The following is a 57,671-nucleotide window of genomic DNA, read 5'->3' as shown; positions in this document are numbered from 1 at the left end:
ATCGCGGTCTCGTTGTTGAAGTAGCTGAACGTGAGCGTCTTGTACGGCAGCTTCGCGCCCCAGTAGCGGGGGGCGGCGGTGAAGACCCAGCGGGTGCCGATCGCGGTCTGCTTCGCGTCCAGGTCGTACGGGCCGGTCCCGTCGGGCCTGGTCTTCAGCGGATCGCCCGGCTTGGCGAAGCTCGCGGGGTTGGCCATGAGGCCGGCCGCGTCGCTGAGGTAGAAGAGCATCGCGGGGTTGGGCTTGGACAGCTTCATAGTCACGTGCGTCGCGTCGGCGACCTCGATGGACTTCACGTCCTGCAGCGTCCTGGCCTGGGAGCCCTTCTTCTTGGCGAAGCGCTCCATGTTGGCCTTGACCGCCTTGGCGTCGAAGGCGGAGCCGTCGTCGAACTTCACGTCGCCGCGCAGCGTGAGCCTCAGTTCGGTGCGGTCGGCGTTGTACTCCCACTTGGTGGCGAGCATCGGGCTGAACGAGCCGTCCGGTTCGCGCTTGAGGAGCGTGTCGTAGGCGGCCTGGAAGAACGGCAGGGCGCTGCCGCCGGCGTCGGCCGGGTCGAGGCTCTGCGGCAGCGTCAGCGTGGCGATCTTGAGCGTGTCCGAGCCGCCGCCCGCGCCGCCGCCGGCGTCCGCGCATCCGGTGAGGCCGGCGGCCGCGGCGGCGCAGGCGGCGGCGAGGGCGGCGCCCTTGGTGATCTTTCGCATGGAAGTGGCTCCCTATGGCACGGCGGGACGGCCGTTTCGACGGAGATTCGACGAGGGTGCGGTGAGCATACATGCGAAACTAACCACGTGGTAGGTTTTGCTCGCGGTCGAGGGAAGCCGCAGGCCGTACGGTTGGCGCAGCACCGTTCCGCACGACGCGCCCGCCCGTCCCAGAGAGGCCCCCATGACCGAGCAGAACCCGCGCCGCCCGGCACAGCGCCCGCCCCGCCGTCCCGCTCGCCCTTCGAAGGGCGAGCGGACGCGTGCGAGCATCCTGGACTCGGCGACCGAGCTGTTCTCCAAGTCGGGCTTCCACGCGGTGTCGCTGCGCGACATCGCCGCGCACGCGGGACTGACGCACGCGGGGCTGCTGCACCACTTCCCGGGCAAGGAGGCGCTGCTCATCAAGGTGCTCGGCCGCCGCGACCGGGCCGACGCGCGGTACCTGTTCGCCCCGGGCGTCGAGGAGCGCCCCGCGGAGCTGATCGACATCGTGCTCGGGATCGTCGCGCGCAACATGCGCACCCCCGGGCTGGTCGGCCTCTACGTGAAGATCTCCGGCGAGGCCGCCGACCCCGAGCACCCGGCGCACGAGTACTTCGTCCAGCGCTACCGGGTGCTGCGCGCCCGGCTCACGGACGCGTTCGCGGCGCTGTTCGCCGCGGCGGACCCGCCGCTCGACCACGACCCGGCGGTCGTCGCGCGGCAGTTCCTGGCCCTGATGGACGGCCTCCAGACCCAGTGGCTGCTCGACCCGGACGCGATCGACATGCACGCCGACGCGGTGGCCTTCGTCCGCCGGATCGGCCTGGACATCGAGATCTCGCCGACCCCACTCGTCCTCTCCGAGACAGAGACCGAGACCGACCCCGACTCCTGAGGTAACGCATGACGCCTGGACCCGCCGACAAGCCGTTCGAGAAGCTCACCCTGGAGGAGAAGGCGTCCCTGACCTCCGGCAGGGACACCTGGCACACGACCGGCCTGCCCGGCACGCTGCGCCCGCTCACCCTGGCCGACGGGCCGCACGGGATCCGCCGCCAGGTCAAGGGCTCGGGCGACGCGCTCGGCCTCACCGACAGCGTTCCCGCGACCTGCTTCCCGCCCGCCGTCACGCTCGGCTCGTCCTGGGACGCCGGCCTGGCCCGCCGGGTGGGCGCGGCGCTCGCGCGGGAGGCGTCCGCCCTCGGCGTCGACGTCGTCCTGGGCCCGGGCGTCAACATCAAGCGCTCCCCGCTGTGCGGCCGCAACTTCGAGTACTTCTCCGAGGACCCGCACCTGACCGGCGTCATGGCCGCCGCCGTCGTCGACGGCGTCCAGTCGCTCGGGATCGGCGCCTGCGTCAAGCACTTCGCGGTCAACAACCAGGAGACCGACCGCATGCGGGTCAGCGCCGAGGTGGACGAGGCGACGCTGCGCGAGATCTACCTCGCGGCGTTCGAGCGGATCGTCCGCGGGAGCGCGCCCGCCATGGTGATGTGCTCGTACAACAGGATCAACGGCGTGTACGCGAGCGAGAACCGCTGGCTGCTCACCGAGGTGCTCTGCGAGGAGTGGGGCTTCGACGGGGTCGTGGTGTCCGACTGGGGCGCCGTGAACGACCGGGTGGCCGCGCTGGAGGCGGGGCTCGACCTGGAGATGCCGCCGACCCGTACCGACCAGGAGATCGTCGACGCGGTCCGGGACGGGCGGCTCGCCGAGGAGGCCGTCGACCGCGCCGCCGGGCGCCTGCGCGCGCTCGCCGGGCGGCTGGACGGCGCGGGCCGCTTCGAGGACTGGGACGCCGCCGCCCACCACGAGCTGGCCCGCGAGGCGGCGCGCGCCTCGGCCGTCCTGCTGAAGAACGACGGCGGCGTCCTCCCGCTCGACCCGCGGGCGCGGCAGCGCGTGGCCGTCATCGGCGAGCTGGCCGCCACGCCCCGCTACCAGGGGCACGGCAGCTCGCACGTCGTCCCGACCCGGCTCGACTCCGCCTGGGACGCCCTGAACGCGGCGGCCGGCCCGGAGACGACGCTGACCTTCGCCGCCGGCTACCGGCTGGACGGCGCCGCGGACGCCGGGCTCGCGGGCAGTGCGGCCGCCGTCGCCGGGGCGGCCGATGTCGCGCTGGTCTTCCTCGGCCTGCCCGACGAGGCCGAGTCCGAGGGCTTCGACCGGACCACGCTCGACCTGCCGGCCGTCCAGACCGACCTGCTGCGCGAGGTCGCGGCCGCCTGCCCGCGGGTGGTGGTCGTGCTGGCGAACGGCGGTGTCGTGACGGTGTCCGAGTGGCAGGACTCCGCCGCGGCGATCCTGGAGGCGTGGCTGCCCGGCCAGGCCGGCGGAACGGCGATCGCCGACCTGCTTCTGGGCGCGCACAGCCCGTCCGGCCGGCTCACCGAGACGATCCCGGAACGCCTCGCCGACGTCCCCTCGTACCTGCACTTCCCGGGCGCGGACGGGCGCGTGGTGTACGGCGAGGGCCGCTACGTCGGCTACCGCCACCACGACACCCTGGAGACCGCCGTCGCCTACCCGTTCGGGCACGGCCTCACCTACACGCGCTTCGAGTACGCCGACCTGGCCGTGCGGGAGACCGGCCCCAACGCGTGGACGGTCGAGTGCACCGTCACCAACACCGGCGAACGGGCCGCCGCCGAGGTCGTCCAGCTGTACGTGGCGTTCGACGAGGAGCGCCCCACCCGGCCCCGGCACGAGCTGCGCGGCTTCGCGAAGACCGAGCTGGAGCCGGGCGCGGCCGCGCGCGTGTCGTTCGCGCTCACCGGCCGTGACATCGCCCGCTGGTCGGCGGCGCGCGGCGGCTGGCGGATCGACCCGGGCCGCTTCACCGTTGAGGTGGGCGCCTCGTCCCGCGACATCCGGCTGCGCGCGGAGCTGGAGACGCCCGGCGACGGGTACGCCGCGCCGCTCGGCCGGATGTCCACCCTCGGCGAGTGGCTCGACCACCCGGTGGGCCGCCGGGTGCTGCTGGCGCGGCTCGGGAACGCGCCGGGGCTGACGGGCGCCGCCCAGGGATCGCCCGCGCTGTTCGAGCTGGCCCGCGGCATCCCGCTGGCCAAGTTCGGCACGTTCGGCATCGGCCTGAGCGGCGACGTCGTGGACGAGCTGGTCGCCGAGGTCGCGGCCGGCGCCTAGGGCAGCCCGCCGGCCCGGGCGACCCCGCCCAGCCAGCGGGCGCTCGGCTTGACCGTGCGCGCGAACGTCCGGCGGTCCACCGCGACCAGCCCGAAGGTGGGCCGCCAGGACCCCCACTCGTAGTTGTCGAGCAGGGACCAGTGCAGGTAGCCGCGCACGTCGGCGCCATCGGCCATCGCCGCGTGCAGGCCTTCCAGCGCCCCGGTCGTGTACTCGACGCGCTCGGCGTCGTCCGCGGTGGCGATCCCGTTCTCGGTGACCAGGATCGGCACGCCCGGCACCCGCGCGGCCGTGTGCCGGACGGCGCCGCCGAGCGCCTCCGGGTAGAACTCCCAGCCCATGAGCGTGCGGCGGGCGCCGGCCGGGACCGGCAGCGCCCCGTCCCGGCCGACCAGGACCCGGGTGTACGCCTGCACGCCGACGAAGTCGTCGTCCGCCGCGACGTCCAGGAACCGGTCCTCGCGCGGCCACGCCCACGCGTCGCGCTCGGCCTCCGCCCCGCCGGCGGCCTCGAAGTTCTGGTTGGCGACCGTCCAGCCGGACTTCGGCCCGGTCCCGGCCAGCTCCTCGCGCGCGGCCCGGTGCGCGGCGATCAGCGCGTCGGCCACCTCGCGGTCGGGGGGCGGCAGGGCGCCGGCGGCGTTCTCCTCGCGCTCCCCGGCGCCCCTGGAGATGCCGGCCATCATCGCGAGCATGTTCGGCTCGTTGATGGTGCAGACCCACTCGACGCCGCCGAGGATCGGCAGGACGGCGCGCACGTAGCGGCGGAACCGGCCGGCCGCCTCCGGCGCCCGCCATCCGCCGGCCTTCTGGAACCACAGCGGGCTGGTGAAGTGGTGCAGCGTCACCACCGGGGTGAGGCCGCGGCCGAGGCAGCCCTCGATCAGCCGGCGGTAGTGCGCGAGCACGGCCGCCGAGAACTCGCCCTCCGCCGGCTCCACCCGGGCCCACTCGACGCTGAAGCGGTACGCGGTGAGCCCGAGGTCCCGCACGATGTCGAGGTCCTCGCGCCAGCGGTGGTAGCCGTCGCAGGCGTCGCCGCTGCGCTCGGGCAGCACGCCGGGCCGGTGCTCCAGCGCCCAGAAGTCGCTGGCGACGTTGTTGCCCTCGGTCTGGTGGGCGCTGCCCGCCGCCCCCCACAGGAACCCGTCCGGGAACGAGATTCGCACGCTGCTCTCCTTGGCCGCTCGGCGATGTCGGTCTGGCGGCAAAAACCTACCACTTGGTAAGATTTGGGCTCTCGTCGCCGCCGTGCGTCCACCCCCCGGCTCCTGGAGCGCCCATGCCCGCACGCCCCAAGTCCCGCGCCGCCGCCGCGCTCTCCGTACCGCTGCTGGCCACGACCCTGGCGGCGGTCCCCGCCCCCGCGTCGGCCGCCGCCTACACCGTGCGGGAGCTGAGCTTCGGCGTCCGCGTCGGCCCCGGCGGCGACCGGTCCTGCACCGTCGTCGCCGACCTCTACCGGCCCGCCACCGGCGGGAAGCGGGCACCGGCGGTCCTCACGACCAACGGGTTCGGCGGCTCCAAGGACGACCTCGCGGGAACGGCCGAGGCGTTCGCCGCGCGCGGCTACGTCGTCCTCGCGTACTCGGGCCTCGGCGCCGGCGGCAGCGGCTGCCGCATCACCCTCGACCACCCCGACCACGACGGCCGCGCCGCCCGGCAGCTCGTCGACTTCCTCGCCGGGACCCGCGCGGCCGCCGACGGGACGCGCCTGGACGCGGTCCGGCTGGACGCGCCCGGCGACCCGCGCGTCGGGATGATCGGCGGCTCGTACGGCGGCGGCGCCCAGTTCGCCGCGGCCGGCGTGGACCCGCGCATCGACGCGCTCGTCCCGATCGACACCTGGAACGACCTGCGCTACTCCCTGGCCCCCAACAACGAGCTGACCGCGGCGGGCGAGCGCACCACCGAGCCCGGCGCGACCAAGCTGCTGTGGGGGCTCGGCTTCTTCGCCCTCGGCGCCGTCCGCGGCGTGGAGGGCGCCGGGACCGACCCGTCCCGGCTGGCCGGCTGCCCCAACTTCCCGACCGCGCTGTGCGCGGCCGTCGCCGAGAGCCTCGTGCACGGCGTGCCGCGCCCCGCGAGCCTGGACTACCTGCGGGCGGCGTCGGTCGCGTCGTACATGCCGCGGATCAAGGCGCCCGTCCTCCTCGTCCAGGGGCAGAACGACACCCTGTTCACCCTCCAGGAGGCCACCGCGACGTACCGCGCCCTGGCCGCGCAGGGCACCCCGGTCAAGATGATCTGGCACTCGGGCGGGCACAGCGGGCCCAGCGCGCCCGGCGACATCGACCTGGAGCACCCGTCGGACAACTACGTCGGCAGGCGCGCGCTGGCCTGGTTCGACCGCCACCTCAAGGGACTGCCCGCCGACACCGGGCCCGGCTTCGCCTACTTCCGCCCCTGGGCGCGGTACGAGGGGAACGCCGCCCCCGCCTACAGCAGCGCCGCGCCGAAGCCCGTGCGGTTCTACCTGTCCGGGAAGGACCGCCTGGTCAGCACCAGGTCCGAGGTGACCGCGGGCCGCGCGTCGTACCGCAACCCGCTCGGCTTCTGGCCGACGTCGTTCTCCGAGCTGTCGCTGCTGCAGGGCGCCCTCGACGGCGTGCCGCCCGGCGACGCGCCCGGCACGTTCGCCGGCTGGACCAGCGCGCCCCTGGCCAAGGACACGGATGTGGTCGGGGCGCCGACCCTGTCGGTCCGGCTGTCCTCGCCCGCCGCCGAGCGCGGCCAGCGCCGCGGCGTGGACGGGCGGCTGGTGCTGTTCGCCAAGCTGTACGACGTCGCGCCCGACGGCTCCGCCACCCTCGCCCACCGGCTGGTGTCCCCGGTCCGCGTCGGTGACGTCCGGAAACCGCTGAGCATCCGGCTGCCCGGGATCGTCCACCGCTTCGCCGCCGGCCACCGGCTCCGGGTCGTGATCGCCTCCAGCGACCTGTCGTACCTCGGCAACCGCGCCGTCCTGCCGGTGACCGTCCGCACCGACCCGAGCCGTCCCGGCGTTCTGACCGTGCCCGCCGGCTGACGCGGGGCGGCCTTTACCGGCCGCTGGGACCTGTTCCGCGATGAACGGGAAGGACCCGTTCCGGAGGTGCTCTCGTGGACAGGAAAGCGAAGGTCAGGACGGCCGCGGCGGCGCTGGCGGGCGCGCTGCTGCTCGGCGGCTGCGCCGGGGACGCCGAGAACGCGGCCCCGGCGGCGCGACGGTCGACCCCGGTGCCCGCCGGCGGGGCGGCGGCGGAGCTGCAGCAGCGGTACGAGGAGATCGTCGACGCCGTGCTGCCGTCCGTCGTCAAGATCGACACGGGCGAGGGGGAGGGCTCGGGCGTCGTCTACGACGGCAACGGCCACATCGTCACCAACGCCCACGTCGTCGCCGGGGCCGAGGAGATCGAGGTGACGGCGGCCAGCGGCGGCGCGCCGCTGAAGGCGAGCCTCGTCGGCGCCTTCGCCGCCGACGACCTCGCCGTGGTCAAGGTGCCGGGCGGGAAGCTGCGCGCGGCCGCGTTCGACGACTCCGGCAAGGCGCGGGTCGGGCAGATCGTGCTGGCGATGGGCAACCCGCTCGGCCTGTCCGGCAGCGTCACCAACGGCATCGTCTCCGCGCTCAACCGGACGGTGTCGACGCAGCGGCAGGGCGCGTTCCCGGGCTCGACGATCGCCGAGGCCATCCAGACCAGCGCCCCCATCAACCCCGGCAACAGCGGCGGCGCGCTGGTCACCCTGTCCGGCAAGGTGGTCGGCATCCCCACCGCGGCCGCCTCCGACCCGGGCATGGGCGGCGCGGCCACCGGCATCGGCTTCGCCACCCCGAGCAACACGGTGAAGCGGATCGTCCCGCAGCTCATCGAGAACGGCGAGGTCACGCAGTCCGGCCGGGCCGCGCTCGGCGTCGTCGTACGGACGATCATCGATCCGCAGAGCGGCCGGGAGTCCGCGGTGGCGGTGGCCGAGGTCACGCGGGGCGGCGGCGCGGCCAAGGCCGGGATCCGGGAGGGCGACCTGATCCTGTCGGTGAACGGCACCGCGACGCCCAGCCAGACCGCGCTGTCCACGGTGCTCGCCGAACTCAAGCCCGGCGACACGGTGAAGGTCCGGACCCAGAGCCCGGACGGCTCCAAGAAGGAGGTGGACGTGACCCTCGGGGAACTTCCGGACGCCGGCTGAGCCCGCGCGGATTCATCGCGCGATCCAGGGGTAGGCGCCCGGAAACGCCGTACCCGAACCACGAGGAGGACCCGTGGGCACGCAGGAGACCGGTCAGGTGACCGGCACCAAGGACAAGGACTACAACATCATCTGGTTCGTGGAGGCATGCCTGAGCAACACGCTCCGGCTGGAGACCTACATCAAGGACGCCGAGCGCGACGGCGACACCGAGCTGGCCGAGTTCTTCCGCAAGGCGCAGGGCGAGAGCCACAAGGGCGCCGAGCAGGGCAAGCAGCTGCTGCGCAAGCGCCTCGGCTGACCCGCGCCGCCGGGAAGACCGGTCAGAACGGGTAGGTGGGGGCCTGGCCGCGCATGGTGATCCAGCGGGTCTCGGTGAACGCCTCGACGTTGGCCGCGGCACCGCCGAACCGGGAGCCCGTCCCCGACGCGCCCACACCGCCGAACGGCGAGTTCGCCTCGTCGTTGACGGTCTGGTCGTTGATGTGGACGATCCCGGTGGGGATCCGCCGCGCCAGCGCCAGGCCCTTCATCGCGTCGCGGGTCACGATGCCCAGCGACAGCCCGTACTCGCTGGCCATCGCCAGCTCCGCCGCCTCGTCGGCGTCGCCGAACCGGGCCACCGGCGCGACCGGCCCGAAGATCTCGCGGGCGAACGCCGGGGTCCGCGGCGTCACCTCCGCCAGCACGGTGGGGGAGTAGAACAGGCCCTCGAAGCCGCCGCCCGCCGCCAGCGTCGCGCCCTGCCGGGTGCTCTCCTCGACGATCGCGTGGATCCTGTCCCGCTGACCGGCGTCGATCACCGGGCCGAGCGCGACCTCGGCGGTGGCCGGGTCGCCGACCGGCAGCTTGCCCGCCTTCGCCGCCAGCCGTTCCACGAACTCGTCGTACAGCCGCCGGTGGACGAGGTGCCGCCCGGTGGTCATGCAGATCTGCCCCTGGTGGAAGAAGCTGCCCCAGGCGGCGAGGTTGACCGCGGCGTCCAGGTCGGCGTCGTCCAGCACGATCAGCGCCGAGTTGCCGCCCAGCTCCAGGTGCGCACGCTTGAGGTGGCGCCCGGCCAGCTCGCCCACCTTCCGGCCGGCCTCGGTCGACCCGGTGAACGAGATCACCCGGACCAGCGGGTGCGTCACCAGCGCCGCGCCCGCCTCCGCCCCGCCGGGCAGCACCTGCAGCACGCCCGGCGGCAGGCCCGCCTCCTCGAAGACGCGGGCGAGCACCGCGCCGCCGGTGACGGCCGTGCGCGGATCGGGCTTGAGGATCACCGCGTTGCCCAGCGCCAGCGCGGGCGCCACCGACCGGATCGCCAGGATGATCGGCACGTTGAACGGCGCGATCACCCCCACCACCCCGGCCGGGACCCGGGTGGCCATCGACAGCCGCGGCTCCTCGCTGGGCAGCAGCTCCCCGTACGGGCGGCCGGGCAGCGCCGCCGCCTCGTGGCACTCCTGCTCGGCGACGTGCAGCGCGAACCCGGCCATGCCGGGGACGGCGCCGACCTCGCGGACGTTCCACCAGGAGATCTCGTCGGCGTGCTCGCCCCACAGCCGCGCGGCCCGGCGCAGCACCGCGGCCCGCTCCGGATGCGGCCGCGCGGCCCACTCGCGCTGCGCGGCGGCGGCGCTCTCGGCCGCCCGCGCCACGTCCTCGGAGTCGGCGGCGCCGATCCGGCCGAGCGATCCGCCGGTCGCCGGCTCGACCACCTCGATGCCGCCGCCGGAACCCGGCCGCCACGTCCCGCCGATGAAGATCCGGTCCGTCCACTGCGTCGCGTCGAGGAACACCTCGGAGTCCTTTCCCTCGCCCGGGTGCGCCGAATCTAGAGCGCCCCCCGCCGGGGGATCAACGCGCCGTTCGAGCCACTCGAACACTTCTTTCCGGCAGCGCGATCAGGCCGGATCCGGATGGTGGCCGAGCCGGGCGGAGATCTCCGCGGCGGTACGGCGCAGCGGCCCCTCGATCCGGCCCGTGAGCGTCTCGGCCGGCGCCGTCCAGGTGGTCAGGTGCACCGCCACGTTGATCGCCGCGACGACCGTCCCGGACCGGTCGCGGACCGGCGCGGCGATCGACCGCAGCCCCGGCGCCAGCTCCTCGTCGTTCACCGCGATCCCGGCCGCCCGCACCCCGGCCAGCGCGCCGATCAGCCGCTCCCGGCCGGTGATGGTGTTCGGGCCGCGCCGCGCCAGCGTGGTCCGGTCCAGCAGGCAGCGCAGCACCGCCGGCTCCCGGTGGGCCAGCAGCATCTTGCCCATCGAGGTGCAGTACGCCGGCAGCCGCGACCCGACGTGCAGGTTCAGGTCCACCCCGAGCCCGCCGGGCCGGCGGCTGCGGCGCCGCTCGACGTACACGATGTCGGGCCCGTCCAGCACGGCCATGCTCGCCGCGTACCCCGTCTCGTCCGCCAGCGCCTGCAGATGGTCGGCCGCCACCCGCGTCATCTCCATCGAGCTCAGCGCCGCGAAGCCGAGATCGATCACCCGCGGTCCCAGCGAGTACTTGCGGGTCCGGGGATCCTGCCGGACGAACCCCAGCCGGGCCAGCGTCGACACGTACCGGTGGGTGGTGCTGCGGGTGAGACCGACCGCACGCGAGATGTCCGCGATGCCCAGGACCGGGCCGGTCGCGCTGAACGCAGACAGGACCGCGAGCCCGCGTTCCAGCGACTGCGAGAACGCCGGTGGCGTGGGGGGAGTGCTCATGACCCACCGTAACAAGCCCGATCCGAATACTCGAACCTCAGGCTCGCGTGCTCCGGCCGCCGGACGCGGTGAACGAGCCACCGTCCAGGCTGACGGAGTCGGCCGTCGGGGGGTCGCCTGTCACCTGGAGCGGGGTCGGGCCGCGGAAGGCCGCGCCGTCCAGATGGAACCGGTCGAGGTCGCTGATCCGCAGCGCCCGCATCGCCCAGGGAGCGTCCTCCCGGCTCCGCGGAACGGCGAGATTCACGAGGGCGGCGGCCTCGTGTCCCGGGTTCGCGGCGCTGTAGACGGCCAGCCGGAGTTCGGCCCGCGCGGGCGGGCCTCGCTTGGTGGCGGGTTTCGGAGGCGGGGGCTCTTCCAGCGTCGCCAGGAGCCTCGCCACCCATTCCCGCGTGCCGTCGGGCAGCGGTTGTTGTCCCACACATCGGACACGGTCTGAATGGTCGGCCGGTCGAAGCGGCGGCCGTCCGCGGCCGCGTCCGCGATCTGCTCGAACGAACCGTCCAGCAACGCCCCGAACAGGATCGCCGCTTCCATCGCCACGGATCCTAGCCCGCCGCGAAGACGCAGGCGATGGACGGGCCCGAGCTATGGAATCCCGAATGAAGTTCTAGTAAGAAAGGGGAAAATTGATAATGTCCGTCGTGAGCCGCGCCGCTTCGGTGCGCAGTGAACGGCGGCCAAGCCCGAGGGGGCGCCAGTGCAGATTCGAGCGGGGATCCTGTGGGAACCTCACAGCGACTGGAGCATCGAGGACATCGAGCTCGACGATCCCAAGGCGGGCGAGGTCAAGATCAAGCTCGCGGCGTCCGGCCTGTGCCACTCCGACGAGCACATGGTCACCGGGGACATGGTCCTCGATCCCGAGACCGCCGCTCTGCTGGGACTGGAGCAGTTCCCGGTCATCGGCGGGCACGAGGGGGCCGGGGAGGTGGTCGAGGTCGGCCCCGGCGTCACGACGCTGCAGGAGGGCGACCACGTCGTCCTGTCGTTCATCCCGGCCTGCGGCCGCTGCCCGTCCTGCGCCCGGGGCCGCCAGCACATCTGCGACCTGGGCGCGGTGCTGCTGGCGGGGCGCCAGATCGGTGACTTCACCGCGCGGCACCACTCCAAGAGCGGCAAGGATCTCGGGATCATGTGCTGCACTGGAACGTTCGAGCCGTACACGGTCGTCAACGAGGCGACCTGCGTGAAGATCGACGACTGGATCCCGCTCGACAAGGCCGCCCTCGTCGGCTGCGGCGTGACCACCGGATGGGGCTCGGCCGTCAACGTGGCCGACGTCCAGCCCGGCGAGACCGTCGTGGTGATCGGCGTCGGCGGCATCGGCATGAACGCCGTCCAGGGCGCGGCCATGGCCGGGGCCCGGCACGTGATCGCCGTCGACCCGGTCGAGTGGAAGCGGCAGAAGGCCGAGGAGACCTTCGGCGCCACCCACACCGCCGCGTCGATCGAGGAGGCGGCGGCCAAGGTCGGCGAGCTCACCTGGGGCGCCAACGCCGACAAGGTCATTCTCACCACCGGCGTCGCCACCGGCGACCTGATCGGCCCGATGATGGGCATGGTCGCCAAGGGCGGGCGCGGTGTCGTGACCGCGGTCGCGCCGATGCTCCAGGAGGACGTGAAGCTCAACCTGTTCGACCTGGCGATGCAGCGCAAGGAGCTGGTCGGCTGCATCTTCGGCAACGCCAACCCGCGCCGCGACATCCCGCGCCTGCTGCGCCTCTACGAGGAGGGCAGGCTCAAGCTGGACGAGCTGGTGACCAACACGTACACCCTGGAGGAGCTGAACAAGGGCTACCAGGACATGCGGGACGGCAAGAACATCCGCGGCATGATCAAGTACTGACGCGGTGCCGGGGGCCGGGGCGGGACGACCCGCCCCGGCCTCCGCATGTCCGCCCGCGGAGATCCTTTAGCAGCAGAACCTTTAACGATCAAGACATTGACCTTTCGGTCGACACGATTCACGCTGGGCTCAGCCGACCGGCCGGCGGTTCCCGTCCCTGCTTCCCCATCCCTCTCTCACCGTGTCACCCCGCACCCACTGGAGACCGGATGCTGCCGCGGCGCACCGCCCGCGTGCTGGCCGCCGTACTGACCTCCGCCGCCCTCGTCGCCGCGCCCTTGCGCTCCGACGCGATCGGCGCCGGCGGTACGGTCACGCGCACAGCCCAGGGCAAGACGATCCCCACCCCCACGAACCACTTCGGCTTCGCGATGGGAACGACCGGCCGGCTGGCCGGCTTCGACAAGATCAAGGAGTACTTCCGGCTGGTCGCCGACCGGTCCGACCGGGTCGAGTACCAGGTGGTGGACAAGACCACGCTGGGCAACGACTACCCGGCGATGTTCATCAGCGACCCGCGGAACCTGCGGAACCTCCGGCAGATCGTCCGCGACAACCAGCGGCTCGCCGAGCCGGGCGTCTCCGAGCAGGAGGCGCGGCGGCTGTCGGAGCGCAGCAAGCCCGTCTACCTGATCGAGGGCACCCTGCACTCGACCGAGGTCGGCAACACGCAGGCGCTGGTGGACATCGTGCACCGGCTCGCGACCGAGCGGTCGGCGTACACCGACACCGTGCTGAAGAACGCGGTCCTGCTGGTGATCCCGTCGGGCAACCCGGACGGCCAGCACCTGGTGGTCGACCATTTCAACAAGACGGCCGGCACCCCGTACAACCGGGTCTATCCGGACCTGTACCAGAAGTACGTCGGGCACGACAACAACCGCGACTGGTTCATGTTCACGCAGCGCGAGACGCGCACGCGCGTCCGGCTGGAGCAGACGTACCGGCCGGTCGCCGGGCACTACATGCACCAGGCCGGAACGGGCGGGCCGCGGCTGTGGACGCCCCCGTACGACGAGCCGCTCGGGAACGGCGTCGACCCGATCACCCTCCAGTCGGCCAACACCCAGGGCCAGGTCGCGGCCCGCGCGCTCACCGCCGAGGGCAAGAAGGGCGTCGGGTCCGACGACGCGTACGGCATCTTCTGGAACGCCGACGTCATGGGCTTCTCGACGTTCCTGGGGACCTCGCTGTTCCTGACCGAGATCGCCTCCGCGAGGGACCTGGCGTACCCGTACACCAGCGCCGACGGGAAGCCGCTCGGCTCGCAGAACAAGACGATCCGGATGCTCCAGCCGTACGACGGGAACACCTGGACGCTGGAGCAGATCGTCGCCTACGCCAAGACGGCCGCGTACGCGGGCATCGAGAACATCGCCAAGAACCCCGAGTCGTGGCTGTACAACAACCTCTACCAGGTGACCCGCAACGGCACCCGGCTGCCGGACGTGGAGCCGGGGACGCCGGAGGCGTACGTCATCCCGGCGGGGCAGCGCGACCCGTACGCCGTGTACGAGCTGCTCAGGAACCTCGAGTTCGGCCGCGTGGAGATCGACCAGGCGCGGGCGGCGTTCACGGCCGGCGGCAGGAGCCACCCGGCCGGATCGTACGTCCTGAGCACCCGCCAGCCGCTGGGCCGCTGGATCCACCAGCTCCTGCGGAAGGACGTCTACCCGGAGAAGGCGGCGCGCAAGTGCGCCGACTGCCCGCTGATCATGCCGTACAGCGAGACGACCGACAACGCGGCGCTGCTGCTGGGCGTGGACGCGGTGCCGGTCGAGAAGGCGTTCACGGCGTCCCTCCAGCGGGTGCGGCAGGTCGTGCCGCAGCCGGTGCGGATGCCGGCCGAGCCGCGCGGCGCGTACCTGGTCGCGCCCGGGTCGTACGGCGTGGCGCACGTGCTTGCGCAGCTGCAGAAGGCGAACGTGCCGGTCTTCCGCTCCGGCGAGGACTTCGAGGCCGCGGGCCGGACGTTCGCGCCCGGCACGGTGGTCGTGCCGCCGTCGCCCGCCGCGCGGCAGGCGCTCCAGCGGGTCTCGGCCGCGACCGGCATCCCGGTGTACGGCTCCGACGCGCTGCCCGAGGTGGACGCCTTCCGCCTCAAGCCGGGCACCCGCGTCGGCCTGATCCGAGGCGCGAACAACATGCCTGGCGGCTGGATGACCTGGATGCTCGACCAGTACGGCGTGAACTACAAGGTCGTCGGCGCCGACGACTACGCCGACCTGGCCGGCCGGTACGACACGATCGTCCTCGCCGACGGCGTCTCGCGGAACACCATCGTCAACGGCCTGGACCCGGCCAAGAACCCGCCCGAGTTCGCCTGGGCGCGCGGCGTCGGCGAGAAGGGCTGGGAGGCGCTGGGCGACTTCGTCTCCGGCGGCGGCAACCTCGTCGCGATCGGCAGCGGGTCGGAGACCGCGCGGCAGCTGCTCGACCTGCCGGTGGAGAACGCGGCGCCCACCGACGCGGCGAAGTTCAACGCCCCCGGAGCCCTCCTGCGCGCCACCTACAAGCCGGACGTCCCGGCCGCGTGGGGGATGCCCGAGGAGTGGCCGGTCTGGTTCAACCGCGACGCCGCGTACCGGATCACGGGCGAGGCCACGGTGGCCTCCGCCTACCCCGGTGGCGGCGACCTGCTGGCCAGCGGGTATGCGCACGGCACCGACGCGCTGCACGGGCTGGCCAACGTGGTGTCCTTCGAGGTCGGCAAGGGCGGCGCCACCCTCGCGGGCAGCGAGATCACGTTCCGGTCCTGGCCCCGGGCGACCTGGCCCATCGTGATCAACTCCATCTACCACGGCCCCTCCGGGAAGGCCCGGCCCGCCGCCCGCTGACCTCCGCCGGCGGCCCGTCCATCGACCCCGGTCACCACGCGCGGTGACCGGGGTCTTCCGCCGCCGCGTCCAAGGCCACCGGCAAGGAGCGGTGTACGTTCCGCCAAGGCACCTCCAAAACCGGCTTCTCCCTGTTTGCGGCCCGTATCCGTATGGGGAGCTTCCGGTCGATCGCACCACTTGCTGGAGGTTCGCCAATGACGTCAAACATGGCCCACGAGCCCGGCCCCGCCACCTCCGCGCACCGGCGGGCGCGCACATCGGGCTGGCTGACGTTCGCCGGCACGCTGGCCCTGGTGATCGGCGCCTTCAACTTCATCGACGGCCTGGTGGCGCTGTTCAACGACGACTACTACCTGGTCGGCTCGAACGAGATCCTGGTGTTCGACTTCACCGCCTGGGGCTGGATCTGGCTCATCGTCGGGCTGGTGCAGCTCGCCGTCGGCGCCGGCATCCTGGCCGGCCAGACCTGGGCCCGCGCGACGGGCGTCGTGCTCGCCGCGCTGGCCGCGATCGGGCACCTGGCGTTCCTCCAGGCGTTCCCGGTCTGGTCGGTGCTGACGATCGCCATGTGCGTGCTGCTCATCTACGCGCTCACCGCACCGCCGGCCGGCACGACCGCCCGCTGACCGGCGCCCCCGGCCGGCGCGTCCCGGTCAGCCGGCGCGGTGCCGGCCGCGCGGCCGGAGGGACGGGCCGCCACCGCGTTGGCGGCCCAGCAGCGTCAGGTGCAGCCCGCCGACCAGGCCCGCGAGGCCCGCGGCCGCCGCGGCCGGGACGGGGGAGAAGGCGCCTTCGAGCGGTTCCGGTGACGCGGCCCGCAGGCGCGTCACCGGGCCGTCCGGGGCGATGAACGGCATCACCGGCATGTCCTCCGGGATCGCCCCGTTCCGCGGATCCGGCCGCGGGCCGGGCGCCCGGAGACCGGCGGGCACCCGCGAGGCGCCGTGCGGGGACACCGCCGGGCGTTCCGCGGCACGCGGCTTCTTCTTCGGCGGCACCGCGCTCTCCGGCCGCCCGGGCCGTTCGGGAGCCGAGGCCGGCCTCCGCGGCTTCTCGGTGGTCGGGGACGGGCGCGGAGGGCTCGCGGGCGGATCCTGCCGGCCGGTGAGGCCGCGCGTCGTGCCGTCGACGTAATCGGTCACCGGGCACAGCACGTCGAGCAGCGACCGGTTCGGGCACTCGCCCGACACGGTGCGCGCGGCGCCGGCGTGCGCCGGGCCGGTACCCGCGGCGAGGACGCAGGCGGCGGCCGCGACGGGGATCGCCGCCGGGCGGAGGGAACGGGGGAGCGAAGGCATCGGCCCTCCTGGTCGCGTGGAGACGTTCCTGCATTGTGCGACTCGGCGGAGTCGTATGGCAACGGAAGGTAATGCCGTGACCTCCGTGATGGACGGGATTCCCGCGCCAAGGTGATCGCCGGTTCCATGGAAGGTAAGGCGATAGTAACGCTGAGTAGATAACGTCTCACGGTGCGTGCTCGCTAGCTTGTGTGCCTGCCCGGGCGCGCCGCCGGCCGGGCCGACCGAAGGGGCGTGGCCGTGCACCGCTTACGCGACACCCGGATCCTCCTGGGCGGCCTGTGCGTGCTCCTGGCCGGCGTCCTCGCCGCCGCCATCGCCGTCGCCGCCACCGTGCAGGCACGGCAGCGCCACCGGAGCACGGTCTACTTCGACCGGGCGACGGGGCTCTATCCCGGGTCGGACGTCCGGGTCCTCGGCATCAAGATCGGTGAGGTGACCGGCGTCCGGCCGGCGGGGCGGATGGTGCGCGTCGACCTGTTCCGCGACGCGGGCCGCCCGATCCCGGCGGACGCCCAGGCGGTGATCGTGTCGCCGACGATGGTGGCCGACCGCTACGTGCAGTTCACCCCCGTCTACCGCGGCGGCCCGGCGATGCGCGACGGCGCGGTGGTGCCGCTGTCGCGGACGGCGGTGCCGGTCGAGCTGGACGACGCGCTCGGCGCCGTCAACGAGCTCGCCCGCGCCCTCGGGCCGGGCGGCGCCAACGCGCGCGGTTCGCTGTCGCGGCTCCTGCGGACGGGCGCGCGCACTCTCGGCGGGCAGGGAGAGAACGTCCACGCCACCGTCGAACGGGTCGCGGACGCCCTCGACGTGCTGGCGGGCAACCGGGGGAACACGATGGCGACGATCCGCGATCTCGGCGCGGTCACCCGGACGCTGGCCGAGCACGACACCGAGGTGGGCGACTTCGCCGCCGATCTCGCCCTCGTCTCCGCCGAACTGCGGGGCGAGAAGGAAGAGCTGGGCGCCGCCCTGCGGCACCTGTCGGTCGCCCTGCGCGACCTCGCCGGCTTCGTCCGCGCGAACAAGGCCGAGCTCGGCGCGAACGTCGGGGAGCTCGCCGAGGTCACCGGAGTGCTCGCCCGGCAGCGGCGCTCCCTGGAGACGTTCCTGGAGCAGGCGCCCGCCGTCGCCGACAACCTCAACCGGTCCTACGACCCGGTCTCCGGCACGCTGCACGGGCGGGCCGACATCGTCCAGGCCGACGACCTCGCCCGCTGGCTCTGCTCCCTGACGTACTCGCCCCGCACGTCGCCCCAGCGGTGCGAATCGCTGGTGAAACCGGTCAACGCGCTGGGCCCCGTGCTGAACGGGGTGGCGGTGGACGCGTCGCTCGGCGGCGCCCTCGGCTCCCACTACGCCATGGTCGAGCCCCCTCCGGACGCCTACCCGCCGGAGCCGGGCTGAGGATCCGGCGCCGGGACGGCGAGCCGCGGGCCGGCGGCACACGACGCAGAGCACTTGACGGCACGGCACACGACGGCACGGGGCGACCCCTGCCCGGGAGGGAGGCGCATGGGGACCGGGATCGGGACCGTGCAGGGGCTGCTCATCGGGCCCGGCCGGTTCTTCGCGTTCGCGGGCGCGACGTTCCGGGCGATGTTCCGGCGGCCGTTCCAGTGGCGGGAGTTCGTGCAGCAGGCGTGGTTCGTCGCGAGCGTGTCGGTGCTGCCGACCGCGCTGGTGTCGATCCCGATCGGCGCGATCCTGACCCTCCAGGTCGGCAACCTGATCCGGCAGTTCGGCGCGCAGTCGTACACCGGCACCACCGCGGTGGTCGCCAACGTCCGGGAGGGCGGGCCGATGATCACCGCGCTGGTGGTGGCCGGGGCCGCCGGGTCGGCGATCTGCGCAGATCTCGGCGCCCGCACCATCCGGGAGGAGATCGACGCGCTGGAGGCGCTGGGCATCGACCCGCTGCACCGGCTGGTGGTGCCGCGCGTGCTCGGCACGGCCTTCGTCGCGGTCTTCCTGAACGGCACCGTCTCGGTCGTCGGCATCCTCGGCAGCTACGTGTTCAACGTGCTGGTCCAGGGCGGCTCGCCCGGCGCGTACCTGGCGTCGTTCGGCAGCCTTGCGCAGCTGCCCGACCTCTACCAGGCGCTGGTCAAGGCGCTGCTGTTCGGGCTGACCGCCGGGCTGGTCGCCTCCTACAAGGGGCTGACCGCGGGCGGCGGCCCCAAGGGCGTGGGCGACGCGGTCAACCAGACCGTGGTCCTGACCTTCGTCCTGCTGTTCGTCGAGAACTTCGTGATGAGCGCCCTGTACTTCCAGGTCGTTCCGCAGAAGGGGATGTAGCGATGGGAGTGTCGAGTCCGGTGGACGGGCTGTGCGACCTCGGGCGCCGGCTCGCCTTCCACACGCGGGTCCTCGGCTGGTCGTGGCGGGTCGCGCTGCGCTACCGGACCGAGGTGGCCCGGTCGCTGGCCGAGATCAGCCTGGGCACCGGCGGCCTGGCGGTCATCGGCGGCAGCGTGGTGATCGTCTCGTTCCTCACGTTCTTCAGCGGCACCGAGGTCGGCCTCCAGGGTTTCAACGCGCTCGACCAGATCGGCGCCGCCGCGCTGACCGGGTTCGTCGCCGCCTACTTCAACACCCGCGAGGTCGCGCCGATCATCTCGGCGATCGCGCTGTCGGCCACCGTCGGCTGCGGCTTCACCGCCCAGCTCGGCGCCATGCGGATCAGCGAGGAGATCGACGCGCTGGAGGTGATGGCGGTCCCGGCGCTGCCGTTCCTGGTGACCACCCGGGTGCTGGCGGGCGTGCTGGCGATCGTGCCGCTCTACCTGGCCGGGCTGCTGGCCTCGTTCGTGTCGACCCGCCTCATCGTGACCGTGCTGTTCGGGCAGTCGACCGGCACCTACGACCACTACTTCAAGCTGTTCCTGCTGCGCGGGGACGTGCTGTGGTCGTTCGGCAAGACGGTGGTGTTCGCGGTGATCATCATCATGATCCACTGCTACCACGGCTACCACGCGCGCGGCGGCCCGGCCGGGGTCGGCCTGGCGGTGGGGCGGGCGGTGCGCTCCGGCCTGGTCGCCGTCATCGTCTGCGACCTGATGCTCAGCACCGCGATCTGGGGCTCCACCACGACCGTCCGGATCGCGGGGTGACCCGGATGAACGGCGCAGGCGGCGCGGGCGGACCGAACCGGGACGAGGCGACGGCGGGGGAGCGGCTGCGGTACGGCTCGTACGGGCTGGCCGCCATCGCCGCGCTCGCCGCCTCGGTCGTGCTGGTGGTGGCGATCTACAACAAGGCGTTCACCCCCGTCACCCGGGTCACGCTGCTGGCCGACCGGGCCGGCATGCAGCTGCTGCCGCGCTCGGACGTCAAGCTGCGCGGCCTGATCGTCGGCGAGGTGCGGTCCATCCGCGCCCGGCCCGGCGGCGCCGCGCTCGACCTGGCGCTCGACCCGGCGCGGACGCCGCTCGTCCCCGGCGACGTGTCGGCGCGGCTGCTCCCCAAGACGCTGCTGGGCGAGAAGTACGTGGACCTCGTGCCGCCGGCCGGCGCCCTCGGCCGCCCGGTGCACCGCCCGCTCCGGGACGGCGACGTGATCGGCCAGGACCGCTCGGCCACCGCCGTGGAGCTCACCCGGGTCCTGGACGATCTCATGCCCGTCCTGCGCACGCTCCGTCCCGACAAGGTGAACGCCACGCTGAACGCGCTGGCCACCGCGCTGCGCGGCCGCGGCGAGCGGCTCGGGCGCACGATCGAGGGCGCGGACGCCTACCTGCGCAGGCTCCGCCCGCTCGTCCCCGACCTGCTGCACGACATCGAGGCCCTGGGCCGCACGGCGGACGTCTACGGCGACGCGGCCCCCGACCTCGCGCGGCTGCTGCGCGACCTGACCCCGGTGGCCCGCGCGGTCGTCGCCGAGCGGACCACCCTCGCCACCATGCTGCGCGAGGCCACCGGCGCCGCCGGCTCGGTGCGCGGCCTGCTCGACCGCGACGAGGACCACATCGCCGGCGTCAACATCGCCGGGCGCCGCCCGCTGGCCCTGCTGGCCCGCTACTCCCCGACGTTCCCCTGCGTCGTCCAGGGGCTGGTCGCCCTGAAGCCCCGGCTGGACGACGCGATCGGCGGCGCGCAGCCCGGCGTCCGCGCGACGGTCGAGCTCGTGCGGCCGCGGCCCGCGTACGAGAAGGGCAGGGACGAGCCGCGCTACGACGACCGCCGCGGTCCGCGCTGCTACGGCCTGCCGCGGCCCGCCGACCCGTTCCCGCACCACCGCGTCCTCGACGGCGTCCAGCCGGGCGCCCGCGGCGCGCCGGACTCGCCCTGGCCAGACGGGCGGCTGCTGCGCGGCGCCCTGGCCCCGGCGCTCGGCGTCCCCTCCGAGCAGGTCCCCGACATCGCCGAACTGCTCTTCGGCCCGCTCGCCCGCGGAACGGTGGTGACGGTCCGATGAACGACGACGCCCGCCGGACGTTCTCCGCCGCGCTCAAGCTCGCGGTCTTCGTCGCGGTGACCAGCACGGCGACCGTGCTCCTGGCGTTCACCATGTCCGGCGCGCGGTTCACCGCCACCTACCGCTACCACGCGGTGTTCACCGACGTCACAGGTCTGGTGAAGGGCGACGAGGTGCGCGTCGCGGGCGTGCGCGTCGGCCAGGTGGCCGGCCTGCGCGTCCACCGCGGCGAGCGGGCGCTGGTGACGCTGGAGGTCGACCGCACCCGCCCGCTCCCAGCGGGGGTCCGCGCGGCCGTCCGCTACCGCAACCTCCTCGGCCAGCGCTACGTGTCCCTCGCCGAGGCGCGGCCGGCCGCCCCGGGCGGGCCCGGGCAGGGGCGGCTGCCCGCCGGCGGGACCATCCCCGTCACGCGCACCGAGCCCGCCCTCGACCTCACCGCCCTGTTCAACGGGTTCCGGCCGCTGCTGCGGGCGTTGGAGCCCGCGGACGTCAACCGGCTCGCCGGCGAGATCGTCCAGGTGCTCCAGGGCGAGGGCGGCACGGTGACCTCGCTGCTCGCCCGCATCGGGTCGCTCACCGGGACGCTCGCCGACCGCGACGCCGTCATCGGCCGCGTCGTCGGCAACGTGACCACCGTGCTGGCCACGCTCGACCGGCACGGCGACCGGCTCTCGGAGCTGATCGTGCGGCTCCGCGACCTCGCCTCCGGGCTGGCCGGGGACCGGCACGCGATCGGCGAGTCGCTGGCGGCCATGGGCGAGCTCACCGGCGCCGCCGCCGGACTGCTGGAGGAGGCCAGGCCCGCGCTGCGCGACGACATCGCCGGGCTCGCCCGGGTGTCGCGGACGCTGGCCGCCGACCGCGAGCTGCTCGACGCGACGCTGCGCCGCCTGCCCGGCCGGCTGAACCTGCTGGCCCGCTCGACCGGCTACGGCTCCTGGATCAACGGCTACCTGTGCGGGCTGGACGTGCGGGCCGCCGGGCCCGCCGGTCTCGCCCTCAAGAGCCCCGAGGTCGGCAACGGCGCCGCGAGGTGCGCGCCGTGAGCCGGGCGGCCCTGCGGCCCCGGCCCGTCCGCGCCGGGATCATCGGCGCGGCGGCGATCGCGCTGGCGCTGCTGGTCGGCCTCAACGCCCAGCGGCTCCCGTTCATCGGCGGCGGCCGCACCTACTCCGCGGCGTTCGCGGAGGCCTCCGGGCTGCGCCCCAAGGAAGAGGTCCGGATCGCCGGGGTGAAGGCCGGCACCGTCACCGGCGTCCGCCTGGAAGGCGACCACGTCCGGGTCGACTTCCGCGTCGACCGCGGCGTCGCGTTCGGGACCCGCACCCGCGCGGAGATCAAGCTCAAGACGCTGCTCGGCACCCACTACGTGGCGCTGGTCCCCGGCGGCCCCGGCCGCTGGCCGCCCGGCCGGCAGATCCCGCTGTCCCGGACGTCGGTGCCGTACGAGATCGTCCCGGCGGTGGGCGGGCTCGCCACCGACCTCGGGCAGATCGACGCGCGCCGGCTGGCCGCCGCGTTCGACGCGCTGTCCGGCACGTTCGAGAACTCGCCCGAGGAGATCCGCTCGGCGCTGTCCGGGCTGCGCCGGCTGTCCGGAACGATCGCCTCCCGCGACCGCGAGCTGACCCGGATGCTGGCGCACGCCCGCGACGTCAGCCGGCTGCTCGCCGACCGGCGGGCGGACATCGCCGCGCTGGCGGCCGACGCCGGGACGTTCCTGCGCGAGCTGCACCGGCGGCGCGAGGTGATCCACCAGGTGCTGACCGGCACCGCGCGGCTCGCCCGGCAGATCGAGGGCCTCGTCGCCGACAACGAGCGGCACATCGGCCCGGCGCTGCGGCACCTGCGCACCGTCGTCGGCGTCCTGCGCCGCCACCGCGACGGCCTGGAACGGGCCGCGCGGCTGTACGGGCCGGTGGCGCGGCAGCTCACCGACGTCACCGGTTCGGGGCGGTGGATCGACGCCTACCTGCAGAACATCGTTCCGGTCCCGCCCCGGGTCGGGCCGCCGAGATGAGGAGCCGCCTGTGAGGAGCCCCGTGGGAGGAGCCGCGTGAGGAGGACCCGCTTGAAGAGCGCCGCGTCCCGAACGCCGCGCCGCCGCGCCGCCGCGGTGCTGCCGGTCCTGCTGCTGGCGGCCGGCTGCGAGTTCCAGGGCGTCGGCTCGCTGCCGCTCCCCGGCGGCCCGGACACCGGACCCGGGGCCTACACGGTGCGGGTCGAGTTCGCCAACGTCCTCGACCTGGTGCCCAACTCGGTGGTCAAGGTCCACGACGTCACCGTGGGCCGGGTGACCCGCGTCGCCCTCGACGGCTGGCGCGCCACCGTCACCTGCGTGCTCCGGCGCGAAGTCGTCCTGCCCGCCAACGCCACCGCGGCGATCTCCCAGACCAGCCTGCTCGGCGAGAAGTACGTCGCGCTCGCCCCGCCGCCGGCCGCCCGCCCCCAGGGCCGGCTCGGTGCCGGATCGGTCATCCGGCTGGCCTCCACGTCCCGCACGACCGAGGTGGAGGAGGTGCTCTCGGCGGTGTCGGCGCTGGTCAACGCGGGGGGCCTGGAGCAGCTCTCCACGATCACCCGGGAGCTGAACGGGGCGCTGCACGGCCGCGAGGCCGCCGTCCGCCGCTTCCTGCACGGCCTGAACGACCTGGTCGGGCGGGTCGACCGGCAGCGGCACACGATCGTCCGGGCGATCGACGGCCTCGACCGGCTCAGCGCCCGGCTCGCCGGGGAGCGAACCGTGATCGCCGAGGCCGTCGAGCACACCGCGCCGGCCGCCGGCGTCCTGGCCCGGCAGCGGTCCCGGCTCACCGAGCTGCTCACCGGGGTCGACCGGCTCAGCGAGGTGGCGGTCCGGGTGATCGACCGCTCCGGCCGGGACACGGTCGCCAACCTGCGCGCCCTGCGGCCGATCCTGCACGACCTCGACCGGGCCGGCCGCGACCTGCCGCAGGCGCTGTCGATGCTGGCGACGCTGGGCCTGCCGCCGACCATGGACCGGGCGTTCCGGGGCGACTACGTCAACGTGTTCGCCACCGTCGACCTGGACGCGGGCGGCGTGCTGCGCAACCTGCTGGGCCGGGCGCCCGAACCCGGCCTGCGCGGCCTGCTCGGCGGGGGGACGGGCCGATGATCCTCACTCGCGGAATCCGCGTCCGGCTCGGCGTCCTCGCGGTGCTCACGGCCGTGGCGCTCGCGTACACCCTGGTCTCGGTCCTCGGCGTCGGCCGCGGGCTGCTGGTCGAGCGCTACCGGGTGCACGTCGACCTGGCCGGCTCGGGCGGCGTCTTCACCAACGCCGAGGTGACCTACCGCGGCGTGACCGTGGGCCGGGTGGGCCCGCTGCGGCTGACGCCCGGCGGCGTCCGCGCCCGGCTCGACCTGGAACGCGGCCCCGCCATCCCCGCCGACACCCTGGCGCTGGTCGCCAACCGGTCCGCCGTGGGCGAGCAGTACATCGACCTGCGGCCGCGCCGCGACGGCGGCCCGTACCTGGCGGAGGGCAGCGTGATCCCGCGGGCGAGCACCCGGCTCCCGGTGCCGCCGGTCGCGCTGCTCCAGAACGTGGACCGGCTGCTGACCTCGCTGGACACCCGCGACCTGGGCACCGTGCTGGACGAGCTCGACCGGGCGTTCGCCGGCACCGGCGGCGACCTGGGACGCATCCTGGACGCCACCGACCGGCTCGTCCGGGCGGCCGACGCGGGGCACCGCGACACGGCCCGGCTGATCCGGTCCGGGCGCACCGTCCTCGACACCCAGGTGCGCTCCGGCGACGCGATCCGCGGCTTCGCCCGCGACCTGGCCGACCTGGCGGGCGAGGTCCGCCGCTCCGAGCCGCACCTGCGCGGCACGCTCCGCCACGCGATACCCGCGTCCACCGAGGTGACCGACACCGTGCGGAGGCTCTCGGCGCTCCCGCTGCTCTTGGGCAACCTCACCACGGCCGGCCAGGTCGTCACCGCCCGCCTGCCGGGTGTCCGCCAGCTGCTGGTCACCGCGCCGCTGCTGATCGGTGACCTGTCGACCGTCCTGCCCGGCGACGGCACCCTGCACGTCGGCCTCGCCCTGAACGTCAACGCCCCGCCCGCGTGCCGCGCGGGCTACGAGAAGTCGGTCGCGCGCTACCCGCAGGACACCGCGCCCGCGCCGGCCGGACTCGACGCGGGCTGCACCGACCCCGAGCTGGCGGTGCGCGGCTCGCGGAACGTGCCCGAACCCGGACGCGCCCCGCCGGCGCACCACCCTCCGCCGGCCCACCCCACCCCGCCGGCCCACTACGCCCCGTACGACCCCGGGACCCGGCTACTCGCGGGTCCCGACGGACGCCGCTACCGGCTGGGCCGCACCGGCGGGCAGTCCCGGATGACAGGAGACGCCGCATGGCACTGGCTGCTGCTCGGTCCGCTCGCCGGCTGACCGCGGCGGTCGCCGCCCTGGTCGTGGCCACGCCGGCGGCGGCCGCGATCCACCAGGGCGCGGCCGTCCGGAGCCTGGCCGCCGGCGAGGACGCCGGCCGCACCGCGCTGGCGGCGTCCCGCCGCGTGATCACGGACATGTTCTCGCTCGACCACCGCACCGCCGACCGCGACATCGCCCGTGCCCTGGCGGGCCTCACCGGCAAGGCCCGCCAGGAGTTCACCGCCGCCACCCCCGCTCTCAAGGACCAGCTCGTGAAGCACCGCACCACCTCGACGATCACCATCCTGGCCGCGGGCCTGACCACCCTGAAGAAGGACGCCGCCCGCACCCTCGTCACCGCCGACGGCAACGTCCGCACGCCCGCCGTGCCGAACGGCGCCCCGAAGTACTACCGCTGGTCACTGGACCTGACCAGGACCGAAGACCGCTGGCTCGTCTCCGACCTCACCCTGGTGCCATGACCTCCACGCAGAGCCACGACCGCCTCGTCCCGGACTCCGCCTCCCCCGCGGATGCCGCGTCCCGCCCGCCGGACCCGCCGGCGGCGGGGCCGCGGCGGGGGGCGGCGGTGCTCGCCGTGGTCATGGCGGTCTCGGTGGCGGCGCCGGCCGGCACGGCGTGGACGCTGGCGGGACGGGCGGAGCGCGGGCGGGAGACCGTGCGCGACGCCGAAGCCGCCCGCGCGGTGGCGCAGACGGGCGCCCGGGACATCCTGTCCTACGACCACCGGACGCTGGAGGCGGACGTCGGCCGGGCCGGGCGCCTGATGACGCCGGGGTTCCGGCGCAAGTACGAGGCGCTCATGCGCGGCGTCACGGCACCGCAGGCCCGGCGCGACGGCGCCGTCGTCCAGTCGGAGGCCGTGGCCTCGGGGGTGGAGAGCGCGGTGCCCGGCCGCGTCGTCGTCCTCCTCTACATCGACCAGTGGACGGTGAAGCGGGACGACCGGGCGCCGCGGATCGACCAGCAGCGCGCCCGGCTGACCCTGGTGGAGCGGGGGAGCCGCTGGCTGGTCGACGACATCACCACGCCGGGCCCGCCCGGCTAGGGGGCGTCGAAGAGGGTGGGCAGGACGGAGCGGCCGGTGTCCTCCGGGCGGTCCTTCATCTGGGCCCAGCACTCGGCGGCCATCTCGGCGGGGGTGCACGCCTTGGCCGGCCTGCCGTAGAGGATCCCGGGCGTGTCCCAGTCCGAGACGTCCAGAGAAAGGCAGCCGGCGACGCTCCCGTCGCCGTAGTCCTTCCTGCGCCGCACCCCCCGAGGGCCTCGGCGAGGAGGTCAGCTTCATGGACTCGCCCTGGCAGATCACCGCGGTCCTGCAGAGCAGGCTGCGGCCCGCGCCGCCCGCGTGCCGGCCGCAGCGGCTGGCGCGCGCCGCGACGCGTCCGGTCAGCGCGCCACGGCCGACCGGTAGCCCTCGTCGGTGCCGAGGAGGTTCCGGTGCGTGTCGGCCGTGGTGATGGCCCCGCCGTCCAGGACGAGGACCCGGTCGGCGGCGTCCAGGAGGGCCGGGCTGCTCGTGATCACGATGGTGGTGCGGCCGCGCCGGAGTCGGGCGATGTTGCGCGCGATGAGCTGCTCGGTGACCGCGTCGACGGCGGTCGTCGGGTCGTGCAGCACGAGGATCTCCGCGTCGGCGGCGAGGGCGCGGGCCAGCGACAGCCGCTGGCGCTGGCCGCCGGAGAGGTTCGCGCCGCGGTCCCGGACGCCGTGGTCGAGGCCCTCGGGGTGGAGGGCGGCGACGTCGGTGAGCATGGACGCCTCGACGGCCTCGCCGATCAGCCGGGCGGTGCCCGCCGGGTCGATGTTCGCGCGGAGGGTGCCCGCGAAGATCTCCCCGTCGTACGGGTTCACCAGCATGTGCTCGCGCAGCGCGTCGATCGACAGGTCCGCGATCTCCTGCCCGCCGACCCGTACCGCGCCCTCGTACGCGCCCGGCGGGACGCCGCCCGCCAGGAGCGCCGCGAGGTCGGCCGCCGCCTGCGGCCGGTAGGCGGCTATCGCCGTGAACTCGCCGGCGGGCACCTCGAAGCTCAGCCCGCGCAGGGCCCCGTACCGGACGCGGTCGAGCCGGAGGCCGCCGCCCGGGGCGGGGCGCCGCGTCCCGGGCACCAGCACCGGCGGCGCCGCCAGCACCAGCGCCATCCGCTCGGCCGACGCGCGCGCGGTCATCACGTACTTCGGCATCTCCGAGAACAGCTTGAGCGGCTCCATGATGAACTGCGCCAGCCCCACCGCCATGACGAGCTCGCCGATGGAGATCCGCCCCTGGAACGCGAGCGCACCCGCCGCCAGGGTCACGGCCGCGGCGAGGACCGCGTTGAGGGCGAGCGCGGTGCCCGCGTACGCGCCGTTCACCCGGGCGACGGTGATCGCCTGGCGCCTCGCCTCCGTGCTGACCTCCCGGTACGACCGGAACGCCGCGTGGTTGCCGCCGAAGCCGTGCAGCGGGCGCAGCCCGATGATCAGGTCGGCGACCTTGGCGCCCGCGCGGGCCACCCGGGACTGCTGCTCGCGGGTGCCGGCACCGATCCGCCGCGACATCACGCTGAGGACGGTCAGGATCGCGGCGGTCCCCGCGATCACCAGCAGGCCGAGCCGGACGTCGGCGAGGCCCAGCGCGACCGCCGCGACCAGCACCGCGACCAGCGAGCTGACCAGCAGCGGCACCACCTCGATGATGTCGGCGGTCTGGTCGGCGTCCTCGGTGGCGATGGTCAGCACCTCGCCGGACCTGAGTCCGGTGTCCCTGGCCACCGGCTGGAGCCCGCAGGCCGCGACCCGTACCCGCCAGCGGTGGGCCTCGGTCGTGTTCGCCTTCTGCAGGATGCGCATCCCGAACCGCCACGAGAACGAGACGGTCGTGATGATGACGGCGAGCGCGGCGATCGACAGGCCGAGGGAGCCGAGCCCGCGGTCCCGCATCGTGTGCTCGACGATCAGGCCGAGCGCGATGGGGAACGCGGTCTCGCCCGCCTGGTACAGGCCCATGAGGACCGTGCCCCAGGTCATGGCGCCGAGGTTGCGCCGCAGCGCGGTCCGGAGGATCTCGGACCCGGTGCGGGGCTCCTGCGCGTCGGCGGGTACGGTCATCGGCCGCCCTCGCGCCAGGCGCGCCAGAGCCGGGCGTACCGGCCGTCCAGGGCGACCAGTTCGTCGTGGGTGCCGTGCTCCACCACGCGTCCCGCGTCCAGGACGGCGATCCGGTCGGCCGCCATCGCCTGGCTGAGCCGGTGCGCCACGAGCAGCGTGGTGCGGCCGCGGCACGCCTCCAGCACGGCCCGGTCCAGCTCGGCGGCGCCCTGGCTGCCCGCCTCGGCGGTCGCCTCGTCCAGCACCACGACGGGCGTGCGGGCCAGGATGAGCCGGGCCAGCGCGATCTGCGCGGTCCTGGTGCCGTCGAGGCGCTCGCCGCCCTCGCCGACCGGGGTGTCCAGCCCATCGGGCAGCGCGGCGACCCAGCGGCCGGCGCCGGCCGTGCGCAGGGCGCTCATCAGCTCGGCCCCGGTCGCCTCCGGCGCGGCCAGCCGCAGGTCGTCGGCCAGCGAGCCGGAGAACACGTGCGTCTCCTGCGTCAGGATGCTCACCAGGGTCCGCGTCGCTGCCTCGTCCAGGCCGGCGAGGTCGACCGTCCCGATGCGCACCGAGCCGGCCTGCGGGGTGCCGATGCCCGCGACCAGCGCGGCCAGCGTCGTCTTGCCGGCGCCCGTCGCCCCCACGAGCGCGAGCGAGCCGCCGGCCGGGATCGCCAGGTCGACGTCCCGGAGGACCGGCGCGCCGGCGCCCGGGTAGGCGAACGTCAGCCCCTCGACCGTCACCGGGTAAGCGGCGGCACCGTCCGCCGCTGCGGACGGGTCGCCCACCAGCCGGTCCTCCGATTCCTCTCTCAGCACCCCGACCAGCCGGGTGAGGCTCGCGCCCGACTTCTGCGCCTCGTCGAAGGTGAACATGATGGAGCCGAGCGGGTTGAACAGCCGGTGGAACAGCAGCGGGGCCGCCGACACCTCGCCCAGGCTGGCGGCGTCCGCCTCCAGCAGGGCGTACCCCACCACGATGATCAGGACCAGCCCGATGAACTCGGCGCGGTTCTCCCGGCCGACGAATCGGCCGAAGAAGCGGAACACCTCGATGCCGAGATCGCGCACCCGCCACGACTCGGCGGTGACCTTCTCGCGGAAGGCCCCCTCCAGGCGGTACGCGCGGACCGTGCCGATGCCGTTCAGGCCGCTGATCAGCGCCTGCGCCCGGTCCGCCTGGGCCGCCCGCTGCCGCCGGTAGAGCGGGGCGGACCGGGGGAGGTACCAGCGCAGGGCCAGCGCGTACGCGGGCAGCGCGCCGGCGCCGGCCATGCCGAGCCGCCAGTCGAGGCCGAACATGCCGGCGGTGGCGATGACGACGAGCACGCCCGCCGAGAAGACGGTGGGGACCGCCGTCCGGATGCCCTTGGACAGCACGGCCACGTCGTCGCCGACCCGGGAGAGCACGTCCCCCCGGCCGACCTGCTCGACGCGGGCGCTCGGCATGCCCAGCACCGCCCGGACGGCCCCTTCCCGCAGCCGCGCGAGCAGGTCCGCGCCCAGCCGCCCGATGAGATACGTCGACGCGGCGGTGGCCGCCGCGCCGAGCAGCGCGGCGGCCGCGAGCAGCGCGCCGATCGTGACCAGGATCGACGGCGGGTCGTCCGCGACGACGCCGTCGACCACCCGGCCGAGCAGGAGGACCGGCAGCACCTGGAGCGCCGCCCCGGCCACCGTGGTGAGCACGGCGGCGGCCGCGGGCCACGGCGTCCGGCGGAGGTGCGCCGCGACCCAGCGGGCGGCCTCGCGGCCGGTCGCCGTGCGCAGCGTCGCCCGGACGGTGCTCGTGTCGGTGCCGCTCACCCTCAGCCGACCGACTTGACCATCTCGTCGATCGCGTACGGCAGGGACAGCAGGGTGCCCTGGGACATGGCGGCGCCGACCGCCGGGCCCTCGCTGTCGAGCAGGTACGACACCTTCCCGTCCTTGACCGCGGGCAGGTTGGCGAACAGCTCGAACTTCTTCAGCGCGGCCTGGTCCGCCTGGTCGTTGATGACGAAGATGCGGTCGACGTCGATGAGGTCGATGCGCTCGGGGGACAGCACGGTGAAGAACTTACCGCCCGCGATCTTGTCGATCTCGGTGGCGCCCTTGAAACCGAGGCCCGTGATCAGCCGGCCGCGCACGTCGGTGGTGGTGAACGGCGCGACCGAGTTCTTGTACCAGGACAGCGCGACGGCGGTCTGGTTCGCGAACTCCGGGTGCTCCTTGCGGGCGGTGTCGAGCTTGGACTGGATGCCCTGCACGAGCCGCTTGCCCTCGGCCTCCTTGCCGAGCGCCTTGGCGATGTGCACCGCGTTGTCCTGCCACGGCGCGCTGAACGGCTCCTTCTCGGCCTTGGTACGGCCCACCGTCGGCGCGATCTTGGAGAGCTTGTCGTAGGCGGCCTTGTCGATCTCGGAGTAGACCGCGACGATCAGGTCCGGCCGGAGCGCGGCGATCTTCTCGAAGTTGGGGCCGGTGTCGCCGTTGTTCATGACGACCTCGGGCTTGGTGTCGCCCCACTTGTCCTTCACCCAGGGCCACTGGGTGTTGATGTCGGGGGACTTGCCGGGCGGGTTCGGGTACTGGTCGACCATGCCGACCGGCTTGGTGCCGAGCGCGAGGATGGCCTGGTCGTCGGTGTAGCCGACGGAGACGACCCGCTCAGGGGCCTTGGTGATCTCGGTGGAACCGAAGGCGTGCTCCACCGTCACCGGGAAGGCGCCGCCTGCGGCCGCCGCGGCGCCGCCGTCCGGCTCGTCCGCCTTGTCGGAACCGCATCCGGTGAGGAGGCCGAAGCCGAGGGTCGCGGCGGACAGCAACGCCGCCAGTCGCCGCCTGGACTTCGCCGAGGTCGTTCTTTCGAGGGGCATTCGGATTCCCTTTTCGTCCGCCACAAACCCGTGTTAGGGAGGCAACCCTAACATCGTCAATAAGGTTAGCCTCACCTAAGTTCGATCACGATTCGGCGGCTTTTCCGCCGGTCGCGCGGTCAGGCGGACCGGACGTGGGCGCGGCCGATCGGCACGATGAGCGGCCGGTCGCCCACCGGGTCGTCGATCACCTTGGCGCGCAGCCCGAACGCCTCGTGCAGCAGCCCGGCGGTGATCACGTCGCGCGGGTGCCCCTGCGCCAGGATCGCCCCGTCCCGCATCACGATCAGGTTGTCGCTATAGCGGACGGCCAGGTTGAGATCGTGCAGCACCATGACCACGGTGCGGCCCGCCTCGTGCAGGTCGTCCACCAGGTCGAGCACGTCGATGGCGTGCGCCAGGTCCAGGTACGTGGTCGGCTCGTCCAGCAGCAGCAGGTCCGTGCCCTGCGCCAGCGTCATCGAGATCCAGACGCGCTGGCGCTGCCCGCCGGACAGCGCGTCCACCGAGCGGCCGGCCAGGTCGGACACCCCCGTCATGGCGAGCGCGCGTTCCACGACGCCGGCGTCGTCGGACGACCACTGCCGCAGCCAGCTCTGGTGCGGATGGCGGCCCCTGGCGACCAGGTCCGCCACCGTCAGCCCGTCCGGCGCGACCGGCGCCTGCGGCAGCAGCCCGAGCTTCTTCGCCACGTCCCTGGTCTTGAGCCCGGCGATGTCCTCGCCGTCCAGCACGACCGTGCCGCCGGCCGGTTTGAGCAACCGCGACAGGGTCCGCAGCAGGGTCGACTTCCCGCAGCCGTTCGGGCCGATGATCGTCGTGATCACCCCCGGCGGGATCGCCACGTCCAGCTCGTCGATGACCATCCGGCCGCCGTACCCGACGGTGACGCCTTCGGCCGCCAGCCGTACGGCGGAGGCGGCGCCGGACTCGGACCCGGTCCCGGTGTTGCGCTGAGCGGCCACAAGATCCACTGTACTTAGCCTCGCCTAACTCTCACATCTCCTGCCGGAGGTTCGCCCGTACCAGCAGATAGACCAGGAAGGGGCCGCCTATCGCAGCGGTGACGACGCCGACGGGGAGGGTGACCGGCAGCGCCGTGCGCGCCACCAGGTCCGCGCCGTTGAGCAGCAGCGCGCCCACCAGCCCGGAGACCACCAGCGGCGGCGTCGGGTACCGCGCCAGCCGCATCGCCACCTGCGGCGCGACCAGCGCGACGAACGGGATCGGCCCGGCCGCGCTCACAGCCACACCGGCCAGCAGGACCGCGCACAGGAGCATGACCGCCCGCACGGCCGGGTAGCGGACGCCCAGCCCGGCGGCGACCTCGTCGCCGAAGTGCAGCGGTCGGAACTGGAACGCGGCGGCGGCCACGACGACCATGAGGGCGAGCGCGCACCAGACCGCGATGCGCACCTCGTCCCACGAGCGGCCGTCCAGCGAGCCGACCAGCCACGCCTGCGCCCGGGCGACGTCCTTGATGTCGGCCGTGACGAGCAGCCAGGTCGTGATCGCCTGCATCACGGCGGTCACCGAGATGCCGATGAGGATCAGCCGGAAGCCGTCGACCCCGCGCCGCCACGCCAGGACGTACACCAGCAGCCCCGTGCCGAGGCCGCCCGCGAACGCCGCCGCGGACAGGCCCACGGTGCCGGCGACCGCCGCCGCGGCGCCGCCCGACACCGTCACCATGAACACCGCGACCGCACCCGAGCCCGCGGTGATGCCCAGCACGTCCGGGCTGGCGAGCGGATTGCGCGCGATGGACTGCGTGATCGCCCCGGACACGCCCAGCGCGATCCCCACGACCAGCCCGGCCAGGGCCCGCGGCATCCGCAGGTCCATGATCACGAACTGGTCGACCCGCTCGCCCCGCCCCGCGATCGTGGCGATCACCCGGGGCAGCGCGATGGGGAAGTCGCCGACGCCGATGGACAGGCAGAACACCAGGAAGGCCGCCGCCGCCAGCAGCAGCGTCACGGCGACCGGCCAGGGCCGCCACACGAACGACATCCCGCCGAACCGCACGCCCGGCGCCACCGATCGCTTCACGTCCGTCCCGTTCATGCGTTGCTGAACTTCCCGCGCCACACCAGGACCGCGAAGAACGGGGCGCCGAGGAGCGCGACGACGACGCCCGCGTCCAGCTCGCCGGGCCGCACCACCACGCGTCCCACGATGTCGCAGGCCAGCAGGACGGCGGCGCCGAGCAGGCCCGCGTACGGCACCAGCCAGCGGTAGTCGGGCCCGGTCAGGTAGCGCGCCACGTGGGCCACCATGAGCCCGAGGAACGCGATCGGCCCGCACGCCGCCGTCGCCGCGCCCGCCAGCAGGGTGATCGCGACGATGGCGGCGGTCCGGCTCCGCGCGGTGTTCACCCCCAGGCCGCGCGCCACGTCGTCCCCCAGGTTCAGCAGGTTGAGGGCGGGCAGCGTGGCCAGGGCCAGGACCAGCCCGGCCGCGATGAACACGGACACCGGCCAGATGACGCCGAAGCCGACACCCGCCACCGTGCCCGCGTTCCAGAACCGCAGCGCGTTCAGCGACGCCTGGTCCGTGAGCGCGACGGCCGTCGTCATCGCCGCCAGGAACACCGCGATGCCCTGCCCCGCCAGCGCGAGCGTCAGCGGGTTGCCCGCCCCGCGCCCGATGCTCGACAGCCCGAACACGACGGCACCGGCCGCCGCCGCCCCCAGGAAGGCGGACCAGACGTACTGGAACGGGTCGGTGAGCCCGAGCACCGAGATCGTCGACACCACGGCGAACGAGGCCCCGGCGTTCACCCCGAGCAGGCCGGTGTCGGCGATCGGGTTGCGGGTGCAGCCCTGGATCAGCGCGCCGCCGATCCCGAGGGCGACGCCCGCCACGATCGCGAGCACGGTACGGGGCAGCCGCACCGTCCGCACGATGAGCCTGATCTCGGTGAGCCGCTGGTCGGAGTCCGCCGCCGCGAACAGCCCGCGCCAGACCTCGCCGGGGCCCAGCGCCCGCGCGCCGACGGCCAGCGACGCCGCCGCCGCGACGAGCAGGACCGCCAGGAGCACGCCCACCCCCGCGGCCAGCCGCCGCCGGGGCGTCGCGGCCCCGGCCGCGGGCCGCTTCTCCGCGATCGTGCTCACCCGCGTCCGCCAAGTCCGGCCCGCACCATTTCCTCCAAGATCGGCCCGCGAATGAGGTGAGCCTAACCTAATGCGGCGCCGCCGGCCCCGCGGCCCCCGTCCCGCCCGGCGCCCGTCCTTGTCACCGGCGGCTCAAGCCGGGGCGCCGGTTGTGTGACCCAGGTGAGCAGCCGGGCGGCGCCGCCGCGTCTAGCCTCGGCGGTGACGGCCGGGACGGGTCCCGGCCCGGCGCCGCGGCTCGCGGGGGCGGGGCTCGCAGGAAGGTCGGCCATGACTCCTCCCTCCAGACGTTCGCTGGCCGCGGCCGCGACGCTCTCCGCGCTCACCGCCGCGTTCGCGGTGCCGGTGCTGTCCCCGCCGTCCGCCGCCGTCCCGGCCGCGCGGGCGGCCGCCGTACGTCCCGACAGGCTCGTGATCACCGCCGCCGGGGCGCCCGCCTACCGGCTGGAAGGCGACATGGCCTCCGGCGGGATCGCCGTGACCGACGCCGTGGGCGACTACCGGACCGACAAGGTGCGCGGGCGGGGCGTCCTGGCCGGCTCCCGCGGCGGCACCGCCACGGTGGACGTCGACCTGGCGCGCACGGTCATCGGGATGGCGGGCACCTTCCGCCTCAAGGACGAGTCCGCCGGGGTGGAGATCTCCGCGCGGGTCGTCGGCGGCGTCCGCGCGCCGTCCGACGGCACCGTCACCTGGCAGGGCACCGGCACCGTCCACCGGGACGGCCGGTCCGCGCGGCAGGCGGTCGGCTTCACCGTCCACGACCGCCGCCCCGATCCTGGGAACCACGCCGTCCACCTCACCCACGCGGGACAGGAGCGGGTGGCGATCCTGCGGCTGCCCGACGACTACGACGGCTCGCCGCGCCCCGCCCTCTTCCACTTCCCCGGCCTGATCGAGACGCCGTGGATGGCCGAGTTCTTCGGCCGGATGGCCGACCACGCCCAGACCCGCGGCCTCATCATGGTCACGCCGGAGCACTACGGCATCGGCTGGCAGGGCGTCGGCGGAGGCCCCACCTCCCCGGACGTCGACGACCCCGGCTTCGTCGCGGCGCTCCAGAACGTCCTGGTCGAGCGCTTCAACGCCGATCCGCGCCGCCTGTACGCCTCGGGCATGAGCAACGGCGGGTTCTTCACCAGCAAGATGGCCTGCGAGAACGGGCGGTTCGCCGCCTTCGCCCCGGTCGCCGGGCAACTGGGGGACCAGGCCGCCTGCCGCCCCGGCCGCCGCGTCCCCATCGTGATGATCCACGGTGACGCGGACCCGCTCGTCCCCTACGCCACGGCGACGGCCGCCGCGCCGTTCTGGGCGCGCAACAACGGCTGCGCCGCCACCGCCACCGCCACCGACCTGCCCGACACGCACCCCGAGGACGGCACCACCGTCACCAGGCACACCTACGACCGGTGCCCCGCCGAGGCCCCGGTGATCCTCTACCGGATCAAGGGCGGCGGTCACAACTGGCCCGGCGGCATCCCGTTCCTCGGTCCCGTCCTGGGCGGCACCACCCGCGACATCGACGCCAACACCGTCATCTGGGACTTCGTCTCGCGGTTCCGGCTGCCCTAGAGGGGGCGCGCCGGGCGGCGTTATGAGGCCGGTTCCCGTATGACGACGGCGACGACCGCCAAGTGGGAGGTCGTCGCCGGTCGGAGCGAGTGTGCGGTCAGGGACTTGAGCCCCGGGCCCGCGGGTCAAGAGAGGCGCACGGGGAACGACTCCAGGTCGTTCTGGGTGAGGACCGGCAGGTTGCGGATCTCTTCGACCGGAACGGCGAGCCGAAGACCCGGGAACCGGGCGAACAGCGCCGGAAGGGCAATGCGGGCCTCCAGCCGGGAGAGGGCCGCGCCGGGGCAGATGTGCGGGCCGTGGCCGAAGGACATGTGCCGGATCGGGGTGGGCCTGGTGATGTCGAAGGCGTCGGCGTCGGGGCCGTGCTGCTCCGGGTCCCTGCCGATCGCGCGGTAGGAGATGACCACGCCGTCGCCCTTGGGGATCACCGTGTCGCCGACCTCGATGTCCTCGGTGGCGAAGCGCATCAGCAGATGGGTCGCCGGGGCCTCCCAGCGCAGGGTCTCCTCTACCGCCGCTTCCCACGGCACGTCGCCGTCCAGCAGCCTGCGAAGCTGCTCCGGATGGGTGAGCAGGGCGCGTACCGCGTTGAGGATCAGGCTGATCGTGGTCTCGTGGCCGGCCGCCACCATCGCCTTGAGGTTGCCCACGACCTCCTCTTCGGTCAGCGGCTCGCCCTCGGCGTCGGCGAGGATCAGGGCGGTGGTGAGGTCGTCGGTGTGCTCGGCCGTCTTGCGCCGCACCAGAGCGGTGAAGTAGTCGTCCAGCTCCCCGATCACCCGGAGCCGCTCGTCCTGCGGAGTGAGCACGGAGAAGAACGTCTTGTACCTGGCCATCAGCATCGGGTGGTCGGCCTGGTCCACGCCCATCAACTCGCTGACGACGCGCATCGGCAGCGGGTACGCGAAGATCTCCTTGAGGTCCACGACCGCGCCGCCGCGGCCGTGCTCGGCGAGGTCGTCCAGGAGCCGGTCGGTGATCCGCTCGATCACCGGGCGCAGCGCCTCGAGCCGGCGCGGGGTCACGGCCTGGGCGGTCTTGGCCCGGAGGCGCCGGTGCTCGGCGCCGTCCACGGTGAACATGGAACGGCCCGCGTCGATCATGCCGATGAGCGGCCACCGGTCGGTGACCGCCCCTGAGGTCCACAACGTCCAGTGGTTCATGTCCTTGACCAGGCGCTCGTCGGTGAGCAGCCGCCTGGCCTCGGCGTGCCGGGTCACGGTCCAGGCGGGGACGCCCAGCAGGTCGATGCGGGTGATCGGGCCCGCGTCCCGCAGGCGCCCGGTCTCGGTGGCCAGGTCGCGGACGAGGGGGTCGATGACCATGGGCTCGGGAAGCTGGCCGCTCAAGAGGGACCTCCGGTGGGTCGTACGGGCGTGAAGCTCACGGGCAGCGCGGTCATGCCGCGCAGGAAGGCCGACGGCCGCCGGACCAGGTTCCGCGCCGGGACGGACAGGTCGATATCGGGCAGCCGGTCGAGCAGCACCTCGATCCCGGTCCGGGCGATGATCTCGGCGATCTCCTGGGCGGGGAAGGGGCAGCGGTACTCCCCGTAGCTGAACGCGAAGTGCGCGCTGTTGCCCGAGTACACGGGCTCGGCGCCGCCGGGCAGATGCTGGTGCTGCCGGACGAGGGGGTCGGCGTTGGCCGCCGCCAGCCCGAGGAGGAGCATGTCACCGCACTGGACGGCCCGCCCTCCCAGCCGCGTGTCGCGCGCCGCCCACCGGCCCGCGAGGATCTGGGTCGGGGTGTCCTCCCAGAGCACCTCGTTCATCGCCTGGCCGATGCTGTGCTGCCCGCCGCCCAGGGCCGCCGCGAACCTGGTGTCGGTCAGCATCAGCCGCACCGAGTTGCCGAGCCAGTCGGCCGTGGGCAGGTGGCCGGCGGCGGTGACCGCCATCAGGTCCAGCACGTACTCCTGGTCGCTGAACGCCTCGGGGTGGGCCAGCATCCTGGAGGCCACGTCCTCGCCCGGCCGCGCCCGCTTGGCCGCCAGCAGGCGCCGCATGTGCTCACCGAAACGCTGGTGCGCCTGCTGGGCGTCCGGGCCGCCGTCGGTGAACGCCTTCATGGTCTGCGCCAGGTGCGGGCCGGCCTCGTCGGGGAAGCCGATGATCCGCGCGAGGGCCAGCACGGGCAGCGGCTCGGCGAACTCGGTGACGAGCTCGGCCGAGCCGCGTCCGCAGAAGGCGTCGATGAGCCCGTCGGCGAGCTCCTCGCAGGTACGCCGGAGCTCGAAGGCGTCGACGGCCTCCAGCGCGGGCTCCACCATCGCGACGTGCCGGCGGTGCTCGGCGCCCGCGGTGAAGTAGATGGACGGCATCGGCGGACCGATCATCGGCAGCAGCGGCCAGTCCGCGGGGACGTTCGCCCACTGGTTCCAGAGGCTCACGTCCCGGGGGAACAGCTCGGGGTCGCTGGTGACCTGGTGGAGTTCGGCGTACCCGATGACGAGCCAGGCCGGGAACCCGCCGGGCAGCTCGACCGGGACCACCGGTCCGTGCTCCCGGTGCATCTGGCGATAGAGCCGGTGCGGGTCGGTGTGGAACCCGGGCCCGCTGAGCGGCACGAGCCCGGACGGTCCCCCCGCCAGGTCGGCGGGGGAGGAGGTTCTGGCGGGCGTGGCGGGGTCGGAAGCGGTCATGGCGCGGCCTCCGCGATGGTGGGCAGGGTCTGCAGATGCTCGACCAGGGTGATCAGGACCCGCTTGCTGGACTCGCGGGAACGCGCGTCGCAGTCGACCAGCGGCACACCCGGGTCGAGGTCCAGTGCCTCGCGTACCGCCGCGGACGCGTGGGGCGGGCCGCCGAAGTCGTTGCGGGCCACGATGAACGGCGTGCCCTGGTGTTCCAGGCGGTCGACGGCGTACCAGCAGTCCCCGATCCTGCGCTGGTCCACCAGGACGACGGCGCCGAGCGCGCCGGTGAACAGCCGGTCCCACAGGAACCAGAACCGCTCCTGGCCGGGGGCGCCGAACAGGTAGAGCACGGTGTCGGCGGCCACGCTGATGCGCCCGAAATCGAAGGCGACCGTGGTCGTGGACTTGCCCGGGACCCCGCGCGGATCATCGATGTCCTGACCGGCCCGGGTCATCGTCTCCTCGGTGTTGAGCGGCCGGATCTCGCTGACCGAGCGCACCATGGTCGTCTTGCCGACGCCGAAGCCGCCCACGATGACGATCTTCAGGCCGTGGCGCGCGGTGCCGCTGAGCGGCGCACGGCTCCGCGTCGGCGGGCGGTCAAAGCTCGCGGAGTCCAACGAGCACCTTCTCCAGCGTCGATGCGTCAGGCAGCCGTGTTCCGGCGGGACGCGCTTGCGGATGGCGGGCGGTGATCCTTCCGGTGATCAGCAGATCGGAGAGCAGGATCGTGGTGATGCCGACCGGCAGCCGCAGCTCCGCGGCGACCTCGACGACGGCCGCCGGGGTCCTGCACAGGCGCAGGATGGCCGCGTGTTCGGACTGCATGCCCGGTGCGGGATCGCACTCGCTGACCACCAGTGTGACCAGGTCGAAGGCGTCGGAGTCCGGCCGGGTGCGCCCTTGGGTCAGGGTGAAGAGCCGGTCGGGGTCGTCGTCTCGGCCGGGCCGCTTCACAGCGTCGCGCCCGTGTCGAGGCTGCTCCCAGCGGCCCGGGGTGCGGCCGTCAGATGGTGACCGAGCTGCTCGACGAGCTCGAGCATGTGGTGCCCGATCAGACCGGGGTCCGCGTTCTCGGCCGCGACGACCGCCACGTGGGCACCGGCACCGGCCTCGGCGATGAACAGGATGCCGCCGTAGAACTCGGTCATCGACTGGCGGACACCTCCCCGCCCGTCGCCGAACTCGGCCGAGGCGCCCTGAGCGAGGCTCTGGATCCCGGCGGAGATGGCCGCGAGCTGATCGGCCCGGTCGACCGAGAGCTCCGGGGTGTGGCATATCCTCAGCCCGTCCCGGGAGAGCAGCAGGGCGTGCCGGGCACCGGGGGTACCGCTCAGCAGCCGCTCCAGCAGCCAGATCAGGTCCGTGCTCATGGGCGAAGCCTCCTGCGCGGCACAGGCGGCACAGGCGGCAGGGAGGCTCGTGCCCCCTCGGGCGACACCGCGCTCATCGGTCGTCCTCACTGGGATCGGAGGGGGTGGAGGCCGGCGGCGGAGTGGCGCCGGCCTCCCTTCGGGCGAAAGCGGCATGGAAGGCGCTGAAGCCGCCGGGCGTGCGCCGCGGCGGGGCCGCGGCGGCGTCGTGAGCCTCCCGTGCGGTCGGCAGGCCGCCGGGATGAGCGGCGGCCAGCGTGCCGCCCCGCGGCCGCTTGGGCAGGGCGGACACGGAGTGCCCGTCGCCCGCCGGCCGATCGGCGCTGCTCGGCGGGTCCTGCTCGTAGGCCGCGGGCGTCTCTGGCCGGCTGCCGGCGAGCCGACGTGGCGCCACCGGCCTGGTGATCAGCTCCTTCGGGACCATCACCACCACGGCGGTGCCACCGATGGCCGACGGCCGGAAGGACACGGTCAGGCCGTGCTTGCGGGCCAGAAGCCCGACCACCGCCAGCCCCAGTCGCGTTCCGGCGAGCGTGGACAGGTCGCCGGCCGCGCCGGACACGGCGCGTTCGGCCCGGCGAAGCACGGTCTGGCTCATCTGCAGGCCGCTGTCCTCGATGGTGATGATCGCGCCGGCCGGGACCTCGGCGGAATAGACGTGGACCTCGGTCGTGGGCGGGGAGAAATTGCAGGCGTTGTCGAAGAGTTCGGCGAGAGCGTGCATCACGCCCTCCGCGGCATGCCCGGCGATCGCGGCATCGGTGACGGCGCGCAGCCGGATCCGCTGATAGCCGCCGACCCGGCCCATCGCCCCGCGCAGGATCGATTCCATCGCGATGGGCTTGGCCCACCGGCGTCCGGACCGCGCTCCGGACAGCACCGCGACACTGTCCGCCAGCCGGCCGGCCTGCGCGGCACGGTGATCCAGGCGCAGCAGATCCGCCAGCACCTTCGGGTCGCCGTGCCGATCCTCCATCTCGCGCAGGTCGGCGAGCATGCTGGCCGTCATCGCCTGCATACGGCCCGCGGCGCTGGCGCACGCGGCCATGGCGCTCGCCCGCCGGGCCTCGCTGTGCTTGGATTCCTCTGCCAGCCGCGCCGCCGCCTCGTTCCCACCGGCGATCCTGGCCGCGGCCTGTGCCGCGTCCGCTGCGGCCTGCCTGCGGCTCCGCAGGGCCTGATCGCGATAGTGGAACGCCGCCGCGACCGCCGCGCACAGCACCGCGGCTGCGGCCACCGCCCCCGCCGCGAGCGCGGGGCGGTACGAGTCCGGCGCCATCAGCACCGCCATCGCCACGGCGGTGAGGGCCGGTATCGCGCAGACCAGCAGCGCCGACCAGGCCGCGGACGGCCGCGGACGTGGCCTCGTCGAGTGATCGGATGCGGCTTCCTGCATGGGCATCAGGGGGTCCTCGGAAGGGCGGGCCCAAAGGGCCACAGAAGCACGAGTGCGCCAACGGCGTGATCGTATAGCGAAGGCCAATCACGGCACCACAGAACTCATCCGGCGTTCTACCTGACTTTCATATTCAGTGGTCAGCCCACATGGATTGCCCCTCTTCAGGCCACGGGCGCAGCCTTCTTGGTTGCGCCCGAAAACGACACTGCGGAGATCCGTAAATGGACTGAGCAGGCATGGCGAAATGTGCATGTAGCACTACGTGCCGTGATATCGAGTGGGAGTGTAAGGGCGAGCAACCCCCAGAATGTGCGGCCTCGGGCCGGCGTCAAACCAACGACCGCATGGCCCCCGGCATCCGGCCCAGCGCGGCGTACGCCCTGGCCATGTACCTGCACCGCCGTTCTCGCCAGTGACCTATCCGACGCGCGCCGGCGCTGAACGAAACGGCCCGGCTACTCGTCGCGATCGGCGCCACGCCGTCCCCCTGACTTCATCGACGGCCTGAACACCATCATGAACGCGATTCTGTACTCCGACCGCACCGGCGCTGCCTACCGCACGACCCCACGCCCTTTGCGAAGAATCGGAGACCATGTGCCAAACCGCGCTTAGAAGCACGCCGAGGTACTGACGGCCGCGCTTTATGACACGGTTGCCGCGCCTTCCACCCCTTGATCGCGAACATCCTCAGAAATGGATCATGAGTGGCCCAGAGGGAAAGTCCCTGGTCGGGGACCTGCAAACAGCCGCAGTGTCCCAGGCTGACGCAGTTTCGCTGGCCGCGCGTCGGGTCGGTCGATCACGCGAGTGCCAAGGAGTTGGGTGTCGATCACTGAGAAGCTGAGAACTCGGTACGCGAGATCTAGCGGCCCGGCACGGCGACCGAGGCGGCCAACGCCGAGCCGGCGAGACTGCGCAAGGTAGTGGTCGAGCTGAAGCCGGAGCGAGAGATCCTGCCCAGGGCGGCCGCCTGTTTCCAGGCCGCTCGCGCGGCTCGGCGCCAACTTGGGCGGCGCGGGCGCCGATGATGTGCGGCGGCCGAGCGGATCTGCGGCGTTCACGCGGCCTTCGTGAGCACCTCCGGTCTCAGCGCTATCTGGCAGGCTTTGGCGCGCCGCCTCATATGTCGTGTCCGGGTGTGGCGAAGTAGCGGTGGGGTGCGAGATAGCGCGGAACAATTGGTGTACGGCGGGCGCGCCGCTGGTTGTGGGCGGCGGATGCTGTGGGAGGTGTGATGAGTGGTGGGGAGGGTCGGCGGCGGCAGGCGGTCGCGGCCGCCGCGGGTGTGGGGGTCGGTGCGGTGGTGAACGTGGCCACCGGGATGTTGACCCAGCAGTGGGGGCTGGCGTGGCTTGCGGCGGTGGTGGCGTGCGTGGTGGTCGGCGGCGGCCTGCTGGGCTGGCTGACCTACCGGGCGGCAACCGACCCGGAACCGGTGCCCCCTAACCGGGTGGCGGCGTCGGCTGCCGGTGCGATGGCTGCTGGCGGGGCGGTGACCGGGTCCTCGACCACGGTGACGCGGCCGCCCGCGAGTCCACCGGCGCCGCAGCCGGCCGCGGGTGAGGGGGTGAGCGCGTCGGGGCCGGGGTCGATCGCCGCCGGCGGTGACGTGAAGGACTCCCACACCAAGGTCACCCGGGATGATCCGGCGGCGCCGTGAAGCGTGACCTGCGCGGCACCGGTGCCATCGCGGCGGGCCCGGAACCGCGGGTGGAGGCTTCCGGTACCGGGGCGATCGCCGCCGATGGGGACGTCATCAACTCGTCCACGCATGTGGGCGATGTGTATCAGGGGGTGCCGCTGCCACGGGCCGATGAGGTGGACCCGCCGCCGTGGGCGCCGCCGACGCTGCCGGCGCGCACCAGGAGCTTTGTCGGGCGGGGCGGGAAGCTGGCCGAGCTGGATGCCGCGCTGGCGGCTCCGGGCGGGGCGGTGGTGCAGGCGGTGCACGGGCTGGGAGGGGTGGGCAAGAGCACGCTGGTCGCGCACTGGGCGCACCGGCACGCCGCCGCGCACACGCTGACCTGGTGGATCATCGCCGACTCGGTGGAGAGCATCACTGCGGGGCTGGCCGAGCTGGCCGCGATGCTGCTGCCCGAGATCACTCGCAGCGTTCCGGCGGAGGTGGCGCTGGAGGAGCGGGCGGCCTGGGCGCGACGGTGGCTGGCCACCCACACCGGCTGGCTGGTGGTGCTCGACAACGTCACCCACCCCGCCGATGTGGCGGAGCTGGTAACCGGCGCGCCGGGCGGCCGGTTCCTGATCACCAGCCGGCTGCGGGAGGGCTGGCACGACCTGGCACCGGCGGTGATCGAGCTGGACGTGCTGAGCCCGGATGAGGCCCAAGAGATGCTGGCCGGTGCCGTCACCGCCGGCCGGGCGGGCGCCGACCTGACCGGCGCCGCCGAGCTGTGCCAAGAGCTGGGATATCTGCCGCTGGCGGTCACGCAGGCCGGCGCCTTCATCCGCCAGACGCACCTGTCCCCGGACGGCTACCTGGAGCTGCTGCGCGCCGACCCGGCGGCGATGTACGACCAGACCGGGCGTGGTGCCGACGGGGAACGCACCATCGCCCGGATCTGGCGCATCACCCTCAACCACCTCGTCCAGACCACGCCGCTGACCGGCGATGCGCTGCGGGTGCTGGCGTGGTGGGCACCCCAGGACATCCCCCGCAACCTGCTAGCCCCGCTCGCCGGTCCGGCCCAGCTGGCCACCGCGCTGGGCGACCTGGCCGCCTACAGCATGATCACCCTGAGCCCCGACACCATCACCGTGCACCGCCTGGTCCAAGCCGTCGCCCGCACCCCCGACTACCGCCCCGCAGACCAGGACGGTGACCCGCACCGCCGCCCCGCCGACATCCACACCGCCCGCGAGACGGCCACCGACCTGCTCAACCAGACCCGCCCCGCGACCTCCGACAACCCGGCCACATGGCCCGCTTGGCGCACGCTGCTGCCACACATCCACGCCCTCGCCGAACACGCCAGCCCCGACACCGACATCGCTGTCACCAGCCTTCTGCTGGACCGCACCGCGGCCTTCCTGCGGGATCAAGGTGCGGTGGACCGCGCCATCGGGTACTTCGAACGCGCACTGATCTGCGACGAGCGCCTGCTGGGGGACGAGCACCCCACCACCCTGGCCGCCCGCAACAACCTCGCTGGCGCCTACCAGGCGGCGGGGAATCTGGGTCGGGCGATCCCGCTGTACGAAGCCGCCCAGGCCGACTATGAGCGCGTGCTGGGCGGCGACCACCCCGACACTCTGCAATCCCGCAACAACCTTGCCGGTGCCTACGAGGCGCTGGGGGATCTGGGGCGGGCGGTTCCGCTGTTTGAGGCCACGCTGACCGACTATGAGCGGGTGTTGGGCGGCGACCACCCTGCCACGCTGACCTCCCGAAACGACCTGGCCGGTGCCTACGAGTCGGCTGGGGACCTGGGCCGGGCGATCCCGCTGTACGAGGCCACGCTGACCGACTACGAGCGGGTGCTAGGCAGCGACCACCCTCACACACTGACCTCTCGCAACAACCTCGCCTACGCCTACCGAGCAGCCGGGGACCTGGACCGGGCGATCCCGCTGTACGAGGCCACGCTGACCGACTACGAGCGGGTGCTGGGCGGCGACCACCCTGCCACGCTGACCTCCCGCAACAACCTCGCCGGCGCTTACCGGGTGGCCGGGGATCTGGGACGTGCGGTCCCTCTGTACGAGGCCACCCTGACCGACCGGGAGCGGGTGCTGGGCAGCGACCATCCCCACACCCTGCAATCCCGCAACAACCTCGCCAGCGCTTACGAGTCGGCCGGGGACCTGGGCTGGGCGGTCCCGCTCTACGAGCAAACGTTGGCCGACCGGGAGCGGGTGCTGGGCAGCGACCACCCCCACACCCTGACCTCCCGCAACAACCTTGCGCACGCCTACCGGTCGGCAGGAGATCTGGGACGCGCGGTCCCGCTGTACGAGGCGACCCTGAGCGACTGCGAGCGGGTGCTCAGTCCCGGCCACCCGCTCACCGAATCGGTGAGGGCGAATTTGGAGGCGGCCCGCGGTTAGAGCGCGCGTTAGATGGATTGGTCGCTGGTGGTGAAGTAGCGGAGTAGTTAGGTGCGAGTTGCTGGTCTTGGCCGCGATGGTGCCGAGTGCGTCGCCTTGGGACTCGACACGCCGGGTGTACTGGATCTTGTTTTCGAGGTGGGCGCGGGGGCGGCCGATCTGGCGGCCGGCGGTGCGGGCGTGGGCGGCGCGTTCGGCGGTGAAGGCGCGTTCCATCTCGGCGAACGGGGCCAGCAGGAGGAAGGCGATGCGGGCCATGCCCTCGTCGGCGGTGGTGATGGGCAGCGGGTCGGCCAACGACCGGATCCCGATCTGGCGTTCGGTGAGCTGGTGGACGAGGTTGAGGACTCCACGCAGGTTGCGGCCGATCCGGTTGAGGTGTGCACGACGATGCTGTCGCCGGGACGGGCCCGTAGAACCGCTCGGCCGGGATACCGGCGGCCAGGGCGTCGAGTTGGCGGTGCGGGCGAAGCCCACCGGGTTCCCTTCACAGTAGGAAATCAGCGGCTCGTCGACTGGCGTGCCTGCCTGAACGCGCAGAGTGCAGGTGTCGGTGGTGAGGAGATCGACGAGATCGGTGGGCGCCTCGGCGACGTTCTGAGCCGACCCCCGGTGGGGCGGCGTGCTGCCCGAGGGACGGCGGCGCGAGCAGGAGAGCGGTCCGCGCTCTTCCCCTGGCGTCTGGTGGCCGGTTGATCGTCCGCTTCAGGCCGTCTGTGGATATGCGCGTTGATCCCTGATCGGGCGCGGCCCAGGATACAGCTGTGATGAAGTGGCGGAGGGCGGCGGGCGTCGCCGTGACGGTGTCGGGCGCGCTGTGCTTGGGCGCGTGCGCGGGTGACTCGGGCGGCGGGACGACGCCGGGCTCGCGAGCGGCGGCGGGATCGCCGTCCGCGACGCCGGTATCGATGGAGCAGTACGGCGCCACGCTGAAGAGCGCCATCGATCCGCTGGAGACCGAGCTGGCGGACCTGGCGAAGGCCAAGGCGTACAAGGGTCTGCGGGGTCGCATCGACGGCGTCAAGGCCGCCGTGCCTCAGGCCGCCGCCAAGCTCCGTTCGGTCACCCCGCCTGCCGAGGCCGCCGGGGAGCACGCGAGTCTCGTCAGTGCCCTCGGGCGGTTCGAGAGCGTGGTCGGCGGGCTGGGCGGCCAGGTCGGCTCGCGGAACCTGTGCACCGGGGCGGCGGTCCGGGCCGAGATCGGCGACGCGGACGGCACGGGCGCGCTCCGCTCCGCCATGGCGGCGGCGCAGGCCAAGGTGCCGGGCGAGCAGCGGAAACTCACGCTGCCGTCCGCCGGCCAGAAGCCGGGGTCGCGGCCCTCCAACGGGGCGCTCATCCGGTCGGGTGGCGGCGGTGGCAACGGGCGGCTCACCATCGACAACAGCGGCGGCTCGGACGACGCGCTGGTGACACTGGGCAAGGGCGGCAAGCCGATGATGTCGGTCTTCGTCCGGCACGGTAAGAAGCACACGCTCAACGGCGTGCCGGACGGCGCGTACACGGTGTTCTTCACCGGTGGCACCCACTGGGACGGTGCGGCCAAGGCGTTCGGCCGCGAGTGCGCCTTCCAGAAGTTCGAGGATCCGCTCGAATACACCACCACCCGGACAGCCACCCAGATTCGGCACAGCACATGGAGGATCACGCTTCAGGAGGTCGTCGGCGGGAACGCGCGCACCTCGGACGTGAATCCCGACGACTTCCCCGAGTGACGTTCACGAGGCGACGGGGCGGCGGGCCGTCCGCGGCCCCACCGTCGACCTCGGCGCCGACCTGATCACCCTCTCCGGAACCGGCTACGACCTGAACGCCCCTGCCCGGGGAGGGCACGTTCCCCGAGAAGACGCAACCTCGGCCGTGTCAGAAGTGGATGACCGGCTTGACCCGCCGTGGCCGTCGACTGTTTCGCCGCGGACCGGGCATGCCATCCAGTCCGTAACGATCAACGACCGGAAGGGCAGCATGAGCCGATCGCCGCGTCTGTCTCTGTCCGCCACCGTGCTCGACGCCCCGGACGCGCACGCTCTGGCGGACTTCTACCGCGACCTCCTCGGATGGACCGTGGTTCAGGACGAACCCGACTGGGTCACGCTCCGGCCTCCGGGCGGTGGAACGGGCCTGTCGTTCCAGACCGAGCCCCTGTTCACTCCTCCCGCATGGCCGGCCGAGGCCGGCGCGCAGCAGATGATGGCCCACCTGGACTTCGAGGTGGACGACCTGGAGGCCGCCTCTGCCCACGCGGAGGCGCACGGCGCCGTGTCGGCCGCCTTCCAGCCGCTCGACCACGTCCGCATCTACCGCGATCCGGTCGGCCACCCGTTCTGCCTCTTCCTCCCCGGCGCCTGACTCCGCATCGCGGAAGGCATGCGGGCAGTCGTCCGCTGTTTGGCCGCACGGGCGCCCGGATTCTCCGTGCGAGGGGCGACGAACCGTCGGAGACCGGCACGTCATCGCCAACCCGACGGCGGATGGCGACCTGGCGATATCGAGAACTGCGTCACCCAACGTGACCTGCGACGGATCTACTCGTCCGGGTGCTCGGCAACGGGCTCCAAGAGGGGGTGCGTGGGTTGTTATCGCGCTACGTCCGGTGGATCTCGCGCCGGTGAGCGTTTCGCCCTCCCCGAGAACGCCCTCGGCGATGCGCCAGAGGCAGGCGTCGGCGGCTCATTCGCTCTGCGAATGGCTGGGATTGCCAGCATGTATTTCCGCCGACGCTGCCGCTGCTGGTGGGATGGCCGTATTCCGAGCTGGAGGTACGAGGGGGCTGGATGCGTTACGCCAGTTTCAGGTACCGCGGCCGGCGCAGCGCGGGTGTCATCCATGGACAGGTGATTCATCCTCTGGGCATCGAACTGACCGATCGGTGGTATGCCGTCCCAGCCTCCACGAAGCCCTGCCTTGCGAGCCGCGGCCTCACACATTGCGAAGGGGCGACTTGCTTCAGATGAAACCGACCGTACTGGTCACCGATTACGCATGGCCGGACCTGGAGGTCGAGCGGAGATTCCTGGATGCCGAGTTCCTGGTGGCGCGGACCGGGGAGCGGGAAGAACTGCTCGAACTCGCTCCCGCGGCGGATGCGATCCTGACATGCTGGAAGACCGTCGACGCCTCCGTGCTGGACGCGGCGACGCGGTGCGTCACGGTCGGCCGGTACGGCGTCGGCCTGGACAACATCGACGTCGCCCATGCCACGGCGCTCGGCATCGTCGTGTCCAACGTCCCGGACTTCTGTGGCGACGAGGTCGCCGACACCACGTTGCTGCTCGTGCTGGCGCTGGCCCGCCGCCTGGGCCCGCTGTCCGCCGACGTGAGGGCGGGCGGATGGGACAACCGGGCGGGCGGGACGCCTGTCCGCCTGCGCGGCAAGAAGATCCTGCTGGTCGGCCTGGGCGGTATCGCCCGGCGGGTGGTCCCGCGGGTGCGGGCGCTCGGCATGCAGGTCCTGGCCTTTCGCAGCGGCGGAGGCTCCGGCGGCCCGCCGGACGGTGTCCGGGTGGTCGGTGATCTCGCGGAGGGGCTCGCCGAGGCCGATGTCGTGTCCCTGCACTGCCCGCTGACTCCGCGGACCCGCGGCATGATCGGCGCACGGGAGTTGTCGATGATGAAGAGCGGCGCCTACCTCGTCAACACCTCGCGCGGCGCGCTCGTGGACACCGAGGCGCTGGTCCGGGCGCTGGACGGCGGAGACATCGCGGGCGCCGGCCTCGATGTCACCGATCCCGAGCCGCTTCCGGCGGGGCACCGGCTCCGTGACCATCCGCTGGTGGTGCTCACGCCCCACGTGGGTTTCTATTCCGATGGATCGACGGCCGAACTCGCCGAGAAGGCAGCGCGGAACGTCGCGGAGGTGCTGCGGGGCGGGCGCCCGGCGAACGTGGTCAATCCCGAGGTCTTCCAGATTCCGGCCCTGCGCATGGAGGAGGCACGGTGAGTTCCCAGCCATCGGACGACGTCACGGCGCTCCTCGGCCACCTCACGGCGCGAGGCATGGTCCCCGATCCGGCTCGGACGGAGGCGGTCCCCCTCACCGGCGGGGTCTCCAACGACGTGTTCGCCGTCTCCGGGCCCGGGATCGACGTCGTGGTGAAACGCGCGCTGCCCGTCCTGCGGGTGGCCAGGGAATGGCAGGCCGACGTCGCGCGGATCGGCATCGAGGCGCGGGCGCTGCGTCTCGCACACGCCGAGACGCCCGAGGCGGTCCCCGCCGTCGTGGACTTCGCCGGCGGATACCTGGTGATCGAGCGCGCTCCCAGGAGCTGGACGAACTGGCGGGACGACCTGCTGTCCGGCGTGGTGGACACCGGAGTCGCCCGGGCGCTGGGGCACGCTCTCGGCGTCTGGCAGGCCCGGACGGCCGGACAGACGACGCGGCTCGCCGGCTTCGAGGACCGGACGGTCTTCGCGCAGCTGCGCACCGACCCGTTCCACCGCGAGGTCGCCGCGACCCACCGGGACCTCGCGCCGATCGTCGAGGAGACCGTCGGCGCGATGTACGCGGCGCGCGACTGCCTGGTCCACGGCGACCTGAGTCCCAAGAACGTGCTGGCCTCCGGCGGCCGGATGTGGGTGCTCGACTGGGAGGTCGCCCACCTCGGCGACGCGGCCTTCGATCCGGCGTTCCTGCTCAGCCACCTCCTGCTCAAGAGCGTCCACGCCCCTCGATGGGCGGACCTGTACCAGGGGGCGGCCGCGGCCTTCTGCCAGTCCTACACCCGGCAGATGCGGGACTCGCTCACGCTCGACGGCGGGCACCTGGCGCGCCAGATCGGATGCCTGCTGATCGCGCGGGTCGACGGCAAGAGCCCCGCCCCGTACCTCACCGAGGCCGGAAGGCTGCGCGCACGAGAGCTGGGCAGGGCGCTCCTCACCGGCGGCCACCCCCACGACCAGTCGAACGGCGTCCTGAACGCCTGGGAGTTGATCAGATGACATCCGATACCGCCATCTCGTCCCTGCGCGCCTGGCAGGCACTGGACTCGCGCGGCAAGCCCACCGTCGGCTGCGAGGTCGTCCTGGCCGGCGGCGGCCGCGGTACGGCCCTCGTCCCGTCCGGCGCGTCGACCGGCACGCACGAGGCGCGGGAACTGCGCGACGGCGAGCCCGGCCACTATGCCGGCAACGGCGTGCTGAAGGCGGTCGCCAACGTCGAGGGCGAGATCGCCCGCGCGGTCCGCGGGCTGGACGCCGCCGACCAGGCGGCCCTCGACCGGCGGCTGCGCGAGCTCGACGGCACGGACGACCTCGGCCGGCTGGGCGCGAACGCGGTCCTGTCGGTCTCCGTCGCGGCCGCCGTGGCGGCCGCCCGTAGCGGCGGCCGGGAGCTGTGGGAGCACGCCGCCGCCATGGCCGGACGGGAGGGCGAGGCGCCGCTGCTGCCCGTACCGATGGTCAACATCATCTCCGGCGGGGCCCACGCGGGCCGTTCGATCGACGTGCAGGACTTCCTGGTCGTCCCGCTGGGGGCGCGCTCCTTCGCCGAGGCCGTCGAGTGGGCGTCGCGCGTTCGCGAAGGGACCGCGGAGGTGCTGCACGAGCGGGGGCTGCCGGTGGCGCTGGTCGCCGACGAGGGAGGGCTGGGGCCCGTCCTTCCCACCAACCGGACCGCTCTGGAGGTGCTCTGCGAGGGCATCGAGCGCTCGGGGCTGGCCCTGGACGGCGGGGACGGCACCGGCGTGGGCATCGCCATCGACATCGCCGCGACGCAGTTCTTCGACCGCGACGGCCACTACACGCTGGCCGCGGAGCGGCGGCGGCTGACATCGGCGGAGCTGATCGCCGAGCTCGCGCGGTGGTGCGCCGACTTCCCGATCGTCTCCCTGGAGGATCCGCTCGCCGAGGACGACTGGGAGGGCTGGCCCGAGGCCACGCGCGTGCTCGGCTCGGCGCCGGCCAGGCCCGGGCGGCACGGGCGGCACGTGCAGATCCTGGGCGACGACTTCTTCGTGACGAGCCCGGACCGCCTGGAGAAGGGCGTCGCCGCTCGCGCCGCCAACGCTGTGCTCGTCAAGCCCAACCAGGCCGGCACGCTGTCCGGCGCGCTCGACGTCGTCCGCCGCGCGCACTCGGCGCGGTACACCACGGTGCTGTCGGCCCGGTCCGGCGAGACCGAGGACACCTGGCTGGCCGATCTGGCCATGGGGTGGCACACCGGCCAGATCAAGGTCGGATCCACCATGCGCTCGGAGCGCACCGCCAAGTGGAACCGGCTCATCCAGCTGGAATCCGCGCTGGGGGAAGGCGCCGTCTACGCCGGTGGCCAGGAGCTCTCCCGCTTCGCCTGACACTCGGCCGTACTAGTGCCCGCGGCGGCCGGCGCCCCTTCCGGTGGCCGCCGCGGGCCGCACGCCCGCACCCGTGTGCCGCCGGACCGTTCAGGCGCCGTGGTCGAGGTCGTCGAACTCCAGGCGCGAGGTGGCCAGCAGCTCCTGCCTCAGCCAGACATGGCCGCCGTCCCGGTCGCGGCGCCGGTGCCAGAAGGCGGACTGCGTCAGCGGCCTCAGCGGGAAGTCCTGCCGGACGGCCACGACCTGCGCGGCCGGAGCCACCCTGGTGGCGAGCCGTTCCGGGACGAAAGCGATCATCATGGTGTCCGGGAGCAGGAACGCCAGCGAGGCGAAGTTCGACCCGGTGGCCTCGACGGACCGCGCGATGCCCAGTTCGTCCAGCCCGTCCTCGACGAGGCTCGTCCCCTGGGGAGGGGCGTAGGCCAGGTAGGGCCAGCGGCCGAGATCGGAGGCGGTCAGGCGGCCCCGCGCGGCCACCGGATGGTCCTTCCAGACGACGGCGACGAAGCGGTCCTCGATCACCCTCATGCTCGACAGCGCCTCGAAGTCGTCCCCGGCGACCATCCGGTCCGGCACGATCGCGAGGTCCACCTCGTCCCGCTTGACCTGGTCGAACCAGCCGGCGGGGATCGCGGTCATGTCGATGCGCACGCGCGCGGCCTGGTCGCCGATGCGGGCCAGCAGCGGCCGCAGCAGGGCGATCCCGACGTAGTCGCTGGCCAGGACGGAGAACGTCCGGGTGTCGCGCTCGGGATCGAACTGCGGCGGCTGCAGGATGTTCTGCTCGATGGTCGCCAGGGTCTCGCGGACCGGCTCTATGAGCGCCTCCGCCCGCGGCGTGAGGGCGAGATGCCGGCCCTGGCGGACCAGCAGCGGGTCGTCCAGCATCTTGCGCAGACGCGACAGCGCCGTGCTCACTCCCGGCTGGGACAGGTGCAGCCGCCTGGCGGCCTGGGTGACGTTCTTCTCTCGCAGCAGCGCGTCCAGCACGACGAGGAGGTTGAGATCGAATCTACCCAGTTCCATGGAACGCTGCTTTCTACGAACCTTCCGAATGCGGGCCGGGCCCGGCCACCCGACACTACCCGTTGCCGTGACCTGTGATACAGCGCCGCGATGCCATCGCGCGGAAGACGCCCATTTCATAATTGGTATCGCGGTCGCCAATGGTCCACATTCTTCGTTCGTCGCGTCCGGGTGATTACCGTCCCGGCATGACCTCCAAGCCCTCGCCCGCCCCGGCGCACCGGCAGCGGTCTCCATACGGACGCGTCCGTCCCGCCGCCCGCCGGCCGGGCGGCTCGGGAGGACCGCTGGTCGTGGCGGCCAGGACCCTCCTCGCCCCGTCGCTCCTCGCCATGGACCTGAGGGATCCGGACGGGCGGCCGCTGCCCCGCTGGACGGCCGGAAGTCACGTGAACCTGCTGCTCGCCCGCGGGCTGGTCCGCCCCTACTCGCTGTGCGGCCGCACCGACGAGCGCGGCTTCTGGCGGATCCTCGTACGCAGGCACGAGCGGTCCCGAGGTGGGTCGAGCCACCTTCACGACGGCCTGCGAGCAGGGGACCGGATCGAGTACCTGGGAGTGCTGCCGGGGCTTGCGCTGGCCGGGGCCCGCCGGTACCGGTTCCTCGCGGGCGGCGCGGGCGTCGCACCGCTGATCCCGCTGGCCCGCCTGGCCGCCTCGGCCGGGATGCCCTGGTCGATGACCCTTTTCGGGCGTGACGCCCGCCAGGTGGCCGGCTGGCGGGAGCTGGCGGACCTCGAACCCGCTCTGACGGTCGCGCGGGAAGATGAGGACATCGCGACGGCCTTGCGGGACGAGGACGTGCCGAACGGCACCGCCGTATACGCGTGCGGTCCCGAGCCGTTCGTCGCCGCGGTCGACGGCGCGCTCGCCGGCCGGCCCGGTGTCCGCCTCTTCCGGGAGAGCTTCGAGGGCCCTGCCGGCGCCGGCGGAACGTCCCGGGCCGTGGAACTGGTGCTGGCGCGCTCGAAGCTGTCGTTCCAGGTCCCCGCGGGGACCTCGCTGAACGAGGGGCTCCGCGCCATGGGCGTCGAGGTGCCCGTCGCATGCGGAGCGGGCTTCTGCGGAGCGTGCGCCGTCAGGGTCCTGAAAGGCGTTCCCGACCATCGCGACCGGCTGCTGAACGCCGGCGAACGCGCGGCCGGCGACATCATCCTCACGTGCGTGTCGCGCTCCCGGACGCCCGAACTCGTCCTCGATCTATAGCGGCGCCCCGCGGCGCGTAATAACACGTATCGCTGACATCTATTTCCCGCGGCGCGGCCGGCATGGCTAGATTTCGCTGAAACTCACCGAAAGGGCTTCTCATGACGGAGATCGCGAAACTCGGATATGTCGGGGTCGAATCCCCGGACCATGCCGAATGGCGCACCTGGGCACCCGAGACCTTCGCCTGCATGCTCGGCCCGGACGGTGCCGACGGCGCCGTCCGCATCAAGATCGACGACGCCGACTACCGGCTGTCCGTCCACCCCGGCCGGGAGCACCGGCTCGCCTACGTCGGATGGGAGGTCCTCGACCACCGCGACCTCGACTCCCTGGAGGCCCGGCTGGAGAAGGCGGGCGCCGGCCCGCGCCGGGCCGACCGGGCCCTGTGCGAGGCCCGCGGCGTCCAGGAACTGGTGACGTTCACCGACCTGTACGGCCAGCCCTACGAGGCGTTCTGCTACCAGTCCAGCGGCTACCGCGACTGGGACCCGCCCCGCCCCCACCAGGGCTTCGTCACCGGGGACCAGGGGCTGGGCCACGTCGTGTTCGTCGTGCCCGACGCGAAGGAGGCGTCCGAGTGGCACACCGACGTCCTGGGGTTCCGGACGACCGACATCATCCGCCTCAACCCGCCGCTGGGCGACATGTGGTTTCTGCGCTCGAACCCGCGCCACCACAGCATCGCGTTCCTGCAGATGGACGGCATGCTCGGCCTCCACCACATCTACCTGGAGTGCAACTCCCTGGACGACGTCGGCTACGCCTACTACGACGTCCTGGGCGGCGACCAGAACCCCGACCTGCTGATGAGGCTCGGCCGCCACATCGGGGACCAGACCGTCTCCTTCTACATCCACAACCCCGCCGGATTCTTCATCGAGTACGGCTGGGACGGCCTGCCGATCCCCGAGACCGAGGCCCGCTCACCCCGCTACATCGACGTCACCGAGGGCAAGCGCGCCGAGATGTGGGGACACCACTTCGTCATGCAGCCCAACGAGACCGTCCGCCCCTACCGGCGCTGACGAAGGAGAACGGGTGACCAGCCTTCCCGCCGCCGCGCGACGCTTCGCGCTCGGCACCTTCGCCCACCCTTCCACCGGCGGCGCCTTCGCCGGCCTCGTCGTCGGCGGCCGCGTCCTGCCCCTGCCGGACGGCGGCCCGCTGGAAGGTCCCGTCACGGTCCGCCGGCTGCTGGAACGGTGGGAGGAGACGCTGCCGCGGCTCGCGGCGCTGGCGGAGACCGCCGGCGACTCCGGCCGGCTGGACCCGGCGGACCTGCGCGTCCTCCCGCCGGTCACGCCGCACCACATCATCCAGGCGGGAGCGAACTACCGGGCCCACCTGCTGGAAATGGCGACGGCTCAGGCCCGGGCCGCGGGCGGCGACGACGCCACGGCCCAGGCCGCGGCACAGGAGCAGCTCAAAGCCTTCAGCGAAGGGAGACCGTTCCTCTTCATCGGCCTGCCGTCCGCGATGTGCGGGCCCCACGACGACATCCTCCTGCCCGAGGGCACGTCCCGGCCCGACTGGGAAGCCGAGCTCGCGGTCGTCATCGGCCGCCCCGCCCGGCACGTGACACCCGAGCAGGCCATGGACCACGTCGCCGGATACACCGTGTGCAACGACATCAGCGCGCGGGACTGGCAGTTCCCCCCTGAGCACCGCGCACTGGGCGGGGACTGGCTGCGCGCCAAGAACCAGCCGACGTTCCTGCCCACCGGCCCGTTCATCGTCCCCGCGCTGTTCGTGCCCGACCCGTCCCGCCTGCGCCTGACCCTGAAACTCAACGGGCGGACCATGCAGGACGACACCGCCGCCGACATGATCTTCGACGTGGCGCGCCTGGTCGCCGAGGCATCGGCCTCCGTGCGCCTGCTCCCCGGAGACCTCGTCCTCACCGGGAGCCCCAAAGGGAACGGCGGCCACTGGAACCGGTTCCTCCGGGCCGGTGACGTCCTGGAGGCCGCGATCGAGGGCATCGGCGCGCAGCGCAACCGCTGCGTCCCGGCCTGACACCCCGCAGAACCACCCCCTGGAACCACCCCACAGCGAGGCATCATGAAGGTTCTCATCGTCGGCGGCGGCATCGCCGGAACCAGCCTGGCGATCCTGCTCGCGCGCGCGGGCGTGACCGTCGAACTGGCCGAACGCAACCCCACCTGGACCGCACTCGGCTCGGGCATCACCCTCCAGGGCAACGCCCTGCGCGTGCTGCGCGACCTCGGCGTCTGGGACCGGGTCAAGGCCGAGGGCTACGCCTTCGACTCCGTCGGCATCCGGACCCCCACCGGCGACCTGCTCTTCGAGAGCGACGACATCCGGTCCGGGGGACCCGACCTGCCCGCCTCCCTGGGCATGTACCGGCCCGCGCTGTGCTCCATTCTCGTCGAAGCGGCCGAGAGCGCCGGCGCCGGGCTCATGCTCGGCCGCACCGTGACCTCCGTCGACCCCGTCGCCTTCGACGACGGCACCACCGGCGAGTACGACCTCGTCATCGGCGCCGACGGCATCCGCTCCTCGGTCCGCCGGATGATCGGCATCGGGACCGAGCCGCGACCGGTCGGCATGGGCGCATGGCGGGCCCACGTCCCCCGCCCCGCCCGGATCCGGCGCACCGAACTCATGTACGGCGGACCGTGCTACATCGCCGGATACTGCCCCACCGGCGAGAACTCCATCTACGCCTACCTCGTCGACAAGGTCACCGACCAGGCCGTCATCCCCCGCGAACGCCTCGCCGGGATGATGCGCGAACTCGCCCACCCGTACGGTGGCGCCTGGGAGGAGATCAAGCCGACCCTCACCGACACCGTGCCGATCAACTACACCCACTTCGAGTGGCTGCTGGTCGACGGGCCGTGGCACCGCGGCAACGTGCTCCTCCTCGGCGACGCCGTCCACGCCTGCCCTCCCACCCTGGCCCAGGGCGCCGCCCAGTGCCTGGAGGACGCGTCCGTCCTGGCGGAACTGCTCCTGGCGCGCGGCGGCCTCGACCGGACGCTGCTCGACGAGTTCCGCGACCGCCGGATCGACCGCGTCCGCACCGTCGTGGAGACCTCCCTGCAGATCGCCAGATGGCAGATGGAACCCGGCCCCGGCGCCGACGTCCCCGGCGCCATGGCCCGCGTCGCTACCGCGATGACCGAACGTCCCTGAGCCCGGGTCCCGTACCGCCGATTTCCGTCCACCGGCCTCGGGCGGCGAGATATCCGGCAGGGCGGCCATGCGGGTGGTGGCGTACCGGCGAACGTATTCGCCGCCCGGATGGCCGCTATACGGCATATCAATGCCCGCCCACCTGGACAGCATTTTTCGGCTGCCTCATAATCGTCTTGGCCGATCGGCCTTATCGGGTAACCGGATAAGCATTTCCAGCGAAGTCGGCCATCGTGTCCCGTCCCCGTCGTTCCGGCATGCCGCGCCAACGCCACCCCGACCTGGAGAATTGAGGGGCGATCGTCGCCTCCCTTCCACGGCCTTCCGCCCACGCCAGA

Annotated in this window: 50 protein-coding genes and 1 pseudogene (1 of these 51 running past the window's edge); 30 read left to right on the top strand and 21 right to left on the bottom strand. The window is 73.2% G+C overall.

The genetic code is table 11. The features are described 5' to 3' along the window. Window positions 1-704: the 5' end (the start) of an ABC transporter substrate-binding protein gene (locus tag ACA361_RS08225; RefSeq protein ID WP_375011212.1), read on the bottom strand. Its footprint begins 832 nt before the window's first position; only the first 704 of its 1,536 coding nucleotides appear in the window; it begins with the start codon at window positions 702-704; the stop codon falls past the left edge of the window. A gap of 184 nt (window positions 705-888) precedes the next feature. Between ACA361_RS08225 and ACA361_RS08220 the strand changes: the two genes are divergently transcribed. Beyond that, entirely contained in the window at window positions 889-1,584 is a 696-nt protein-coding gene (locus ACA361_RS08220; protein ID WP_375011211.1) for a TetR/AcrR family transcriptional regulator, read from the top strand. An 8-nt stretch (window positions 1,585-1,592) separates the two neighbouring features. After that, on the top strand, window positions 1,593-3,839 hold the full coding sequence (locus ACA361_RS08215; RefSeq protein WP_375011210.1) for a glycoside hydrolase family 3 C-terminal domain-containing protein: 2,247 nt from the start codon (window positions 1,593-1,595) through the stop codon (window positions 3,837-3,839). Here the strand turns inward: ACA361_RS08215 and ACA361_RS08210 are convergent. Next, window positions 3,836-5,008, bottom strand: coding sequence for a glycoside hydrolase family 1 protein (locus ACA361_RS08210; RefSeq protein ID WP_375011209.1), 1,173 nt, complete (start codon window positions 5,006-5,008; stop codon window positions 3,836-3,838). The two genes, ACA361_RS08215 and ACA361_RS08210, sit on opposite strands and share 4 nt — an antisense overlap. A 113-nt stretch (window positions 5,009-5,121) precedes the next feature. On the opposite strand from ACA361_RS08210, the gene ACA361_RS08205 reads away from it, so the two are divergent. The 3 genes from ACA361_RS08205 to ACA361_RS08195 all read left to right on the top strand — a co-directional run bounded on the left by ACA361_RS08205 (window position 5,122) and on the right by ACA361_RS08195 (window position 8,310). Further along, entirely contained in the window at window positions 5,122-6,867 is a 1,746-nt protein-coding gene (locus ACA361_RS08205) for a CocE/NonD family hydrolase (protein WP_375011208.1), read from the top strand. Between the two features lie 74 nt (window positions 6,868-6,941). Further along, window positions 6,942-8,009 carry a S1C family serine protease gene (locus ACA361_RS08200; protein WP_375011207.1) on the top strand — a complete coding sequence of 356 codons (1,068 nt, stop codon included), beginning with the start codon at window positions 6,942-6,944 and terminating at the stop codon, window positions 8,007-8,009. Between the two features lie 73 nt (window positions 8,010-8,082). Beyond that, on the top strand, window positions 8,083-8,310 hold the full coding sequence (locus ACA361_RS08195) for a hypothetical protein (RefSeq protein WP_375011206.1): 228 nt from the start codon (window positions 8,083-8,085) through the stop codon (window positions 8,308-8,310). A 22-nt stretch (window positions 8,311-8,332) separates the two neighbouring features. Here the strand turns inward: ACA361_RS08195 and ACA361_RS08190 are convergent, their stop codons facing one another. The 3 genes from ACA361_RS08190 to ACA361_RS08180 all read right to left on the bottom strand — a co-directional run bounded on the left by ACA361_RS08190 (window position 8,333) and on the right by ACA361_RS08180 (window position 11,129). Continuing rightward, window positions 8,333-9,793, bottom strand: a complete 1,461-nt coding sequence (locus ACA361_RS08190; protein WP_375011205.1) for a benzaldehyde dehydrogenase — start codon at window positions 9,791-9,793, stop codon at window positions 8,333-8,335. A 105-nt stretch (window positions 9,794-9,898) separates the two neighbouring features. Then, the gene (locus tag ACA361_RS08185) at window positions 9,899-10,708 is read right to left on the bottom strand and encodes an IclR family transcriptional regulator (protein WP_375011204.1); all 810 of its coding nucleotides are present in this window, start codon (window positions 10,706-10,708) and stop codon (window positions 9,899-9,901) included. 37 nt (window positions 10,709-10,745) lie between these two features. Beyond that, entirely contained in the window at window positions 10,746-11,129 is a 384-nt protein-coding gene (locus ACA361_RS08180; protein ID WP_375011203.1) for a hypothetical protein, read from the bottom strand. Between the two features lie 279 nt (window positions 11,130-11,408). On the opposite strand from ACA361_RS08180, the gene ACA361_RS08175 reads away from it, so the two are divergent. From ACA361_RS08175 to ACA361_RS08165, 3 genes are all read left to right on the top strand, one after another. Continuing rightward, complete coding sequence (locus ACA361_RS08175; RefSeq protein WP_375011202.1) at window positions 11,409-12,557, top strand: NDMA-dependent alcohol dehydrogenase; 1,149 nt, start codon at window positions 11,409-11,411, stop codon at window positions 12,555-12,557. 209 nt (window positions 12,558-12,766) lie between these two features. After that, window positions 12,767-15,394 carry a M14 family zinc carboxypeptidase gene (locus ACA361_RS08170; RefSeq protein WP_375011201.1) on the top strand — a complete coding sequence of 876 codons (2,628 nt, stop codon included), beginning with the start codon at window positions 12,767-12,769 and terminating at the stop codon, window positions 15,392-15,394. A gap of 197 nt (window positions 15,395-15,591) precedes the next feature. Next, complete coding sequence (locus tag ACA361_RS08165; RefSeq protein WP_375011200.1) at window positions 15,592-16,023, top strand: hypothetical protein; 432 nt, start codon at window positions 15,592-15,594, stop codon at window positions 16,021-16,023. Window positions 16,024-16,050: 27 nt separating this feature from the next. Here ACA361_RS08165 and ACA361_RS08160 read toward each other — a convergent pair whose 3' ends face one another. Further along, the gene (locus tag ACA361_RS08160; protein ID WP_375011199.1) at window positions 16,051-16,695 is read right to left on the bottom strand and encodes a hypothetical protein; all 645 of its coding nucleotides are present in this window, start codon (window positions 16,693-16,695) and stop codon (window positions 16,051-16,053) included. Window positions 16,696-16,935: 240 nt separating this feature from the next. On the opposite strand from ACA361_RS08160, the gene ACA361_RS08155 reads away from it, so the two are divergent. From ACA361_RS08155 to ACA361_RS08110, 10 genes are all read left to right on the top strand, one after another. Further along, entirely contained in the window at window positions 16,936-18,105 is a 1,170-nt protein-coding gene (locus ACA361_RS08155; protein WP_375011198.1) for an MCE family protein, read from the top strand. 108 nt (window positions 18,106-18,213) lie between these two features. Then, complete coding sequence (locus ACA361_RS08150; RefSeq protein ID WP_375011197.1) at window positions 18,214-18,996, top strand: MlaE family ABC transporter permease; 783 nt, start codon at window positions 18,214-18,216, stop codon at window positions 18,994-18,996. Between the two features lie 8 nt (window positions 18,997-19,004). Next, on the top strand, window positions 19,005-19,811 hold the full coding sequence (locus ACA361_RS08145) for an MlaE family ABC transporter permease (protein ID WP_375011988.1): 807 nt from the start codon (window positions 19,005-19,007) through the stop codon (window positions 19,809-19,811). 5 nt (window positions 19,812-19,816) lie between these two features. Continuing rightward, complete coding sequence (locus ACA361_RS08140) at window positions 19,817-21,115, top strand: MCE family protein (protein WP_375011196.1); 1,299 nt, start codon at window positions 19,817-19,819, stop codon at window positions 21,113-21,115. Continuing rightward, entirely contained in the window at window positions 21,112-22,164 is a 1,053-nt protein-coding gene (locus tag ACA361_RS08135; RefSeq protein WP_375011195.1) for an MCE family protein, read from the top strand. Before ACA361_RS08140 ends, ACA361_RS08135 begins: the two co-directional genes overlap by 4 nt. After that, on the top strand, window positions 22,161-23,138 hold the full coding sequence (locus ACA361_RS08130; protein WP_375011194.1) for an MCE family protein: 978 nt from the start codon (window positions 22,161-22,163) through the stop codon (window positions 23,136-23,138). Before ACA361_RS08135 ends, ACA361_RS08130 begins: the two co-directional genes overlap by 4 nt. A gap of 51 nt (window positions 23,139-23,189) precedes the next feature. Further along, window positions 23,190-24,254 carry an MCE family protein gene (locus ACA361_RS08125; RefSeq protein ID WP_375011193.1) on the top strand — a complete coding sequence of 355 codons (1,065 nt, stop codon included), beginning with the start codon at window positions 23,190-23,192 and terminating at the stop codon, window positions 24,252-24,254. After that, window positions 24,251-25,540, top strand: a complete 1,290-nt coding sequence (locus tag ACA361_RS08120) for an MCE family protein (protein WP_375011192.1) — start codon at window positions 24,251-24,253, stop codon at window positions 25,538-25,540. Before ACA361_RS08125 ends, ACA361_RS08120 begins: the two co-directional genes overlap by 4 nt. Next, a complete protein-coding gene (locus ACA361_RS08115) occupies window positions 25,504-26,004 on the top strand; it encodes a hypothetical protein (RefSeq protein ID WP_375011191.1) in 501 nt (166 codons plus the stop codon). Before ACA361_RS08120 ends, ACA361_RS08115 begins: the two co-directional genes overlap by 37 nt. Then, window positions 26,001-26,591: a hypothetical protein gene (locus ACA361_RS08110; RefSeq protein WP_375011190.1), complete on the top strand. Its 591-nt coding sequence runs from the start codon at window positions 26,001-26,003 to the stop codon at window positions 26,589-26,591. Before ACA361_RS08115 ends, ACA361_RS08110 begins: the two co-directional genes overlap by 4 nt. On the opposite strand, the gene ACA361_RS08105 is transcribed toward ACA361_RS08110, so the two are convergent. From ACA361_RS08105 to ACA361_RS08075, 7 genes are all read right to left on the bottom strand, one after another. Continuing rightward, complete coding sequence (locus ACA361_RS08105; RefSeq protein ID WP_375011189.1) at window positions 26,588-26,797, bottom strand: hypothetical protein; 210 nt, start codon at window positions 26,795-26,797, stop codon at window positions 26,588-26,590. The two genes, ACA361_RS08110 and ACA361_RS08105, sit on opposite strands and share 4 nt — an antisense overlap. 135 nt (window positions 26,798-26,932) lie before the next feature. Further along, a complete protein-coding gene (locus tag ACA361_RS08100) occupies window positions 26,933-28,636 on the bottom strand; it encodes an ABC transporter ATP-binding protein (protein ID WP_375011188.1) in 1,704 nt (567 codons plus the stop codon). Next, on the bottom strand, window positions 28,633-30,423 hold the full coding sequence (locus tag ACA361_RS08095) for an ABC transporter ATP-binding protein (RefSeq protein WP_375011187.1): 1,791 nt from the start codon (window positions 30,421-30,423) through the stop codon (window positions 28,633-28,635). The genes ACA361_RS08100 and ACA361_RS08095 overlap by 4 nt, the downstream gene beginning before the upstream one ends. A gap of 2 nt (window positions 30,424-30,425) precedes the next feature. Continuing rightward, window positions 30,426-31,475, bottom strand: coding sequence for an iron-siderophore ABC transporter substrate-binding protein (locus tag ACA361_RS08090; protein ID WP_375011186.1), 1,050 nt, complete (start codon window positions 31,473-31,475; stop codon window positions 30,426-30,428). Window positions 31,476-31,594: 119 nt separating this feature from the next. Then, window positions 31,595-32,440, bottom strand: coding sequence for an ABC transporter ATP-binding protein (locus tag ACA361_RS08085; protein WP_375011185.1), 846 nt, complete (start codon window positions 32,438-32,440; stop codon window positions 31,595-31,597). Between the two features lie 31 nt (window positions 32,441-32,471). Then, the gene (locus ACA361_RS08080) at window positions 32,472-33,527 is read right to left on the bottom strand and encodes a FecCD family ABC transporter permease (RefSeq protein ID WP_375011184.1); all 1,056 of its coding nucleotides are present in this window, start codon (window positions 33,525-33,527) and stop codon (window positions 32,472-32,474) included. Between the two features lie 11 nt (window positions 33,528-33,538). Further along, window positions 33,539-34,594 (bottom strand): FecCD family ABC transporter permease, encoded by a 1,056-nt coding sequence (locus ACA361_RS08075; RefSeq protein WP_375011183.1) that lies wholly within the window; start codon window positions 34,592-34,594, stop codon window positions 33,539-33,541. 270 nt (window positions 34,595-34,864) lie between these two features. Here ACA361_RS08075 and ACA361_RS08070 point away from each other — a divergent pair, with 270 nt between their 5' ends. Continuing rightward, entirely contained in the window at window positions 34,865-36,166 is a 1,302-nt protein-coding gene (locus tag ACA361_RS08070; protein WP_375011182.1) for an alpha/beta hydrolase family esterase, read from the top strand. A 125-nt stretch (window positions 36,167-36,291) separates the two neighbouring features. Here ACA361_RS08070 and ACA361_RS08065 read toward each other — a convergent pair whose 3' ends face one another. The 6 genes from ACA361_RS08065 to ACA361_RS08040 form a co-directional block, all read right to left on the bottom strand. After that, window positions 36,292-37,518: a cytochrome P450 gene (locus ACA361_RS08065; RefSeq protein ID WP_375011181.1), complete on the bottom strand. Its 1,227-nt coding sequence runs from the start codon at window positions 37,516-37,518 to the stop codon at window positions 36,292-36,294. Continuing rightward, window positions 37,515-38,813 (bottom strand): cytochrome P450, encoded by a 1,299-nt coding sequence (locus tag ACA361_RS08060; protein WP_375011180.1) that lies wholly within the window; start codon window positions 38,811-38,813, stop codon window positions 37,515-37,517. Before ACA361_RS08060 ends, ACA361_RS08065 begins: the two co-directional genes overlap by 4 nt. Then, window positions 38,810-39,427 carry an ATP/GTP-binding protein gene (locus ACA361_RS08055; RefSeq protein WP_375011179.1) on the bottom strand — a complete coding sequence of 206 codons (618 nt, stop codon included), beginning with the start codon at window positions 39,425-39,427 and terminating at the stop codon, window positions 38,810-38,812. Before ACA361_RS08055 ends, ACA361_RS08060 begins: the two co-directional genes overlap by 4 nt. Further along, window positions 39,408-39,764 carry a DUF742 domain-containing protein gene (locus ACA361_RS08050; RefSeq protein WP_375011178.1) on the bottom strand — a complete coding sequence of 119 codons (357 nt, stop codon included), beginning with the start codon at window positions 39,762-39,764 and terminating at the stop codon, window positions 39,408-39,410. Before ACA361_RS08050 ends, ACA361_RS08055 begins: the two co-directional genes overlap by 20 nt. Beyond that, entirely contained in the window at window positions 39,761-40,180 is a 420-nt protein-coding gene (locus ACA361_RS08045; protein ID WP_375011177.1) for a roadblock/LC7 domain-containing protein, read from the bottom strand. The genes ACA361_RS08050 and ACA361_RS08045 overlap by 4 nt, the downstream gene beginning before the upstream one ends. 73 nt (window positions 40,181-40,253) lie before the next feature. Further along, window positions 40,254-41,471, bottom strand: coding sequence for a sensor histidine kinase (locus ACA361_RS08040; RefSeq protein WP_375011176.1), 1,218 nt, complete (start codon window positions 41,469-41,471; stop codon window positions 40,254-40,256). Window positions 41,472-42,816: 1,345 nt separating this feature from the next. On the opposite strand from ACA361_RS08040, the gene ACA361_RS08035 reads away from it, so the two are divergent. After that, complete coding sequence (locus ACA361_RS08035; RefSeq protein ID WP_375011175.1) at window positions 42,817-43,242, top strand: hypothetical protein; 426 nt, start codon at window positions 42,817-42,819, stop codon at window positions 43,240-43,242. Then, complete coding sequence (fxsT, locus tag ACA361_RS08030; protein WP_375011174.1) at window positions 43,239-45,647, top strand: FxSxx-COOH system tetratricopeptide repeat protein; 2,409 nt, start codon at window positions 43,239-43,241, stop codon at window positions 45,645-45,647. Before ACA361_RS08035 ends, fxsT begins: the two co-directional genes overlap by 4 nt. Window positions 45,648-45,857: 210 nt before the next feature. On the opposite strand, the pseudogene ACA361_RS08025 reads toward fxsT, so the two are convergent. Further along, window positions 45,858-46,124, bottom strand: a pseudogene (locus ACA361_RS08025) (recombinase family protein); the annotation flags it as partial. Between the two features lie 290 nt (window positions 46,125-46,414). Between ACA361_RS08025 and ACA361_RS08020 the strand changes: the two are divergent. The 5 genes from ACA361_RS08020 (at window position 46,415) to eno (ending at window position 51,937) form a co-directional block, all read left to right on the top strand. After that, a complete protein-coding gene (locus ACA361_RS08020) occupies window positions 46,415-47,362 on the top strand; it encodes a hypothetical protein (RefSeq protein WP_375011173.1) in 948 nt (315 codons plus the stop codon). 250 nt (window positions 47,363-47,612) lie between these two features. Continuing rightward, window positions 47,613-47,996 (top strand): VOC family protein, encoded by a 384-nt coding sequence (locus tag ACA361_RS08015; protein WP_375011172.1) that lies wholly within the window; start codon window positions 47,613-47,615, stop codon window positions 47,994-47,996. 601 nt (window positions 47,997-48,597) lie between these two features. Continuing rightward, window positions 48,598-49,587 (top strand): C-terminal binding protein, encoded by a 990-nt coding sequence (locus tag ACA361_RS08010; protein WP_375011171.1) that lies wholly within the window; start codon window positions 48,598-48,600, stop codon window positions 49,585-49,587. Next, window positions 49,584-50,585: a phosphotransferase family protein gene (locus ACA361_RS08005; RefSeq protein ID WP_375011170.1), complete on the top strand. Its 1,002-nt coding sequence runs from the start codon at window positions 49,584-49,586 to the stop codon at window positions 50,583-50,585. Before ACA361_RS08010 ends, ACA361_RS08005 begins: the two co-directional genes overlap by 4 nt. Further along, on the top strand, window positions 50,582-51,937 hold the full coding sequence (gene eno, locus ACA361_RS08000; protein WP_375011169.1) for a phosphopyruvate hydratase: 1,356 nt from the start codon (window positions 50,582-50,584) through the stop codon (window positions 51,935-51,937). Before ACA361_RS08005 ends, eno begins: the two co-directional genes overlap by 4 nt. 90 nt (window positions 51,938-52,027) lie before the next feature. Here the strand turns inward: eno and ACA361_RS07995 are convergent, their stop codons facing one another. Continuing rightward, window positions 52,028-52,966 carry a LysR family transcriptional regulator gene (locus ACA361_RS07995; RefSeq protein ID WP_375011168.1) on the bottom strand — a complete coding sequence of 313 codons (939 nt, stop codon included), beginning with the start codon at window positions 52,964-52,966 and terminating at the stop codon, window positions 52,028-52,030. Window positions 52,967-53,154: 188 nt separating this feature from the next. Here ACA361_RS07995 and ACA361_RS07990 point away from each other — a divergent pair, with 188 nt between their 5' ends. From ACA361_RS07990 to ACA361_RS07975, 4 genes are all read left to right on the top strand, one after another. Beyond that, complete coding sequence (locus ACA361_RS07990; RefSeq protein ID WP_375011167.1) at window positions 53,155-54,171, top strand: PDR/VanB family oxidoreductase; 1,017 nt, start codon at window positions 53,155-53,157, stop codon at window positions 54,169-54,171. A gap of 101 nt (window positions 54,172-54,272) precedes the next feature. Continuing rightward, entirely contained in the window at window positions 54,273-55,199 is a 927-nt protein-coding gene (locus tag ACA361_RS07985) for a VOC family protein (RefSeq protein ID WP_375011166.1), read from the top strand. A gap of 13 nt (window positions 55,200-55,212) precedes the next feature. Beyond that, window positions 55,213-56,190, top strand: coding sequence for a fumarylacetoacetate hydrolase family protein (locus ACA361_RS07980; protein ID WP_375011165.1), 978 nt, complete (start codon window positions 55,213-55,215; stop codon window positions 56,188-56,190). 45 nt (window positions 56,191-56,235) lie between these two features. Then, window positions 56,236-57,333, top strand: coding sequence for an FAD-dependent monooxygenase (locus tag ACA361_RS07975; protein WP_375011164.1), 1,098 nt, complete (start codon window positions 56,236-56,238; stop codon window positions 57,331-57,333). Window positions 57,334-57,671: the final 338 nt, after the last annotated feature.

Origin of the sequence: Actinomadura sp. 21ATH (assembly GCF_041951345.1) — a bacterium.
GTDB lineage: Bacteria > Actinomycetota > Actinomycetes > Streptosporangiales > Streptosporangiaceae > Spirillospora.
The sequence above is the reverse complement of the archived record's forward strand: the minus strand, read 5'-3'. Positions and strand labels throughout refer to the sequence as shown.

What these genes read in the sequence shown, in the direction of transcription:
- ACA361_RS08220 (WP_375011211.1), top strand. Translation starts at nt 889, where the DNA reads ATGACCGAGCAGAACCCGCGCCGCCCGGCACAGCGCCCGCCCCGCCGT.
- ACA361_RS08215 (WP_375011210.1), top strand. Translation starts at nt 1,593, where the DNA reads ATGACGCCTGGACCCGCCGACAAGCCGTTCGAGAAGCTCACCCTGGAG.
- ACA361_RS08205 (WP_375011208.1), top strand. Translation starts at nt 5,122, where the DNA reads ATGCCCGCACGCCCCAAGTCCCGCGCCGCCGCCGCGCTCTCCGTACCG.
- ACA361_RS08185 (WP_375011204.1), bottom strand. Translation starts at nt 10,708, where the DNA reads ATGAGCACTCCCCCCACGCCACCGGCGTTCTCGCAGTCGCTGGAACGC.
- ACA361_RS08170 (WP_375011201.1), top strand. Translation starts at nt 12,767, where the DNA reads ATGCTGCCGCGGCGCACCGCCCGCGTGCTGGCCGCCGTACTGACCTCC.
- ACA361_RS08165 (WP_375011200.1), top strand. Translation starts at nt 15,592, where the DNA reads ATGACGTCAAACATGGCCCACGAGCCCGGCCCCGCCACCTCCGCGCAC.
- ACA361_RS08160 (WP_375011199.1), bottom strand. Translation starts at nt 16,695, where the DNA reads ATGCCTTCGCTCCCCCGTTCCCTCCGCCCGGCGGCGATCCCCGTCGCG.
- ACA361_RS08150 (WP_375011197.1), top strand. Translation starts at nt 18,214, where the DNA reads ATGGGGACCGGGATCGGGACCGTGCAGGGGCTGCTCATCGGGCCCGGC.
- ACA361_RS08140 (WP_375011196.1), top strand. Translation starts at nt 19,817, where the DNA reads ATGAACGGCGCAGGCGGCGCGGGCGGACCGAACCGGGACGAGGCGACG.
- ACA361_RS08135 (WP_375011195.1), top strand. Translation starts at nt 21,112, where the DNA reads ATGAACGACGACGCCCGCCGGACGTTCTCCGCCGCGCTCAAGCTCGCG.
- ACA361_RS08120 (WP_375011192.1), top strand. Translation starts at nt 24,251, where the DNA reads ATGATCCTCACTCGCGGAATCCGCGTCCGGCTCGGCGTCCTCGCGGTG.
- ACA361_RS08115 (WP_375011191.1), top strand. Translation starts at nt 25,504, where the DNA reads ATGGCACTGGCTGCTGCTCGGTCCGCTCGCCGGCTGACCGCGGCGGTC.
- ACA361_RS08110 (WP_375011190.1), top strand. Translation starts at nt 26,001, where the DNA reads ATGACCTCCACGCAGAGCCACGACCGCCTCGTCCCGGACTCCGCCTCC.
- ACA361_RS08100 (WP_375011188.1), bottom strand. Translation starts at nt 28,636, where the DNA reads ATGACCGTACCCGCCGACGCGCAGGAGCCCCGCACCGGGTCCGAGATC.
- ACA361_RS08090 (WP_375011186.1), bottom strand. Translation starts at nt 31,475, where the DNA reads ATGCCCCTCGAAAGAACGACCTCGGCGAAGTCCAGGCGGCGACTGGCG.
- ACA361_RS08070 (WP_375011182.1), top strand. Translation starts at nt 34,865, where the DNA reads ATGACTCCTCCCTCCAGACGTTCGCTGGCCGCGGCCGCGACGCTCTCC.
- ACA361_RS08060 (WP_375011180.1), bottom strand. Translation starts at nt 38,813, where the DNA reads ATGACCGCTTCCGACCCCGCCACGCCCGCCAGAACCTCCTCCCCCGCC.
- ACA361_RS08045 (WP_375011177.1), bottom strand. Translation starts at nt 40,180, where the DNA reads ATGAGCACGGACCTGATCTGGCTGCTGGAGCGGCTGCTGAGCGGTACC.
- ACA361_RS08040 (WP_375011176.1), bottom strand. Translation starts at nt 41,471, where the DNA reads ATGGCGGTGCTGATGGCGCCGGACTCGTACCGCCCCGCGCTCGCGGCG.
- ACA361_RS08035 (WP_375011175.1), top strand. Translation starts at nt 42,817, where the DNA reads ATGAGTGGTGGGGAGGGTCGGCGGCGGCAGGCGGTCGCGGCCGCCGCG.
- ACA361_RS08020 (WP_375011173.1), top strand. Translation starts at nt 46,415, where the DNA reads ATGAAGTGGCGGAGGGCGGCGGGCGTCGCCGTGACGGTGTCGGGCGCG.
- ACA361_RS08015 (WP_375011172.1), top strand. Translation starts at nt 47,613, where the DNA reads ATGAGCCGATCGCCGCGTCTGTCTCTGTCCGCCACCGTGCTCGACGCC.
- ACA361_RS08010 (WP_375011171.1), top strand. Translation starts at nt 48,598, where the DNA reads ATGAAACCGACCGTACTGGTCACCGATTACGCATGGCCGGACCTGGAG.
- eno (WP_375011169.1), top strand. Translation starts at nt 50,582, where the DNA reads ATGACATCCGATACCGCCATCTCGTCCCTGCGCGCCTGGCAGGCACTG.
- ACA361_RS07995 (WP_375011168.1), bottom strand. Translation starts at nt 52,966, where the DNA reads ATGGAACTGGGTAGATTCGATCTCAACCTCCTCGTCGTGCTGGACGCG.
- ACA361_RS07990 (WP_375011167.1), top strand. Translation starts at nt 53,155, where the DNA reads ATGACCTCCAAGCCCTCGCCCGCCCCGGCGCACCGGCAGCGGTCTCCA.
- ACA361_RS07985 (WP_375011166.1), top strand. Translation starts at nt 54,273, where the DNA reads ATGACGGAGATCGCGAAACTCGGATATGTCGGGGTCGAATCCCCGGAC.
- ACA361_RS07975 (WP_375011164.1), top strand. Translation starts at nt 56,236, where the DNA reads ATGAAGGTTCTCATCGTCGGCGGCGGCATCGCCGGAACCAGCCTGGCG.